The sequence below is a fragment of the Roseovarius tolerans genome (genome assembly GCF_900109855.1).
Classification (GTDB): Bacteria; Pseudomonadota; Alphaproteobacteria; order Rhodobacterales; family Rhodobacteraceae; genus Roseovarius; species Roseovarius tolerans.
Genome location: NZ_FOBO01000015.1, coordinates 53,894 through 100,732 on the forward strand (window position 1 = coordinate 53,894; position 46,839 = coordinate 100,732).

General features: G+C 64.4%; 45 protein-coding genes, 1 pseudogene and 1 riboswitch (1 of these 47 running past the window's edge). Of the genes and pseudogenes, 13 read left to right on the forward strand and 33 right to left on the reverse strand.

What is annotated here, in order from left to right:
- Positions 1-323: the beginning of a LysR family transcriptional regulator gene (locus tag BMX04_RS14330; protein WP_074787613.1), read on the reverse strand. Its footprint begins 553 nt before the window's first position; only the first 323 of its 876 coding nucleotides appear in the window; its start codon is at positions 321-323; its stop codon lies off the left edge, out of view.
- Positions 324-446: 123 nt separating this feature from the next.
- Here BMX04_RS14330 and BMX04_RS14335 point away from each other — a divergent pair, with 123 nt between their 5' ends.
- Together BMX04_RS14335 and BMX04_RS14340 are read left to right on the forward strand one after the other, a co-directional pair.
- The gene (locus BMX04_RS14335; RefSeq protein WP_050661160.1) at positions 447-641 is read left to right on the forward strand and encodes a DUF1127 domain-containing protein; all 195 of its coding nucleotides are present in this window, start codon (positions 447-449) and stop codon (positions 639-641) included.
- A gap of 141 nt (positions 642-782) precedes the next feature.
- Positions 783-1,562 carry a Bax inhibitor-1/YccA family protein gene (locus BMX04_RS14340; RefSeq protein WP_050661099.1) on the forward strand — a complete coding sequence of 260 codons (780 nt, stop codon included), beginning with the start codon at positions 783-785 and terminating at the stop codon, positions 1,560-1,562.
- Positions 1,563-1,770: 208 nt separating this feature from the next.
- Here the strand turns inward: BMX04_RS14340 and rpmG are convergent, their stop codons facing one another.
- The 6 genes from rpmG to BMX04_RS14370 all read right to left on the reverse strand — a co-directional run bounded on the left by rpmG (position 1,771) and on the right by BMX04_RS14370 (position 9,335).
- Complete coding sequence (gene rpmG, locus BMX04_RS14345; RefSeq protein WP_007799108.1) at positions 1,771-1,938, reverse strand: 50S ribosomal protein L33; 168 nt, start codon at positions 1,936-1,938, stop codon at positions 1,771-1,773.
- Positions 1,939-2,074: 136 nt separating this feature from the next.
- Positions 2,075-2,686, reverse strand: a complete 612-nt coding sequence (locus tag BMX04_RS14350; protein WP_050661098.1) for a cell wall hydrolase — start codon at positions 2,684-2,686, stop codon at positions 2,075-2,077.
- Between the two features lie 165 nt (positions 2,687-2,851).
- Positions 2,852-5,392, reverse strand: coding sequence for a putative PEP-binding protein (locus tag BMX04_RS14355; protein ID WP_074787615.1), 2,541 nt, complete (start codon positions 5,390-5,392; stop codon positions 2,852-2,854).
- A gap of 195 nt (positions 5,393-5,587) precedes the next feature.
- The gene (gene glyS / locus BMX04_RS14360) at positions 5,588-7,876 is read right to left on the reverse strand and encodes a glycine--tRNA ligase subunit beta (RefSeq protein WP_074787616.1); all 2,289 of its coding nucleotides are present in this window, start codon (positions 7,874-7,876) and stop codon (positions 5,588-5,590) included.
- A 5-nt stretch (positions 7,877-7,881) separates the two neighbouring features.
- On the reverse strand, positions 7,882-8,406 hold the full coding sequence (locus BMX04_RS14365; RefSeq protein WP_074787617.1) for a DUF6446 family protein: 525 nt from the start codon (positions 8,404-8,406) through the stop codon (positions 7,882-7,884).
- A complete protein-coding gene (locus tag BMX04_RS14370) occupies positions 8,406-9,335 on the reverse strand; it encodes a glycine--tRNA ligase subunit alpha (protein WP_074787618.1) in 930 nt (309 codons plus the stop codon). The genes BMX04_RS14365 and BMX04_RS14370 overlap by 1 nt, the downstream gene beginning before the upstream one ends.
- 168 nt (positions 9,336-9,503) lie before the next feature.
- On the opposite strand from BMX04_RS14370, the gene BMX04_RS14375 reads away from it, so the two are divergent.
- On the forward strand, positions 9,504-11,273 hold the full coding sequence (locus BMX04_RS14375; protein WP_074787619.1) for a serine protease: 1,770 nt from the start codon (positions 9,504-9,506) through the stop codon (positions 11,271-11,273).
- A gap of 146 nt (positions 11,274-11,419) precedes the next feature.
- Complete coding sequence (locus BMX04_RS14380; RefSeq protein WP_074787620.1) at positions 11,420-11,692, forward strand: hypothetical protein; 273 nt, start codon at positions 11,420-11,422, stop codon at positions 11,690-11,692.
- 259 nt (positions 11,693-11,951) lie between these two features.
- Here the strand turns inward: BMX04_RS14380 and BMX04_RS14385 are convergent, their stop codons facing one another.
- The 6 genes from BMX04_RS14385 to metZ form a co-directional block, all read right to left on the reverse strand.
- A complete protein-coding gene (locus BMX04_RS14385; protein WP_074787621.1) occupies positions 11,952-13,400 on the reverse strand; it encodes a TrkH family potassium uptake protein in 1,449 nt (482 codons plus the stop codon).
- Between the two features lie 65 nt (positions 13,401-13,465).
- Positions 13,466-13,693 carry a hypothetical protein gene (locus BMX04_RS14390; RefSeq protein ID WP_074787622.1) on the reverse strand — a complete coding sequence of 76 codons (228 nt, stop codon included), beginning with the start codon at positions 13,691-13,693 and terminating at the stop codon, positions 13,466-13,468.
- A gap of 174 nt (positions 13,694-13,867) precedes the next feature.
- On the reverse strand, positions 13,868-14,092 hold the full coding sequence (locus BMX04_RS14395; RefSeq protein ID WP_074787623.1) for a hypothetical protein: 225 nt from the start codon (positions 14,090-14,092) through the stop codon (positions 13,868-13,870).
- Between the two features lie 126 nt (positions 14,093-14,218).
- On the reverse strand, positions 14,219-15,109 hold the full coding sequence (locus BMX04_RS19130; RefSeq protein WP_139194570.1) for a transcriptional regulator: 891 nt from the start codon (positions 15,107-15,109) through the stop codon (positions 14,219-14,221).
- A gap of 191 nt (positions 15,110-15,300) precedes the next feature.
- Positions 15,301-16,401, reverse strand: coding sequence for a GTP cyclohydrolase FolE2 (folE2, locus tag BMX04_RS14405; RefSeq protein ID WP_074787625.1), 1,101 nt, complete (start codon positions 16,399-16,401; stop codon positions 15,301-15,303).
- 123 nt (positions 16,402-16,524) lie between these two features.
- Entirely contained in the window at positions 16,525-17,709 is a 1,185-nt protein-coding gene (metZ, locus tag BMX04_RS14410) for an O-succinylhomoserine sulfhydrylase (RefSeq protein WP_074787626.1), read from the reverse strand.
- Between the two features lie 57 nt (positions 17,710-17,766).
- A riboswitch (SAM riboswitch) is annotated at positions 17,767-17,845 on the reverse strand.
- A gap of 113 nt (positions 17,846-17,958) precedes the next feature.
- On the opposite strand from metZ, the gene BMX04_RS14415 reads away from it, so the two are divergent.
- Both BMX04_RS14415 and BMX04_RS14420 read left to right on the forward strand, forming a co-directional pair.
- A complete protein-coding gene (locus BMX04_RS14415) occupies positions 17,959-18,900 on the forward strand; it encodes an alpha/beta hydrolase (RefSeq protein ID WP_074787627.1) in 942 nt (313 codons plus the stop codon).
- Between the two features lie 29 nt (positions 18,901-18,929).
- Positions 18,930-19,589 (forward strand): glutathione S-transferase family protein, encoded by a 660-nt coding sequence (locus BMX04_RS14420; RefSeq protein ID WP_074787628.1) that lies wholly within the window; start codon positions 18,930-18,932, stop codon positions 19,587-19,589.
- A gap of 227 nt (positions 19,590-19,816) precedes the next feature.
- On the opposite strand, the gene BMX04_RS14425 is transcribed toward BMX04_RS14420, so the two are convergent.
- Positions 19,817-20,425, reverse strand: a complete 609-nt coding sequence (locus BMX04_RS14425) for an inner membrane-spanning protein YciB (RefSeq protein WP_050661083.1) — start codon at positions 20,423-20,425, stop codon at positions 19,817-19,819.
- Between the two features lie 41 nt (positions 20,426-20,466).
- Positions 20,467-21,369, reverse strand: coding sequence for an EamA family transporter (locus tag BMX04_RS14430; RefSeq protein WP_074787629.1), 903 nt, complete (start codon positions 21,367-21,369; stop codon positions 20,467-20,469).
- A gap of 66 nt (positions 21,370-21,435) precedes the next feature.
- Here BMX04_RS14430 and BMX04_RS14435 point away from each other — a divergent pair, with 66 nt between their 5' ends.
- The gene (locus BMX04_RS14435; RefSeq protein WP_244888560.1) at positions 21,436-21,915 is read left to right on the forward strand and encodes an MgtC/SapB family protein; all 480 of its coding nucleotides are present in this window, start codon (positions 21,436-21,438) and stop codon (positions 21,913-21,915) included.
- 24 nt (positions 21,916-21,939) lie between these two features.
- On the opposite strand, the gene ftsY is transcribed toward BMX04_RS14435, so the two are convergent.
- A complete protein-coding gene (ftsY, locus tag BMX04_RS14440) occupies positions 21,940-23,169 on the reverse strand; it encodes a signal recognition particle-docking protein FtsY (protein ID WP_074787630.1) in 1,230 nt (409 codons plus the stop codon).
- 69 nt (positions 23,170-23,238) lie between these two features.
- Complete coding sequence (locus BMX04_RS14445; RefSeq protein ID WP_074787631.1) at positions 23,239-24,924, reverse strand: NAD(P)H-dependent oxidoreductase subunit E; 1,686 nt, start codon at positions 24,922-24,924, stop codon at positions 23,239-23,241.
- Positions 24,925-25,249: 325 nt separating this feature from the next.
- Here BMX04_RS14445 and BMX04_RS14450 point away from each other — a divergent pair, with 325 nt between their 5' ends.
- Together BMX04_RS14450 and BMX04_RS14455 are read left to right on the forward strand one after the other, a co-directional pair.
- Positions 25,250-25,633, forward strand: coding sequence for a hypothetical protein (locus tag BMX04_RS14450; RefSeq protein WP_074787632.1), 384 nt, complete (start codon positions 25,250-25,252; stop codon positions 25,631-25,633).
- A 175-nt stretch (positions 25,634-25,808) separates the two neighbouring features.
- Positions 25,809-27,203: a helix-turn-helix domain-containing protein gene (locus BMX04_RS14455; protein ID WP_074787633.1), complete on the forward strand. Its 1,395-nt coding sequence runs from the start codon at positions 25,809-25,811 to the stop codon at positions 27,201-27,203.
- On the opposite strand, the gene BMX04_RS14460 is transcribed toward BMX04_RS14455, so the two are convergent.
- From BMX04_RS14460 to BMX04_RS14470, 3 genes are all read right to left on the reverse strand, one after another.
- Positions 27,200-27,763 carry a type II secretion system F family protein gene (locus tag BMX04_RS14460; protein WP_074787634.1) on the reverse strand — a complete coding sequence of 188 codons (564 nt, stop codon included), beginning with the start codon at positions 27,761-27,763 and terminating at the stop codon, positions 27,200-27,202. The two genes, BMX04_RS14455 and BMX04_RS14460, sit on opposite strands and share 4 nt — an antisense overlap.
- Positions 27,754-27,969: a hypothetical protein gene (locus BMX04_RS14465; RefSeq protein ID WP_074787635.1), complete on the reverse strand. Its 216-nt coding sequence runs from the start codon at positions 27,967-27,969 to the stop codon at positions 27,754-27,756. The genes BMX04_RS14460 and BMX04_RS14465 overlap by 10 nt, the downstream gene beginning before the upstream one ends.
- 209 nt (positions 27,970-28,178) lie before the next feature.
- Entirely contained in the window at positions 28,179-29,072 is an 894-nt protein-coding gene (locus BMX04_RS14470) for a hypothetical protein (protein WP_074787636.1), read from the reverse strand.
- A gap of 252 nt (positions 29,073-29,324) precedes the next feature.
- Between BMX04_RS14470 and BMX04_RS14475 the strand changes: the two genes are divergently transcribed.
- Complete coding sequence (locus BMX04_RS14475) at positions 29,325-30,371, forward strand: DMT family transporter (RefSeq protein ID WP_074787637.1); 1,047 nt, start codon at positions 29,325-29,327, stop codon at positions 30,369-30,371.
- Between the two features lie 16 nt (positions 30,372-30,387).
- Here the strand turns inward: BMX04_RS14475 and BMX04_RS14480 are convergent, their stop codons facing one another.
- The 9 genes from BMX04_RS14480 to glpD all read right to left on the reverse strand — a co-directional run bounded on the left by BMX04_RS14480 (position 30,388) and on the right by glpD (position 40,871).
- Positions 30,388-31,539, reverse strand: a complete 1,152-nt coding sequence (locus tag BMX04_RS14480) for a glycosyltransferase (protein WP_074787638.1) — start codon at positions 31,537-31,539, stop codon at positions 30,388-30,390.
- Positions 31,540-31,607: 68 nt separating this feature from the next.
- Positions 31,608-33,095, reverse strand: coding sequence for a glycerol kinase GlpK (glpK, locus tag BMX04_RS14485; RefSeq protein WP_074787639.1), 1,488 nt, complete (start codon positions 33,093-33,095; stop codon positions 31,608-31,610).
- 94 nt (positions 33,096-33,189) lie between these two features.
- Positions 33,190-34,908 carry an ABC transporter substrate-binding protein gene (locus BMX04_RS14490; RefSeq protein ID WP_074787640.1) on the reverse strand — a complete coding sequence of 573 codons (1,719 nt, stop codon included), beginning with the start codon at positions 34,906-34,908 and terminating at the stop codon, positions 33,190-33,192.
- Between the two features lie 44 nt (positions 34,909-34,952).
- On the reverse strand, positions 34,953-35,225 hold the full coding sequence (locus BMX04_RS14495) for a DUF2160 domain-containing protein (RefSeq protein WP_050661055.1): 273 nt from the start codon (positions 35,223-35,225) through the stop codon (positions 34,953-34,955).
- A 13-nt stretch (positions 35,226-35,238) separates the two neighbouring features.
- A complete protein-coding gene (locus BMX04_RS14500) occupies positions 35,239-36,069 on the reverse strand; it encodes a carbohydrate ABC transporter permease (RefSeq protein ID WP_050661052.1) in 831 nt (276 codons plus the stop codon).
- A gap of 112 nt (positions 36,070-36,181) precedes the next feature.
- Positions 36,182-37,057 (reverse strand): carbohydrate ABC transporter permease, encoded by an 876-nt coding sequence (locus BMX04_RS14505; RefSeq protein WP_050661051.1) that lies wholly within the window; start codon positions 37,055-37,057, stop codon positions 36,182-36,184.
- Positions 37,057-38,151: an ABC transporter ATP-binding protein gene (locus tag BMX04_RS14510; protein WP_074787641.1), complete on the reverse strand. Its 1,095-nt coding sequence runs from the start codon at positions 38,149-38,151 to the stop codon at positions 37,057-37,059. Before BMX04_RS14510 ends, BMX04_RS14505 begins: the two co-directional genes overlap by 1 nt.
- A 10-nt stretch (positions 38,152-38,161) precedes the next feature.
- Positions 38,162-39,247, reverse strand: a complete 1,086-nt coding sequence (locus BMX04_RS14515; RefSeq protein WP_074787642.1) for an ABC transporter ATP-binding protein — start codon at positions 39,245-39,247, stop codon at positions 38,162-38,164.
- A gap of 16 nt (positions 39,248-39,263) precedes the next feature.
- Positions 39,264-40,871 (reverse strand): glycerol-3-phosphate dehydrogenase, encoded by a 1,608-nt coding sequence (gene glpD / locus BMX04_RS14520; protein WP_074787652.1) that lies wholly within the window; start codon positions 40,869-40,871, stop codon positions 39,264-39,266.
- A 290-nt stretch (positions 40,872-41,161) separates the two neighbouring features.
- On the opposite strand from glpD, the gene BMX04_RS14525 reads away from it, so the two are divergent.
- Positions 41,162-41,932 carry a DeoR/GlpR family DNA-binding transcription regulator gene (locus tag BMX04_RS14525; RefSeq protein ID WP_050661049.1) on the forward strand — a complete coding sequence of 257 codons (771 nt, stop codon included), beginning with the start codon at positions 41,162-41,164 and terminating at the stop codon, positions 41,930-41,932.
- 75 nt (positions 41,933-42,007) lie between these two features.
- On the opposite strand, the gene BMX04_RS14530 is transcribed toward BMX04_RS14525, so the two are convergent.
- Genes BMX04_RS14530 through BMX04_RS14545 form a run of 4 tightly spaced genes read right to left on the reverse strand, consistent with a single transcriptional unit; the run spans position 42,008 to position 46,120 of the window.
- Entirely contained in the window at positions 42,008-44,116 is a 2,109-nt protein-coding gene (locus tag BMX04_RS14530; protein WP_175477379.1) for a molybdopterin-binding protein, read from the reverse strand.
- Positions 44,113-44,604 (reverse strand): molybdopterin-guanine dinucleotide biosynthesis protein B, encoded by a 492-nt coding sequence (mobB, locus tag BMX04_RS14535; RefSeq protein WP_074787644.1) that lies wholly within the window; start codon positions 44,602-44,604, stop codon positions 44,113-44,115. Before mobB ends, BMX04_RS14530 begins: the two co-directional genes overlap by 4 nt.
- Positions 44,601-45,233 (reverse strand): molybdenum cofactor guanylyltransferase MobA, encoded by a 633-nt coding sequence (mobA, locus tag BMX04_RS14540; RefSeq protein WP_074787645.1) that lies wholly within the window; start codon positions 45,231-45,233, stop codon positions 44,601-44,603. The genes mobB and mobA overlap by 4 nt, the downstream gene beginning before the upstream one ends.
- The gene (locus BMX04_RS14545) at positions 45,230-46,120 is read right to left on the reverse strand and encodes a formate dehydrogenase accessory sulfurtransferase FdhD (RefSeq protein WP_074787646.1); all 891 of its coding nucleotides are present in this window, start codon (positions 46,118-46,120) and stop codon (positions 45,230-45,232) included. Before BMX04_RS14545 ends, mobA begins: the two co-directional genes overlap by 4 nt.
- Before the next feature lie 56 nt (positions 46,121-46,176).
- Here BMX04_RS14545 and BMX04_RS14550 point away from each other — a divergent pair.
- A pseudogene (locus BMX04_RS14550) lies at positions 46,177-46,500 on the forward strand (AzlC family ABC transporter permease); the annotation flags it as partial.
- Positions 46,501-46,586: 86 nt separating this feature from the next.
- The coding region (locus BMX04_RS14555; RefSeq protein ID WP_139194571.1) for a transposase at positions 46,587-46,839 on the forward strand (253 nt) is incomplete at its 3' end.

The window sequence follows — 46,839 nt, forward strand, 5'->3', positions numbered from 1 at the left end:
GGCACCACCGGGTAGACGATGTCATGCGGCACGCCGAGGCGCAGCTCGCCCTCGTAGAGATCTTCTGTCAGCCGCCCGACCGCCTCGTCATTCAGCGCGAGGATGCGGCGCGCATAGCGCACCAGCTGTTCGCCCGACGCGGTGAGCGACACCCGCCGGTTGCCGCGATCGAAGAGCGCCAGACCCAGCATCTCCTCCAGCCGCTTGATCTGCATCGACACGGCAGATTGCGTGAGGTTAAGCATCGCCGCCGCCCGCGTCACGCCGCCATGATCGGTCACGGCGACAAGCGCCCGCAACGTGGTGATATCCAGATTTCTCATTCATCAACCCTCGTGATGCAATTCCTGACAAACATTCATTTCCAAAATTGAAGCAGTTGAGGCAAAAGATCAACATGAAAAATGAATAGCCATGAAATCATCACCAAAAGGAAAGGAAACGCCATGACGTTCCACATCGACGCCCCCGCCCTGCACCGCACCTGCCGACCGCAGCGTATCACGCTTGGCCTGATGCTCGATGTCTTCCGTCAGCGGCGCGCCCTGTTGCACCTGGACGACACCGCGCTTGCCGATCTGGGGATCACCCGGCGCGAGGCGCTGCGCGAGGCGACGCGGCCGTTCTGGGACCTTCCCTGACCCTGAAATGCCCGGCATCTGAACCGTGCCGGGCGAAACATGTCAAAAACTGTCGGAAAAACTTGAAAACGGGTGCCTGCTCTCCGATATTAATAGCAAAGCCTCAATACCGGGGCCGCCATTCACATATCGGAGGTATATATGGCTGAGTTCAACACGATCCGGACGGCGACGGGCACACGCACCGCCCAGATTGACGCGGGCCTGCGCGCGCACATGAACAAGGTCTACGGCACGATGTCCGTGGGCATGCTCATCACCGCGCTCGCAGCGTGGGCAATCGCGGGGCTCGCCGTCACGACCGATCCGTCGGCGGCCGCCGCACAGATGGGTAACGGCAAGATGCTCACAAGCCTGGGCGCTACGCTCTACCTGTCGCCGCTGCGCTGGGTGGTCATGCTGGCACCGCTGGCCTTCATCTTCCTCGGCTGGGGCGCATTGCTGCGCCGGGCACCGGCGGCTGGCGTGCAGCTTGGCTTCTTCGCCTTCGCGGCGCTGATCGGCATTTCGCTCAGCTCGATCTTCCTGGTGTTCACCAGCTTCTCGATCGCGCAAACGTTTATCGTGACGGCAATCTCCTTCGCCGGTCTGTCGCTCTGGGGCTACACCACCAAGAAGGATATCTCGGGCTGGGGCAGCTTCCTCATCATGGGCGTGATTGGCCTGTTGGTGGCGATGGTCATCAACATCTTCCTGCAATCGCCCGCGATGATGTTCGCGATCTCGGCGATCGGTGTCCTGATCTTCGCAGGCCTCACCGCATTCTACACGCAGGAGATCAAGAACACCTACGTGGCGCATGCCGCACAGGGTGATCAGGACTGGCTGGACAAGGCCGCCTATGACGGCGCGCTGAACCTCTATATCAGCTTCCTGAACATGTTCCAGTTCCTGCTGATGTTCATGGGGCAACAGGAATAGCGAACACGCCATTCAAAAGATGGAAAGGGCCGGTCAAAGCGACCGGCCCTTTTTCGTGGCCCCCCTGCAGACGCGGTGCGCGACTTGGGGGCCAGCCCCCAAACCCCCGGAGTATTTCGACCAAAAGAAACGGGAAGAAACCAGGCCGTGCAAATGAAAAAGCCGCGCCCGAAGGCACGGCTCTTGCGGTATCGACTGGACGGCGATCTTACTTGATCTTGCCTTCCTTGTATTCGACATGCTTGCGCACCACGGGATCGTACTTACGCACGGTCATCTTTTCGGTCATCGTGCGTGCATTTTTCTTGGTCACGTAGAAATGGCCCGTGCCCGCGGTCGAGTTCAGACGGATCTTGATGGTCGTCGGCTTCGCCATTGGTTATCTCCTGCGCCAGGCGCGACACGCGCCCGTGAATATCTCATGAAGCCTGCCTTTTACCGACGCGCGCGCCCGAGTCAACCGCGATTGTCGGCACAAGGCCAGGAATTCCGGCCTTGGCCCGCCTGCCCCGTCAGTTCCGGGACAATTGCGTGGGTTTGCGATAGAAATGATGCACACCGATCGTCGTGGTGCGGGGATAGACGCGCGCCCAACGCGGGTTCACGGCGCGGGTGTGGTAATGCGTGGCCCCGTCGGTCAGACGGCGCGGCGCACCCTGCACCATGAGGCTAGCCACCTTGTTGACCTGCGAAAAGGCCACCGGATTGGCGATGTGTTCCTTGTGTCCGTCGCAGGTATAGGTGAACTGGCACTGGAATTTGCGCCCTGTCCCCTGATGGATGACATCGCAGACGGTATCGGGAAAGGCGGCACTGTCCACACGGTTCAGGATCACCTCGGCGACCGCGAACTGCCCGCGCACACTCTCGCCGCGGGCCTCGAAATAGAGTGCCTCTGCCAGACAGGCGGATTGGACGTTGCCGCCGTCGACATCAAGGCCCGCAAGCCAGTCGCGCGAATATTCGATGCCGATTTCGGGACGGGTGATATAGCTTGCCAGACGGTCGCCGGACATCGAGCGCAGCGCGCGCGTTTCCTGTTCCATCAGCCGGGTCACAGGTGCATCCGCTGCAACCGGCCCGGCCAGCACCGCGAGGGCGGCGATAAGTAGCGCGTGTTTCATGCGTGATCTCCTTGCCATAAGGGAAAGCCCTTTTGTCATTCGGCGGCATTTAGACAAAATGGGTCCATCCGTCCACCCTCGGGGTCGGCGGGGAATCGCTCATGTCGTTTTATGGCTCAAAAAGGCCTTGCGGAGACGCGTATATTGCGCGGTGTGGCGATCGAACTACCCGATCTTGTCGCGCACGGTCAGCTGTGCGGCAGCAAGTCGCGCCACCGGAACCCGGAAGGGCGAGCAGGACACATAGGTAAATCCCGCGTCCCGGCAGAATGCAATCGATTCGGGATTGCCGCCATGTTCGCCGCAGATCGACAGGACCACGTCGGGATTGGCGGCGCGGCCGCGCTCTGCCCCGATGCGCAACAGCTCTCCGACGCCATCGACATCGAGGCTGTGAAAGGGGTCTTCGGGATAGACGCCCTGCTGCACGTAGTTGGACATGAACCGCCCGGCATCGTCGCGCGACAGGCCATAGGTCATCTGTGTCAGGTCATTCGTGCCGAAGCTGAGAAACGACACCAGCGGCGCGATTTCCCCGGCCCGAAGCGCGGCGCGCGGGGTCTCGACCATCACCCCGAGACGATAGGCGAAATCGCGGCCCGTCTCGTTGCGCACCGCCGCCGCGACCGCGTCGATCCGGGTCTTGACCAATTCGACCTCGCGCCGGGCGCTGACCAGCGGGATCATGATCTCGGGCACCACCGGCGCGCCGTCCTTGCTCGACTCGAGCGTCGCCTCGAAAATCGCGCGCGCCTGCATGTCGTAGATCTCGGGCACGGTGATCCCGAGCCGCACGCCGCGCATGCCCAGCATGGGGTTGTATTCGCCAAGCGCCTCGACCCGGCGGGTCACGTCCGAGAGCGGCAGATCGAGCGCCTCGGCCAGTTGCAGATGGCCGGCCCGGTCAGTGGGCAGGAATTCGTGCAACGGCGGATCGAAAAGGCGGATGCAGACCGGCTGCCCCTGCATGATGCGGAAGAGATCGGTGAAATCGGCGCGCTGCATGGGCAACAGCCGTTCCAGCACCGCCGCGCGATCCTCGCTGGCATCGGCAAAGATCATCTCGCGCATCACCGTCAGGCGGTCGGCCTCGAAGAACATGTGCTCGGTCCGGCACAGGCCGATGCCGCGCGCCTTGAAATTGCGCGCCACCTCGGCATCGGCGGGCGTGTCGGCATTGGCGCGCACGGCAATGTCGCGCACGTTGTCGGCCCAGCTCATCAGGGTCTGGAACGAGCCGTCGCGCGCGGCCTCGAGCAGCGGCGCCTCGCCCGCGAGAACAAGGCCGTTGGTGCCGTCGATGGTGATCATCTCGCCCGCCTTGACGACGCGGCCGTCGGGCATGGTCAACTGCTTGCGCCGGGGCTGGAAATGAATGTCCGAGGCCCCCACCACGCAGGGCAGGCCGATGCCGCGCCCGATCACCGCGGCGTGGCTGGTCATGCCGCCGCGTTCGGTGAGCACGCCCACTGCGGCGTGCATGCCGCGGATATCCTCGGGGCTGGTTTCGCGGCGCACCAGAATGCAGGCCTCGCCGCGCGCCTGCGCCGCCTGCGCGTCGGCGGCGGAAAACACCACCCGGCCCGAGGCGGCGCCGGGGCTTGCGGCGATGCCGCGCGCCAGCACGTCACGCTCGGCATCCGGATCGACCTGCCGGTGCAGGAGTTCGTTGAGCGCGCGCGGCTCGACCCGCATCAGCGCCTCTTCGTGGCTGATGATCCCGTCCTCGGCGAGCGCCACGGCGATGCTGACCGCCGCGCGGGCGTTGCGCGCGACGCGCAACCCGTCGAGCAGCCAGACCTTGCCATTTTCGATGGTGAATTCGGCCTGCATGTCCTCGCGCAGCTTTTCGCGCATCAGCGCGGCATAGGCCTTGACGTGGGCAAAGGCATCGGGGGCCAGTTCTTCGAGCGAGGGACCGCGCGGATCGCGTTCGAGATAGAGCGCATCCGCACCGCGCTGCAGCGCATCGCGGCCCTGGCTCTGGCTGAGGTAGCGACCGGTGATCTGGCGCGCGCCGGTCTGGCTGTTCACCAGTTGCATCACGCCCGAGCCGCATTCGCCCTCGCCGAGGCCGAGCGCCAGTTCCTGCACCACTAGACCGAGGCCTGCATCGGCGGGGGCACCCTTGGCCTGCCGCAGAAGGCGGGCGGTCGTGCCTTCCCAGGCGCGGGCCATGGAGCGCAGCACTTCGGTCAGTTGCACCGCCGGGTCCTGCGGAAATTCCTCTTCGGTCTCGTCCTCGTAGGCGCGCAGCGCCTGCCCCAGCCCGATGCTCGGATCTTCGGACACGTCGTCGAAGATATCCGGGTCGAGCCGGGCCACGTGCACCGCGTAGGATTGCACGAAGCGCAGGTATATCTCGGCCGCCGCGCGCTTGCCGATCTTGTCCGAGAGTTCGATGAATCGCGCGTCGTTGATGCCGATATTGAGCACCGCGCCCGGCCCGCCCCAATCGGGATCTTCCGAGGACGGGCGCACGCAGAGCAGCGGGGCCTCGCCGAAGGGCGCGAGCAGGGCGGCCATGTCGGGCAACTCGCCCGCCGCGATGCCATGCACCGCCTGAAACGACAGCGCGATGGTGCGCGGCACCGGCAGATCGAGCCGCGCCAGACGTTGCAGGCATTTCGCCCGTCCCCCGTGGGTGTTGGCATGCACCGGAGAGGTGGGGGTGATCAGGGTGATATCGGGGTCGTCTTGCTGCACTGCGGCACCTTTCCTTTGCCCGCACCATACGCCGCGCGGCGTGCAAGGCAAGGGAAAGGATAACGGATATGTGACAGGGGCGCTCCCCGTCATCCTCGGGCTTGACCCGAGGATCTATCGACGGGCCCACGCGACAGTCATGAGAGATCCCCGCCTGCGCGGGGATGACGGAGGTATGGAGGCGACCGGGTCGCCCTACCCCTCCACGCGGGTGAGGTCGGCGGCCTGCAGGCAGATGGTGCGGATGCGGCTGAGCAGGTTGAGACGGTTGCGTCGCAGCACCTGATTGTCGACATTGACCTGCACCGCCTCGAAAAACGCGTCAACAGCCGGGCGCAGGGCGGCCATGGCGCGCATCGCCCCGGCGAAATCCTCGGTCTTGAGGGCCTGCGTGATCTGCGGCTCTGCGGTGTCGAGGGCGGCGAAAAGCGCCTTTTCCTCGTCGGTCTCGGCAAATTTCACATCCGCGCCGAAGGAATATTCGACGCCGTCTTTTTCTTCGGCCTGCGTGAGGATGTTGTTGGCCCGCTTGAACCCCTGCAACAGGTTCTCGCCATCGTCGGTCTTAAGGAAGTCCCCGAGCGCACGGGCGCGGTGGACGAGCAGGGTGAGATCGTCATTGCCCTCCATCGCAAGGCAGGCGTCGATCACGTCATGGCGCAGGCCCTCGTCCTTGAGATGGACCTTGAGGCGGTCGTGAAGGAAGGCGAGGAGATTTTCGTCTATTAAGTTTGTATTCTTAAGAGTGATGTCAGGGGGCTGCGTCCCTTCCGCAAGAGCTATTGCAGCCTGAGTTGTAATGCCTCCCGGCGCAGAAATTGCAACGCGCGAAAACTCAAAGCTGCTGAAATCTGGCCTCATTCCGGGAAACGCCTCTGCGGTAACTGCAAAAGAGGACTCATCGTCCAATACAAACAAAGCCACACGATCTTGATTAAGAAATTCAGTGATCGCCACCCCCGTCCACTCCTGAATTGTATCTTTCAGGTTCAACCGAACGCTACCCCCCAACACCAACCGAATAACCCCCAACGCCGCCCGGCGCAGCGCGTAGGGGTCTTTGGAGCCGGTGGGTTTCTCGTCAATCGCCCAGAAGCCGGTCAGCGTGTCGATCTTGTCGGCCAGCGCCACGGCGATTGAGACCGGGGCGGAGGGCACGGCGTCGCCCGGCCCGAGGGGCTTGTAATGCTCCTCGCAGGCCTCGGGCACGCCGTCGTCATGGCCTGCGGCCTGCGCGTAATAGCGCCCCATCAGCCCCTGCAATTCTGGGAATTCGCCGACCATTTCGGATTGCAGATCGGCCTTGGCCACGCGCGCGGCCTCGGCGGCCAGATCGGGCTTGGCGCCCACCAGGGGTGCGATCTCGCGCGCGAGTGCGGCGATGCGCGCCACCCGGTCAGCCTGTGATCCCAGCTTGTTGTGGAAGGTGACGTCGCGCAGCCCTTCGGCCATGCCTTCGAGACCCCGCTCGCGCACCGTGCGCAGGTCATTTTCCCAAAAGAATTTTGCGTCACTAAGACGCGCCGCCAGCACCTTTTGGTTGCCCGCCAGGATGGTCGCGCCGTGGTCCGCCGTCTCGACATTGGCGACGGTGACGAAGCGTTCGATGCGGCCGGTCTTGGGGTTGCGGACGCTAAAGAACTTCTGATGTTCCTTCATCGAGGTCTGCAACACCTCTGGCGGCAGGTCGAGAAAGGCGTCGTCGATGCGGCCCATCAGCACCACGGGCCATTCCACCAGCCCCGCGACCTCGGACAAGAGCCCGCGATCCTCAACCACCTCAAACCCGGCGGCGAAGGCCTGATTTGTGGCGTCCTGCCAGATCGCCTCGGCCCGTTCAGCGGCATCCAGCACCACATGCGCGCGCTTGAGACGGGCGGCGTAATCGTCGAACGAGGTCACGGCAAAGTCATCGGGGGCCATGAAGCGGTGGCCGCGCGTCGTGTTGCCCGCGCGGATGCCGTCCACTTCGAGATCAACCACCTGCGCCTCGCCATCGTCACTGGTCAGGATGCAGAGAATGCAATGAAGGGGGCGCACCCAGCGCAGGGAGCCCGCGCCCCAGCGCATCGACTTGGGCCAGGGGAAATTGCGGATGAGCTTTTCCAGCTCCTCGGCGACGATCTGCGCCGCGGGGCGTCCGAGCCGGGTGAGGGTGGCAAAATAGACCTGACCCTTTTTTTCGTCGCGGATTTCGAGATCGTCGCGGGTCACGCCTGCGCCGCGCAGAAAGCCCTCGATGGCCTTTTCGGGCGCATCGACGCGGGGGCCCTTGCGCTCTTCTCGGGTGGTGGGGCTGGTGGCAAGCAGCCCCTGCACGGTGAGCGTCAGCCGCCGGGGCGTGGAGAAGGCCGCCGCCCCCGCATAGGTCAGCCCCGCCTCGACCAGCGCATCGGTCAGGCGCGCCCGCAGGTCGTCGGCCGCCTTGGCCTGCATGCGCGCGGGGATTTCCTCGGAGAAGAGTTCGATCAGCAGATCAGGCATGTGGGTCAGTATCCTTGCGGCGGTTCGGGGCAATCCTCGGGGGCGGGCTGGCCGTCGAACACCACCTCGCCGCAGCGGTTGATCTGGTGCCAGACATAGCCCCTGCCGTCCTCGGTGATGGCGACGATGCGGTCGATGCCGTATTGAATGTCTTTTTGGCCGAGAAACGCCAGCGCGCGCCCGTCTTCGAGCGCGGCCCCGAGGGCCTGTGCGTCGAAACAGTCGAACCAGCCGGGGGCATTGAGCGGCTCGGCGCGGTCATAGAGTTCATAGGTCTCGGTGAGCATCGGATGGCTCATCGTGGTGGTGAAACAGGCGCGGTAGCGGATCGGGCTGCTATCGGCGTCGATCGCCTGAAACGCGTCATAGAGCACCGGTTCGGGCGCGCCGGTGGCGAGCGAGGTCAGTTGCACATCGTCGGTGCCGGTGGCCGCCACCTCTTCGTAGAAGTGATAGACCTGCAGATAATAGAGGGCCGCCCCGGCCACCAATGCGGATATCAAGATCGCCCCCGCGAGAAATTTGCCCATTACGCTGCCTGCCCCCCGGCCTCTGTCTGCACGAAGGCATCGGCGCATTTCTTGGCCAATGCGCGCACCCGGCCGATATAGGCCTGCCGCTCGGTCACGGAAATGACGCCGCGCGCATCGAGCAGGTTGAAGAGGTGCGACGCCTTGATGCACTGGTCATAGGCGGGATGCGCCATGATGATGCGCTTGGCGGTCTTGGGGTCGGTGGCCTCTTGCGCGAGGATCGCCTCGCATTCAGCCTCGGCCTCCTCGAAATGGCGCAGGAGGACGTCGGTATTGGCGACGTCGAAATTCCAGCGGCTGTACTCCTCTTCGGTCTGGCGGAAGACATCGCCATAGCTGAGCGGGATGGGCGCTGCGGGATCGTTGAACGGCATCTCCATCACGTGGTCGATGCCCAGCACATACATCGCGAGACGTTCCAGCCCATAGGTCAGTTCGCCGGACACAGGGTGGCAGTCATGCCCGCCGACCTGCTGGAAATAGGTGAATTGCGAGACTTCCATGCCGTCACACCAGACCTCCCATCCCAGGCCCCATGCGCCGAGTGTGGGGCTTTCCCAGTCATCCTCGACAAAGCGGATGTCGTGCAGGGCCATGTCGATGCCAATGGCGCGCAGGCTGCCGAGGTAGAGATCTTGCAGGTCGGGCGGCGAGGGTTTGATCAGCACCTGGTACTGGTAATAATGCTGGAGCCGGTTGGGGTTCTCGCCATAGCGCCCGTCGGTGGGGCGGCGCGAGGGCTGCACATAGGCCGCGGCCCAGGGTTTGGAGCCCAGAGAGCGCAGCGTGGTGGCGGGGTGAAACGTGCCCGCGCCCACTTCCATGTCATAGGGCTGCATTACGGCGCAGCCCTGTGCGGCCCAATAGCTTTGCAGCCGCAGGATGATCTCCTGAAAGCTGCGCGGTTTGTCTGTGGCCTGCGTCATGCGGTCCCCCCGGGATAGGCACCCTGAAATTGCCGCCTTTCTCTAGGCGCGTCGCGCGGCAGGGTCAATCGCGGGGATGTGCATATTTCAGATGCATCGCCCGGCAGTTTTGTTAAAACCCCTTAGAATACTAAATGTTGAATAACCGGTCTTGACCAAGGGAATCTCATGGCGCGTATCGTCCTGGCACTTATTGCCGCAGTTCTGCTCAACCCGATCTTTGCGCATGCGCAGGGCACGCCGCTCACCGATGCCACCGGCGAACCGCTGGTCTGGGTACAGATCGAGGCCCAGCCCAGCCTTGCCGAAGCGCAGCAGAGCGCGCGGCGCTATGCGGGGGATCTGTCGGATGTGAACGGGTTCTCGCTGGGGCGGGGGTGGTATGCGATCGCGCTCGGGCCGTACCGGCCCGACGAGGCGGAGCGCGTGCTCCAGGTCTATCGCCGCGAAGGGGTGATCGCGCGCGACAGCTATATCGCCGAGACCTCGGATTATCAGCGCCAGTTCTGGCCGATCGGGGCGAACCTGCTGGATCAGCCGACGCTTGCCGCGCCGCAAGCCCCCGACGCGTTGCCCGATGATGTTATCGCAGCCCCTGAACCCGCCCCCGCGCCGGTGGACGAAACCCCGCGCGAGGCGCGTGCCAGCGAAAGCCTGCTCAGCCGCGAGGCGCGCGCGGAGTTGCAGGTCGCGCTCAAATGGGCCGGGGTTTATGGCGGGGCCATCGACGCGGCGTTTGGGCAAGGCACGCGCGGGGCCATGGCGCGCTGGCAGAATGAGAACGGCTTTGACGCCACCGGCATCCTGACGACCCGGCAGCGGGCTGCGTTGCTCGCGCAGTACAACGCCGTCTTCGACGGGCTTGGCCTGGAACGCGTGGCCGACAACGGCGCGGGCATCGCAATGACGCTGCCGACCGAGGTTGTGGAGTTCGACCGCTACGAGCCACCTTTCGCGCATTACACCCCGGTGGGGGATCTCGATGCGCGCGTGCTGCTGATCAGCCAGAGCGGCGACCGCAAAACCATGGCCGGGCTATACGACATCATGCAGACGCTGGAAATCGTCCCCGAGACCGGCCCGCGCGGGCTTGAGGCTGACAGTTTCACCCTGATTGGCGAGGGTGCGCTGCGGATATCCCACACGCAGGTCTGGCACCGCGACGGCGAAATCAAGGGGTTTACCCTGATCTGGCCCGCCGGCGACGAGGAGCGCCGCAATCGCCTGATCCAGGAAATGCAGGACAGTTTCGAATGGCTGTCCGGCACGCTCGACCCAACCGAGGGCGCGCAATCGGAGCAGCGTATCGACCTGATCGCCGGGCTTGAAGTGCGCAAGCCGCGTCTGACGCGCTCGGGGTTCTATGTCGATGCGGGCGGCGCGGTCCTAACCACGGCGGACGCTGTGCAGCAATGCGGCCGGATCACCATCGACGAGAGCTACACGGCAACCGTGGCGCTGATTGACGACGCCCTCGGGGTGGCGGTGCTGCAGCCGCAAGAAACCCTTGCCCCGATGCGGGTCGCCACCTTTCAGGAGCTGACACCGCGCCTGATGTCCGAGATTGCGGTCGCAGGCTATTCCTATGGCGGTGTGCTTGGGGGGCCTACCGTGACCTTCGGGCAGGTCTCCGACCTCAAGGGGCTGCATGGCGAGAGCCATCTCAAGCGCCTGGCACTCGCCTCGCTTGACGGCGATGCGGGCGGCCCCGTGCTCGATGCCGGGGGGGCCGTGCTCGGCATGCTGCTGCCGCATGAGTTGGACGGGCGCAGCCTGCCCGACGGGGTCAGCTTTGCCGCCACCAACGGGGCCTTGCAGGACGTGCTGGCGCGCGGTGGAATCTCTCCAAGCAAGACCTCCCGGATCGACACGCTCACGCCCGAATCCCTGACCGACCATGCAAGCGCGATGACTGTTCTTGTGAGCTGTTGGGAATAATTCTCTCTAAACGCCGTCTTCCTGACACGAACCCGACCTGCACCTGCCGCGCAAGGCAGGTGCAATCGGGGTCATGCTGCGCCGCCAATTCGCATGGCCGGTGCAGCCTCAGTCAGAAAAACGGAGTATGAGAGCATGAAAAAGCGATGTTCGCGACCGCAGTCGCCCTGACCACCCTCGCCACCGCCGTCACCGCGCAGACCGCGCAGGGCTATGGCTACACCACCGCGATCAAGGGCGGGACCAGCACGGTCATGCCGCCCGCCAGCCATGCGGGCCAGTGGTGGACCCATCCCAGTGGCTGCGAATATTCGCGCACCGGGCGGCCCGGCGAGGTGGTGTGGTACCTGATCATCAACACCTCGCGCCCCGAATGCCCCACCTATATCGCGACCAAGGGGGGAGCGGACGTGTATTGAGGCGGTTGGGTGATGACGGGGGTGGTTGGCCTGTTGCTGACATTGCAGCACCCCGCGCGAAACGCACCGAAGGTGCCGCGCGATCGCCGGGCCGTCCCGCGGCCTGGCGATTTGATAGGGCGTGCAACGTGCTGAATTACGACTGACTTGGCTGGGATAAAGTGCGGGCAAAAACCGTTGCTTCGCCAGTCCCCGGCCCTGCGACCGCGCGGCACCTTCTGGCGGGGTGCGTATGTCCGCTTCAGCCCAAAACCTACCCTCAGTTGCGCCAGAAGGCCGGCACCAGCAGGACGATCACCGCCAGGACCTCCAACCGGCCCATCAGCATCGCGAGGATCATCAGCGCCTTGGCCGCGTCGGGAAACGCCGCAACCGCCCCCGTCGCGCCCACGGTCTCGCCGAATGCCGGGCCGACGTTGAAAATCGCCGTCCATGCGGCAGTGACCGATTCCATCAGCGGCAGGCCGGTCATCTCCAGCGCTACTGAGAAAAAGCCGAGCGACAGGATGTAGCAGGTAAAGAGCAGCATCACCGATTGCAGCACCTCGTCCTCGACGCGCCGTCCCTCATGGCGCAGGACCATGACGCTGGAGGGGTGAAAGATCCGCCGCGCCTGCTGGCCGAGCGCGCGCAGCATCAGCTGGTAGCGGAAAATCTTGATCGCGCAGCCTGTCGAGCCGGTGCAGCCGCCAATGGCCCCCACGGCGATCAGGATGACGAAGGGAAAATTCCCCCAGGCTGTGAGATCGCCATCGGTATAGCCGGTGCCGGAAAAGATCGACACGACATTGAACAACCGCAGCCGCAGGCTTTCCTCGTCGAAACGGCCATTCACCGCGAAATCATAGGCCAGCACAAGCGCCACGGCGTAAAATATCCAGCGCAGATAGGTTTGCACCTGCGTGTCATGCAGGATCGGGCGGATATGCCCCTGCACCCCCTGCATCATCCGCACGAAGGGCAGGGTCGCGAGGATCATGAAGATCACGCAGGCATATTGCGGCGCACCGGGAAAGGCGGCGAAGGAGGCGTCCTTGCTCGAAAACCCGCCGGTGGAGACGGTGGTCAGCGCATGCACTGTCGCCTCAAAGGCGCCCATTCCCAGCACCAGATAGGTCAGCGTGCAGATCAGAGTGAGGCCGAGATAGACGTTGAGTACCCCCTTGGAGATGTCGATGGTGCGCGGCAGCGCCTTGCCGAACGTGTCGAACCCTTCGGAGCGAAAGAACTGCATGCCGCCCACCCGCATTTCGGGCAGGAACACCAGCGCCACGATCACGATCCCGAGGCCGCCCAGCCATTGCAGAATACCGCGCCAGAGCAAGAGCCCCTTGGGCAGATCGTCGAGCCCCGCGATCACCGTCGTGCCGGTGGTCGTGACACCCGACATCGATTCGAAGAACGCGTCGATGAAATGCAGGTCGGTCTCGCCCAGCATGAAGGGCAGCGCGCCGAACAGCGGCAACATCACCCAGACCAGCGTGGTCAGCAGAAACGCCTGCTGAATGGTCAGCCCCTTGCCCACGGAATTCTTGCACGCGAGCGCGACGAGCGCGCCCATCATGCAGGTCACGATCATGCTCTCGGCGAAGACGGGCCAGTGCTCGCGCCCCTCGGCGATATCCACGAGCAGCGGCAACGCCATGGTCGCGCCCATGGCGGTGAGCATCAGGCCAACAAGGTATCCGACGGGACGCACATCAAACATGACGCGCAGAGTTGGCGTTGCTTCGCGAAACTGTCAAGCGTGATAGAGACGCCTGTCGTGCGACCTCAGTCCGGCAACAGGTCTTCGAAGACGAAAGCCGGGATATCAGCACGGCATAATCCCATCCCGGCCAGTTCCGAAGCGCTCAGGCTATGCATTCGGGCCACGCTCAGCAGGCGCTGACGGGTCAGCATATAGGCATTCATGCCCGGTGCGCGCTCTGCCATGAAAAGATCCAGATCACGCCGCCATGTCGGCGGCAGAAATCGGGTCGTCAGGTCGGTCTCGGCCATTGGGTCCCCTTTCCTTGGATCGAACGGGTCCCTCCCTGAGATCAGCATACCGCATCGCGCTGCGAAATGCGCGCGGGCGTATCCGGTATGCGCGAGGTGTTGCTGCAATGCAGCATGACAAAGGCCCCGACAGCGAGACGCCGACGGAGCCCGAACAGGTCTGCGTTTCACAGGTCAGGCGTAGAACAGATCCTTGAAGACGTGATACGCGATCTGGTCACGGCGAATGCCCATGCGGTCGAGTTCCGCATCGCTCTTCGCTTCGAGCGCCTCGATCTGGTCGCGCCGGGACTGGACCCGTGCCTGCGCGTTGATCCCGCGCTCAAGCGCCGCGATGAACCGGGTCCAGACGCCATTTTGCGGCGCTGCTGCGGTGATGTTGGTGGTGATATTCGCCATTTGGAAACCTCACAGTCTAAGTGATCCGTTTCCTCCCTATGGCGAAGTTAGGTCAGCGCCGTTGACATGACTAGCGCCAAATTGGAATGGCCGGGTTGCGCCTGACGCATCCCGGCCTGCAACATGTTATTCTGCATCGACTTTCTTGGACGTGTCCGGCATCGCAGGCGGGTTCGAAGGCGCGCGCGGACGCTTGCTCTGGGCCGGTGTCGCCGCCTGTTCGGGCGTTTTGGTTTCGGGCGCGGGTTTGGCTGCAGGCGCGGCTGCGGCGGGCTTGGCCGGAGCCGGTTCTGCCGCTTTTTGCGGTGCGGGCTTGGCCGGAGCCGGTTGCGCAGCTTTCGCCGGTGCGGGCTTAGCCGGAGCCGGTTGTGCGGCTTTCGTCGGTGCGGGCTTGGCCGGAGCCGGTTGCGCGGCTTTCGCCGGTGCGGGCTTGGCCGAAGCCGGTTGCGCGGCTTTCGCCGGTGCGGGCTTGGCCGGAGCCGGTTGCGCGGCTTTCGCCGGTGCGGGCTTGGCCGAAGCCGGTTGCGCGGCTTTCGCCGGTGCGGGCTTAGCCGGAGCCGGTTGCGCAGCTTTCGCCGGTGCGGGCTTGGCCGGTGCGGGCTGCGCTTCTTTTTTCGGTGCAGGTTTCGGGGTCGATTGCGTGGCTTTCACCGGTGCGGCGGCTTTGGCAGGCTTTGCAGCCGGCTTGGGTGCTGCCGGTTTCGGCGCAGCGGCCTCGGGCTTTTTCGCCGCAGGCGTGGCCTTGGGTGCAGCGGAGGCAGGCGTCGCAGTTTTTTCTGCAGTTTTGGGCGCGGGTGCCTTTGCCTTGGCGACCGGCTTGGCGGCTTTCGGCTTGGGCGCGGGTTTGGGTGCGGGATTCGCACTGACCGAACGCGATTTCGTGAGCATGGAAAACGAACTTGCCTGCAACGCGGCCTCGCCAAAGACCTGCGCAACACGCAGATTGCTTTCGATCATGTAGCCGGTCAGCCGAATCCCGGCGGCAGAGAGTTTGAGCGGCAGATCGGGTGCAAGCATGGTCGGTATCCTTTTCATCGAGATGCGTCCCCGCAGTATCGCAGGCAGGTGACATGAGTGTAACGCGCGCACGATGCTGCGTTGCAGCAATTTGACCAAAGGTCAAATCACAAAAGAGCCTTTGCGCAGATATCCGCTGAAAATCCGGCCTGAACGCCCGAAAACCGGGCATTCAGCGCATATCAGGCCTGTCAGCCGCCGTGAACCAGAGTTTGGAACAGACGCGGATCAAGGCTCTGGGCGGCGAATGTCTCGCCCTCGGTCAGGACGCTGACGGCATCATGGCTGTGCAGGCTTTCCTGATGGCTGGCCACGACGCGGAAATCTCCGATGCGCGGGTCAGCCAGAAGCTGTTCGCAAAAGAGCCGCGCGGCATCCTCGACAAAGATCGCGTTGGCGGCGTTCAACTCGGCGAAGGCCTGTTCGTCCTCGCGCTTGACCATGACCTGCGTTTCGGTGGGCACGGCGCGGCGGGCGAGTTCGATGATATCCTCGAACCAGAGGCAGTCGCCCTCGATCAGTTCCACCGAAATCCGCGCGACCGAGCGCTGCGAATGCGGCGTCGCCAACTGCCCGCGCGTGGCGCGCGCATGCTCGCTCAGTTCGAGCGAACAGGGGCAGGTCGAGGAATAGACGAAATCGAGATGCATGAACTTGCGCTTGACGCCAGCCTGTTCGACCAGCTCAAGCGCGATGTCGTAATACTGATACCCCTCTAGCCCTGAGCGCAGGGATTGCACCTTCATCGGGTAGGAAATCCGCATCTGAAGCCGGGCGTCGAGGCTATCGAGATCGGTGATGTAGTCGGCCAATGCCGCCTCCATCACTTCGAAGCTGAAGGTCTTTTCCGCGTGCTTGTAAAAGCTGCGCATGATCCGGGACATGTTGATGCCCTTCTTGCCCGCCTCAAGGCTGACGGTGCCGGTCACCGAGGTCTCCAGCGTCAGATCGCCGTTGTCGCGGGCGTGAAAGCGGATCGGCAGGCGGAAATTGGAGATGCCCACATGCTGCAACTGCTGCTTGGTGCCGCGGATCAGCGAGGCCGGGCCATTCTGCAGGTCGGGCAGCGACGCGCGGTAGGCGTCGGTCACCTCGAAGCCTTCGGGATAGGTGCGCGACAGGGCCGGGTAGTTCGACATCTCAGCGTCGGGCAGCAGACGCGCGATCGCGGGATCGAGATCGGCCACCTCTTCGGGGCTTGCCGTGCGGGCCCAATCGCGCAGCACATCGAGCGCCGCTTTCGCCGCATCGCGGTCAGGCGTCGGGTTCATCTCGGACGGATGCATGTTCATGGCAAAGGCTCCCTCTCCGCGCCGCCAATCCCTTACATAAGGCATTGGCACGGGAATTGCTATTATCGGAGGATTTACGACAAAAGCGGCACGGCGGATCATTCTTATCCCGTTGTTTTCGCTTTATCCGCTCGCGTCGAGCGCGCGGGTGAGATCTTCGATCAGATCGTCTGCATCCTCCAGCCCCACGCTCAGGCGCACCAGGCCGGGCGTGATTCCAAGCTGCGCCTTGGTCGCGTCGGGCAGGCGTTGATGGGTCGTGGTGGCGGGATGGGTCGCGATGGACTTGGCATCGCCCAGGTTGTTCGAGATCAGGACGATGTCGAGCGCATTGAGAAACCGGAACGCCGCCCCCTGCCCGCCCGCAAGATCGAGCGCCAGCACCGTGCCGCCCTGCCCCATCTGCGCGGTCACAAGATCATGCTGCGCGTGGCTGGGATGGCCGGGATAGATCACGCGGGCGAGGCGCGCATCGCCCTGCAACGCATTGGCGATCTGCAACGCAGTCTCGGCCTGCGCGCGCACCCGCAGATCAACCGTCTCGAGGCCCTTGAGCATGATCCAGGCGGTAAACGGCGACATCGAGCCGCCGGTATGTTTCATGTAAGGTTCCACCGTGCCGCGAATGAACTCGCGCGTGCCGAGGATCACGCCGCCAAGCGCGCGCCCCTGCCCGTCGATATGCTTGGTCGCGGAATAGATCACCACATCCGCCCCCTGCTCGACCGCGCGCGAAAAGACCGGCGTGGCAAAGACGTTGTCGACGAGGACCAATGCGCCGACAGCATGGGCCAGTTCGGCCACGGCGCGGATATCGACCACGGCGAGCGTCGGATTGGAAATCGTCTCGAAGAAGACCGCCTTGGTGTCGGCGCGAATCGCCGCGCGCCACGCGTCGATATCGGTGCCATCGACAAAGGTGACCTCGACGCCGAAGCGCGTCAGCACCTCTTCCAGCACATAGAGACAGGAGCCGAAGAGCGCCCGCGCGGAGACCACGTGATCGCCCGCCCGCAGCATCGAGGTGAGCGCGCCCGACACCGCCGCCATACCGCTTGCGGTGGCAAAGCCGTCCTCGGTGCCTTCGAGACCGGCGATGCGGTCCTCGAACATCGCCACGGTCGGGTTGCCGTAACGGGCATAGATGAACTCGTCGTCACCGGCCTTGATGAACCGCGCCTCGGCCGCCTCGGCGCTGTCGTAGACAAAGCCTTGCGTGAGAAAGATCGCCTCGCTCACCTCGTTATACTGGCTGCGCCGCGTGCCGCCATGCACCAGCCTGGTGCGTTTCTTCCAACTGTCGCTCATGTTTCGTCCTCCGGGCGCAGTCGCCCACAAAAAAAGCCCCGACGCGGCCAAGCGAAAGGGGGCTTTCTCCTGACCTCTTTAGCGGATGTGTTTAACGTGGCCCGCAATCCGGTAACAAATCGCCACGCGTGCCGATTACTCCTGCGGGCGGGTTTCGTCAACACTGTCACGCAGGTTTAACGCAAACGTCACCGTGGCTTCGTATGTCGTCCCTACATCCCATCCACAAGATATAGTGGGGTCAGGGATATGCCGCTCATTCATGTCAATGCCGGGCGAGATGGCCCCGATCTTCATGACCGGCCGGGTCTGATCGGACAGTACCTGCCGGACCTGCTGGCCGGGGACGGTCCGGTGATCCTCATGCTGCACGGCTACAAATACGCCCCCGGCCATGCGCGCGAATGCCCGCATCGGCATATTCTCTCGGCCTCGCCGCAACGCGAGTGCTTCAAGGTGGTCAGCTGGCCGCGCGGTCTGGGTTTCGGCGCGGGGCACGACGATGAGGGGCTTGGCATCGGCTTTGGCTGGAATGCGCGCGGCACGCTCTGGCAGGCCTATGCCGAGGCCGCGCATGCAGGCGAACGGCTGGCGCAGCTGGTTCGTTTGATCCGCAGCCACGCGCCTCACCGACCCGTCCATGCCGTCGCCCATTCGCTGGGCGCGCGCGTTCTGCTCTGTGCGCTGCCGCACCTGCCCGAGGGGGCGCTCAGGCGGCTCATCCTGCTGGCGGGGGCGGAGTTTGCGGGCCGCGCCGCCGAGGCGCTCGCCTCGCCCGCCGGGCGCAGCGCCGAGGTGATCAATGTCACCAGCCGCGAGAACGATTTCTACGACTTTCTGCTCGAATGCCTGATCCCCGCGCCCGCGCGCGGCGACCGCAGCCTCGGGCTGGCGCTGCCGGGCGGGCCCAAAGTGCTCAACCTGCAAATGGATCACCCAGAGACCCTGAACGTGCTGCGCCGCGCCGGGTTCGAGGTTGGTGATCCCACGGCGCGCATCTGCCATTGGTCGCCCTATACCCGCCCCGGCGTGTTCCCGATGTATCGCAGGCTGTTGCGCGAGGCCGACACGCTCACGCTTGGGCAACTGCGCGCCGCGCTGCCCGAACATCCCGCGCCGCGCTGGTCGCGCCTGCTGCCGCTGCCGGAGGTCCGCCTGCCCTTGCCATCGGGACGAAAACTGTCATCCTGAGTGGCTGACAGCCCCGACAGGAGGACGCCATGCAGGCCCCGATCAACCTTTATTACTGGCCCACACCGAACGGCTGGAAGGCCTCCATCGCGCTTGAGGAGATGGGGCTGCCCTATCGGTGTCGGCTGATCAATATCGGTGCGGGCGAACAGCACGCCCCCGAATTTCTGGCGGTTTCGCCCAATAACCGCATTCCGGCCATCACCGATCCCGAGGGGCCGGACGGCCGGCCGGTCAACGTCTTCGAGTCCGGAGCGATCCTGCAATATCTGGCACGCAAGACCGGGCGGTTTTACGGCAAGACGGCGCGCGACCGCATCGCGGTCGAGGAATGGCTCATGTGGCAGATGGGCGGTGTCGGGCCGATGGCCGGACAGGCGCATCATTTTCTGAAATTCGCCAAGGACGACATACCCTACGCCAAGGACCGCTACCGCGACGAGGTGGCACGGCTTTATGGCGTGCTGGATCGGCGGCTGGCCGAGACCGAGTATGTGGCGGGCGATTTCTATTCCATTGCCGACATGGCGCTCTGGGGGTGGTGTTCTCTCTGGGAAGGACAGCAACAGACGCTCGACGACAAGCCGCATTTCGCCCGCTGGCTGGATACGGTTGGAGCACGCGAAGGCGTGCAACGGGGCCGCGCGCTCCATGCTGACAAACGACGCGATCCGACGGCGAAGAAGTGAGGGGGCGGGGCGGTGGTTTTCGTTTGGAGCGGACATACAAGATTGCCCGCGCGAAACGCACCGAAGGTGCCGCGGGACGGCGATTTGACAGGGCGCCCTGTGTGTTGAGTTCAGAATGACTTGGCTGGGATAAAGTGCCCGCCACGACCGTCGCTTCGCCAGTCCCCGGCCCTGCGAGCGCGCGGCACCTTCTGGCGGGATTTAAGATCCGCGTCAGGCGACCGCTCTCACGCCCCCTTGTCGTCTTCTTCGGTGCCGTGATCGCGAAACAGGCTGCCTTGCGTCATGAAGAACACAAAGATCGCCGCCGTCAGGCCGAAGGTCTTGAAATAGACCCAGATTTCCTCGGTCTGCGTGCGCCAGATCGCCTCGTTCAACACCGCAAGACCGAAGAAGAACAGCATCAACCGCCGCGTCAGGATCATCCAGCCCTGATCGGTCAGCGGCATGACCCCCTCCATCACCACCTGTAGCCAGGATTGCCCGCGCAGTAGGCCGATGCCCAGAACCCCGCCGAACAGCAGGTAGATCATCGTCGGCTTCATCTTGAAAAAGCGCGGATCGTTGAACCACACGCTCAGCCCGCCGAAGACGACAATCAGAACGGCAGTGACGATCTGCATCCGCGACAGGTGGCCCGTCAGCTTCCACAACAGCGCCATCGAGATCAGAAAGATCGGGATGAACCCGGCGGTGACGACGATGAATCCGTCATAGTCGACCCCACCAATCGTGAACACACGGTCCTTGAGCCACAGATAGGCGGCGAAGAACACCAGCAGGGGCCCGAACTCCAGAACCGGCTTGGCCCATTTGGGCGGGGTTTTCTCGGTCATCGCACTCGCCTTGCCTGTTATGGAACCCGCTTGTCGCGCGTTCATCCGCCAAATTCAACTATGACCGCCCCGGTGGCAATCAACCCCATGAGCGCAATCCGCCGCGGCCCCACGGTTTCCTTGAGCACCAGCCAGCCGATGAGGGCGGCGAAGACCGTCGAAGTCTCGCGCAGCACCGCCGCCTCGCCCACCTTGTCGAGCCGCGTGGCCAGCATGATCGAGCCGAAGGAAAAGAACGCCACCAGCCCGCCCGCCACGCCGCGCAATGCCAGCGGGCCAATCGCGGGGCGCGCCACCATGTTGCGCCACCGCAGCCCGGCAATCGGCAGGATGCTCATCCCGTCGAGAAAGAAGAACCACGCCAGAAAGGTGAAGGGATCGGCCGCCGCACGGATGCCATAGGCGTCATAGGTGGTATAGAGCGCCACGAAGAGCCCCGTCGCCACCGCAAGGCCAAGCGCCAGCGGCATCGTCTCGCGATCCAGCGTCAGCGTGCGCAGGTTGTAGACCGCAAGCCCGTAGATGCCACAGAGCAGCACCGCCACCCCCGTCCATTGTACCGGCGTGAAAAGCTCGCCGAAAATGAGCCAGGCCCCGATCACGGTGAAAAGCGGCCCGGTGCCGCGCACCACCGGATAGACGACCGTGTAGGCGCCCTTGGTGTAGGCCATTGCCTGCAGGATCTTGTAGCCGATGTGAATCAGCACCGCGCCCGCAAAGATCGGCCACATATGCGCCTCGGGCCAGGGCACGACAAAAATCGCGAAGGGGGCTGCCATGATGCAGTAACTGAGGTCGATCGCCCCCCGGCTCAGCCACGGATCATGCCGCCCTTTTTGCAACGCGCCAAAGACCGCGTGCAGGAACGCGGCGGCCAGCGCCAGCACCATGGCAAGGTGACGGCCCGCCTCGGTGCCCTCCAGCGAGATCAGCCAGTCGCTCATGCAACCCGTCTCGCATCATCGCGACGGATCATGCTAGGATCACGGTCAAAACCAAGGAAGGACGGCATGGAACAGCACGTGATGGAGACCATTATCAACGAGCTTTCGGGCACGTTCGGTGCCGTTCCACCGCTCATCGCAGGCACCCGACTGGTCGCGGCGCTTTTGCGCGGTGCGGTGATCGGGGCCGAGCGTGAAAGCAAGCAGAAACCGGCGGGCCTGCGCACGCATATGCTGGTGTCGATGGCGGCCTGCCTGTTCATTCTGGTCAGCCAGCAACTCGCCGCCCTGCCCTTCGGGGCCCAGGATGCAATGCGCGTCGATCCGCTACGCCTGATCGAGGCGGTGACCGCCGGGGTCGCCTTTCTCGCCGCCGGAACCATTTTCACCTCGGGCGGCCAAGTGCACAATATCACCACGGGCGCGTCCATGTGGATGGCAGGCGCGATCGGTCTGGCCTGCGGCTCGGGGCAGATGCCCTTGGCCGCGATGGCGACGGGGATCGTTCTGCTTGTGCTCTATGTGATCCGGCTGGCCGAAAAATAGCAGGGCTTCGGATCTGTCCAACGGTCATCGCGCGTCGAGACCGGTCAGCGCGGCGGCGAACTCCTCGGGATCAAAAGGGGCCAGATCGTCGATCTGCTCGCCGACGCCGATGGCGTGGATCGGCAGGCCGAACTTGTCGGCAAGCGCCACCAGAACACCGCCCCGCGCGGTGCCGTCGAGCTTGGTCATAACGAGGCCCGAGACATCGGCGAGCTTCTGGAAAATCTCAACCTGGCTCAATGCGTTCTGCCCGGTCGTGGCATCGAGCACCAGCAGGGTGTTATGCGGCGCGTCGGGGTCCTTCTTGCGGATCACGCGCACGATCTTGGAGAGTTCTTCCATCAGGTCGGCGCGGTTCTGCAAGCGTCCCGCCGTGTCGATCATCAGAAGGTCGGCGCCATCGGCCTCGGCCTTGGTCATGGCCTCAAAGGCAAGGCTTGCGGGGTCCGAGCCCTCGGGTGCCGTCAGAACCGGCACGCCCGCGCGGTCGCCCCAGATCTGCAATTGCTCGACGGCGGCGGCGCGGAATGTGTCGCCCGCCGCGATCACCACCGATTTTCCGGCGGCCTTGAACTGACTCGCAAGTTTGCCGATGGTCGTGGTCTTGCCCGAGCCGTTGACGCCGACCACCAAAACCACCTGCGGACGCTTGGCGTAGATCGGCATGGGGCGCGCCACCGGCTCCATGATGCGGGCGATCTCATGCGCCAGCAACTTCTTGATTTCCTGCGAGGACAGCCGCTTGCCCATCCGCCCCTCGGCCATGTTGGCGGTCACGCGCATCGCGGTCTCGACGCCCATATCGGCGGTGATCAGCAGTTCTTCGAGGCTTTCGAGCATGTCATCGTCGAGCGCGCGGCGGGTGACGACCCGCTCTTCGCCGCGCCCCAGAAGCCGACCGAGAAAGCCCGCGCGCGGGGCAGCGGCGGGCAGATCATCGGGGATTTCCATGGGCGCGGGGGTGGCGATGGCCTCGGGGGGCGGTTCTGGCACCTCCTGCGGTCGCTCGACGGGCTGCTCTACCGGGGTCGGCGGCGGGGTCTCATCCGGTTGCGGCGGGACAACGGGCGGCTCCGGTTGCGGCTCGGGCTCGGGCCGGGGTGGCGTCGGGGTCTCCGGCTCCGGCTCGGGTTGCGGCTCGGGGCTGGGCGGGGTCTCCGACTCGCCGCCGTCTTCGACAATGGCCTCCAGCCCCTCGTCCAGCTTGGACGAGGATTTGAACAGCCGTTCCTTGAGTTTCGAGAAAAACGCCATGCGCCCTCCGATCCGCGTGTCACCCCTGACCTAATGCGGATCGGCGGGATATGGAAGACGGTGCCTGCCTCAGATTTCGTCGGCGAAATGCTTCATGGTCAGGCGAATTGGGTTTGGCGCGGCCTGCCCCAGACCACAGATCGAGGCATCGGCCATCGCCGTGCACAGCTCTGCCAGCAGCGGTTGGTCCCAGGTGTCGGCCTGCATCAGCTTGACCGCCTTCTCACAGCCGACCCGGCACGGCGTGCACTGCCCGCAGCTTTCATCCTCGAAAAACCGCAGCATGTTGAGCGCCGCATCGCGGGCGCGGTCGTGATCCGACAGGACCACCACGGCGGCCGAGCCGATAAAGGTGCCATGCGGCTGCAACGTGTCGAAATCGAGCGGCACGTCATCCATCGAGGCAGGCAAGAGACCCGAAGACGGCCCGCCCGGCTGATAAGCCTTCAGCGTATGGCCGTCGAGCGTGCCCCCAGCCGCCTCGATGATGTCGGTGATGGTCGAGCCGGCCGGCAGCAGGTGGACGCCAGGATTTTTCACGCGCCCGGAGACCGAGTAGGAGCGCAGCCCCTTGCGACCGTTCTTTTCGACGCCGGAGAGGATCTCGCCACCCTCGCGCAGCACGCGCGTGACCCAGTAGAGCGTCTCGACGTTGTTGACGAGCGTGGGGCGGTTGTAGACCCCGACCTGCGCGACGAAAGGCGGGCGGTGACGCGGCAATCCGCGCTTGCCCTCGATCGATTCGATCATCGCCGATTCCTCGCCGCAGATATAGGCGCCCGCGCCACGGCGCAGTTCGATATAGCCCTCGGCGACGATATCCGCATCCTCCAATGCCTTGATCTCACGGCGCAGGATTTCCAGCACGGCGGGGTATTCGTCGCGCATGTAGATAAAACAGCGCTCGGCCTCGACCGCCCATGCGGCAATCAGCATGCCTTCGAGAAAGACATGCGGTTCGCGTTCGAGATAGTAGCGGTCCTTGAACGTCCCCGGCTCGCCCTCGTCGCCGTTCACGGCCAGGTAGCGCGGCCCTTTCTCGGCGCGCACGAAGCCCCATTTCTTGCCCGACGGAAAGCCCGCCCCACCAAGCCCGCGCAGCCCCGAATCAAGCAGCGTCTGCTGCACGGTCTCTAAATCGCCCCGTGCGCGCAGGTCTGCAAGCGTGGTGTAGCCGCCGGATGAGGTATAGGCCGCAAAGTCTTGATATTCCGGAAGATGTGCGTGGGTGTCGCCCGCCGCAATCGCCGCCTGCACCTTTTCGGGCGTGGCGTTGTCGATATGGTTGTGGCCGAGTTCCAGCACCGGCGCGGTATCGCAGCGGCCCATGCAGGGCGCGCGCAGCACGCGCACCTGCGCCGGGTCCATCCCCTCCTCCAGCGCCGACTTGAGCGCTTGAGCGCCCGCCATCTCGCAGCTGAGGGAATCGCAGACCCGGATGGTCAGCGCGGGCGGCGGCGTCTCGCCTTCCTTGACCACGTCGAAATGCGCGTAGAAAGTTGCCACCTCGTAAACCTCGGCCTGCGCGATGCGCAATTCCTCAGCCAATGCTCTCAGATGCGCGGCAGACAGATGGCCGTATTCGTCCTGAATGAGATGCAGATATTCGATCAGCAGATCGCGCCGCCGTGGCCCGTCACCCAACAGCGCGCGCACCTCGTCCCATGCCTGATCCTCAAGCTGGCGGCCCTTCGGCGTGCGCCGCCCTTTGCCCTTGCCCGATTTCCAGACGCCCTTGCGCTCATCCAGTGCCATGCGGTCATCCTCGCTTTACCTTGCGCGACATCTAACGCCCGCCGGAATGCCCTGCGGGATCAAAAACGACATTTACCCCGCCAGATGCGTTCCGGCGTCCGAATATCACGAAATCCAGCCGGTCTTGCTCTCTGCGCGCCGCCAATGCGAGGCCAACATGCCAGACCATAACCGCATGACAACCGAGCCAAGGGTATGCCCCTCCACGTTGCAACTAGTCACCGGATGCGACCCGACACCGTTGCCACAATCGGGATGGGCGCCGCAGGCTGGTACAGGCAGGTTCCCTCTGGCGAGGCGCCGCGCGATCTGGCAAGCTGACGGGATGCGAGTCCTGATCCTCATTGCCGCCCTCGGCACCCCGGCCCATGCGCAGATGAGCGCCGAAGACTTCGACGCCTATACGCGCGGCCACACCTTCTATTACGGCGCAGGCGGGCAGGCCTATGGCGGCGAGGAATATCTCGACAATCGCCGGGTGCGCTGGTCGTTTCTCGATGGTGAATGCCAGGAGGGGTATTGGTACGAGCAGGACGATCTCATCTGTTTCGTCTACGAGAATCGGCCCGACCCGCAATGCTGGAGTTTCGAGCGTACGGGCAGCGGGTTGATCGCCCGCTTCTCTGGTGAAACCGTCATGTCGGAGCTTTACGAGGTCGAAAGATCCAGTGAGCCGCTGATGTGCCTGGGGCCAAGGATCGGCGTATGACTTTAGATTTATATCTCAAAAATTTGATTTATCCACGGTGCAATCGCCTAAAGTTTTCATAATCGAACATTTTGCCCGTGGCGTGGAAAGTTCATGCTCAGGTGTGTTTTGCTTGCCCAAATGAGTTTGCAAACCTACTTTGTAACATAGCTAATCTGCAAAAATTGGGGGGTTCATGGCCACTCAGAAACTCTATGCCGGGGCCAAGCTGCGCGAGACGCGGCAACGGCTCAACCTCACGCAAAAGGACTTCGCGGCCAAGCTTGGCGTGTCCCTGCCCTATCTCAACCAGATGGAGAACAACAACCGCCCGGTCTCGACCACGGTGGTTCTGGCGCTGGCGCAGGAATTCGGCTTTGACGTCACCGAACTCAGCACCGGTGATGCCGAACGGCTGGTCAGCGACATGCGCGAGGCGCTGGCCGATCCGGTGTTTGGCGATCCACCCCCGCTGGCCGATCTGCGGCTCACTGCCTCGAATGCCCCGGCGCTGGCGCGCGCGTTTCTCGAACTACACAGCGCCTATCGCCAGACCCATGAGCGGCTGGCCTCGCTCGACGAGGCCCTGGGGCGCGAGGATGCGCGCGGCCAGACCAGCGCCTGGGACGAGGTGCGCGATTTCTTTCACTATTGCGACAACTATATCGACGCGGTCGATCATGCCGCCGAACGCTTTGCCGAGGGGGGGGCGCGCGCCGAGATCGACACAGTGGCCCTGCGCCGCCTCAAGGAGATCGGCGTCACGGTGACCGAGGCGGATACCCCCACCCTGCGCCATTACGACCGGTCCACCGGGCTGCTGACGCTCTCGACCCGCGCCGCCCCCGAGACCCGGCGCTTTCAGCTTTTGCTGCAACTCGCACTTCTGACGCAAGATCAACTGCTGGAGGCAACGCTCGATTTCGCCCGATTTCAGTCCGAGGGCGCGCGGGCTATCGCCAAGATCGGCCTCGCCAATTATTTCGCCGGGGCGGCGCTCATGCCCTACGGGCGGTTTCTGGCAGCAGCACAGGAGGTGCGCCACGATCTGGAGATCCTCGCCATGCGGTTTGGCGCGTCGGTCGAGCAGGTCTGTCACCGCCTCTCGACCCTGCAACGCCCCGGGGCCAAGGGCATCCCGTTTTTCTTTGTCCGGGTCGATCAGGCGGGCACGATCACCAAGCGCCATTCCGCCACGCGGCTGCAATTTGCGCGCTTCGGCGGGGCCTGCCCCTTGTGGAATGTGCATCGCGCGTTCGAGACGCCGGGCCGCTTTCTGCGGCAACTGGCCGAGACGCCGGACGGGGTGCGCTATATCAGCCTTGCCTGCGATGTCAGCAAACCGGGGGGCAGTTTCGGAGCACCGGTGCGCCGGTTTGCCATAGCTTTAGGGTGCGAGGTCAAGCATGCGGGCGATCTGGTCTATGCCGACGACCTCGACGTGACCAATGCCCGCGCGTTCGAGCCCATCGGGATTTCCTGTCGCATCTGCGAGCGCACGGAGTGTCACCAACGCTCAGTGCCCCCCTTGGAACGACGGCTTCAGGTCACGCCGGACGAGCGCGGGGTGCTGCCCTACCGCGTCGGTTAGCCGACCGAGGCTTGCAGATCGAAGATCGGCAACAGGATCGCCAGCACAAGTCCGCCCACGACCATCATCAGGAGCGGGTCAATGAGCGCCGACACGCGCTTGCGCTCATTGGTGAGCCATGTCTCGACCAGCACCGCCGCGCGTTCGGTCATCCGACCAAGACGCGCGGATTTCTCACCTGCATCAACGAGTTGGCGACAGACAGGGGGAATTAGGCTCATCCGCACCAGCCCCTGACTCAGGCTTTCGCCCGAGCGCACGGCCTCTGCGAGATCGAGCGCCTCGTCGCGAAACCGGCGGATGACCAGCACGTCGCTTGCAGAGGTGACGGCATCGACCACGGTCTGACAGCTGGAAATGACCAGCGCCAGCGTGCGCAGGTATTGCGCCGCCGCCGACAGTCGCAAGAGCCGCCCGATCACCGGCAGGCGCAGGGCCATGCCGTGCCAGCGGTCGCGCACTGCGGGCACGCGCAATGCGAAGATCAGGCCGAAAATGCTACCCGCAACGCCGACGCCAAGCGCGATCCGATGCGCCTGCACCCAATCGCTCACCCCCATGACGAACTGCGTGAGGGGCGGCAATTCGCGCCCGTCACCGCGAACATCGCGGCGATCTCGGGGGCGACATTGACCATCAGGATGCCGCAGACCAGCAGCGACACGGCGGCCACGAAAGCGGGATAAATCAACGCCGTGGCCAGTTGCGCGCGGTCCGTGCCGACGCTTTCGAGATAATCCGCCAGCCCCTCAAAGACCCCCGCCATAGCCGAGCCCCACAGCCGCGATCAGCAGCAAGACACCCTGACCGCGCATCACCTCAGCCCCGCATCTCGGGGCGCGGGCCGGACCGGCCCGGCAGTCGCACGGGAAACCGCATCGGGCATGTGTTCAGCTGTCTCATCTGACGGGTCATTCAAATCAACGTGGATCAACGCCCAGAGCATAGACCAGAGCGGCGGGGCACGGCAACTCTCTAGAACGCGTCCGGCAACGGTGCCACGCTCAGCGGAAGGCGCCATGTGGCGGGATCGGTGCGTTCCCCCTCGGGCCGCGCGAGCAGGACCTGCGCGTGGAAATGCCCGGTGGTCTCGGTCCCGTCTGTTTGGTGCCCTGCGGCCTGCGCGTTCGCGATGGCGCGCGCCTGCTCCTCGGTGCTCTCGAAGCGGCGATGCACGAAGGGCGGCAGCGGCAGAACCTCCTGTACCATGCCATGCGCGCGCAGCACCTCTGCCGCCGCCGCGCGCTCATTGCCGCGAATGGGCGAGGTCATCAGCCACGGCTTGACCGGTCCACAGGCCGCCAGCATGCGATCGAGCGCGCGCGGCATGAGCTGCGCGACCGAGCCGCATTCGACGATCAGGTCCGCTTGCGACAACTCAAGCGCGAGTGCGCCTGACGGATCATTGGTCTCCAGATCCTCGGCAAAGGCCGCCTCGAACAGCCCAACCTGCGCGCCATAGGCCACCGCATTGGGCATCACGTCGAGCCCGGCAAAGCGAATCGTCCCATCCCGCCAGCGCCGCTCTGCCAGCCAGTTACGATCCCAATCCATCACCTGCTGCGGCGTCGCGGCCTCGAACTGCGGCGCGCGGTAGCGGCGTAGCACCTCCTCCAGCGTCACGTCATGGCCCATCAGCAGGCTGACAATCCCGTAACTGCTTGCGAAATCGAACACCCTCGGCGCATCTATCCCACGCAGGCGCATCACCTCATCCAGCCCCGCGCGGAACGCCGCCACCGCATGATGCTGATTGCGATAGCCCAGCGCATCCATCATCCGGAAATAGGCTCGGCAATCGGGCTGATCGTAGGTTTCATCAAAAATCGTGACGAAATCGGTGGTCGGCGTCTCTTTGGGCGGGGTCATCGGCGTGGCATCTCTCTGGCTTCGGCGCGGGCGGCACCGGGGCCAACGTTGCCCCGCAACGGGCATTTTACAAGAGCAATCACGCAGGCCCTCACGCGGGCGCACGCAACCGTGAGACGAGAGCGCGCGCCGGTAACAATATTACGCGCCGCTTTCCGCAACGTGAACCGGCGTGTGGCCACATGGCTTGCGCAAATCACTGATTGGGCGCACGCTGACCTCAGCCAAACCATTTTCATCAGGATGGCAGCGATGAGCCAGAGTTCCTCCCAGACCATGCCCGACAACTCCCGCGTTCTGATGGGGGCGGGCCTCGCGTGGCTGGCGGTGTTCATCTTCGCCGCTGGCAATTCCATCGTGTCGCTGCTCGTGGAAATCGGCATGCAGAACCAGGTGATGGGGCGCAATGTCATCACCTATTGCAACCTGCTCTTCGTCGGCTCGCTGATGTCGCTGGTGCCGATGAGCTTCATGTTTTGGCGCGAATGGACGATGGAGAACCTGCGCAAGCTGACGCGCAAACACTGGATGATCCTGACGCTCTCGGCCTTTTTGTCCTCGGCGCTGACGCCGGGGCTGTTCTTTTATGCGCTGGAGAAGACCACCGTGACCAATGTCGTCCTGATGGGCCGGATCGAGCCGCCGCTCTTTCTGCTCGCGACCTGGCTGTTCCTGCGCGAGGAATTCGAGCCCTGGGCCTTCGTTGCCGGTCTGGTGGCGCTCTGCGGCGCGGTCCTGATGCTGTGGCTCAACGGCGGTGGTGCGTTCGAGCTGGGCAAGGGCGAATTCGGCACGCTGCTGGCGACGCTTTCGTATATCGCCTCGACGCTGGTGGCGCGCACTGGGTTGCGCGGCATCCCTCTGGGGATCTACGCGATCTACCGCACCCTGGTGGGCACCATCTTTTACTTCTTCCTCGCGATCTACCTGTTCGGGCCGGACCATTTCCAGGATGTGTTCCACCCGCTGGTCTGGGAATATGTCTGGATCTACGCGCTGATCGTAGTGATCGGCGGGCAGTTCGCCTGGGCGCTCGGGCTGAAATACGCGCGCTCCGGCGATGTCTCGCTGGCCACCTCGTTCTCGCCGCTGGCCGCGATCCTGATCGCCATGGTGCTCCTTGGTGAGGACCCCGGCCCCGGCCTACTGCCCGGCGGCGCGATCATCCTGCTGGCCATTGGGATCGGGCAATACGGGCGTCTGCGCTCACGCCGTGCGCGCGAGGATTGCCCGAGCGTGGCCGCAGCGCGCGCACGTGCGATGGAGCATGAGGGCGAGGTGAATTTCAAGGGCGCGTGAGACACGCAATACAATGTCATCCTCGGGCTTGACCCGAGCATGACGGCTCCTGCGCTACGTCACCCTCGACGCGGAACACCTCGCGCAGGGCAACCTGCGCCGACCCGTCCAGCCGTTCCAATGCCGCGCGCTTGATCTCTGCCCCTTCGGCAATGTCGACGGAGATATCGCCAACGGTCTCCCCCGCGCCCGGCATCCGCCACAGCTCCACCGGCAAGGCCGTGGCGTGGCGCGTCGCGCAGGACCGGGCCGCCGTCAGGGCCGCCCCCTCCCCGGCAATCACCGTCAGCCGCGCCGCATGCGCGGAGGGTGCCACCCCGGACAGATCGTCCAGCGCTACGATCCGCGCCGTGGGAAAAGGCGCGACCGCCTCCGACAGCACGTCCAGTCCCGGCCCTTCGCCCAAGGCAAACGTCACCCGCGCCCCCGACATGAGCTTGCGCGCCGCGTGGCCAAGCGCCGTGCGAAGGACCGTCTCGGGCCGCTCGGTCACCACGATCACCTCGCCCAGCAGATCAAGCGGCTGGCGCGACAGGAAGAACGCCATGATCTGCTCGGCCATGCCGTTGTAATGGCTCACATCTCGCGCATCATGGACGATCCGCCCGATATCGACCTCGGCCACCTCGGCTCCGGCCGCATGGACGCGCAGCATCACGTCGAGATCCACGGCATAATCGCCGACCAATTCGCCATGCGCGATGCGCGACTTGTCAAAGAGGTAGATGCCGGTATTGGGCGCGCGCAGGCGCCCCAGCCCCGGAAACATGCCCGCCAGCGCCGGGCGTACCAGCAGGCGGGTCATCGGCATGTTGTCCTTCGGGTCGTTCCACGCGCCCTTGATCAGCCCCACGCCGGGCGCGCGCGCCCGGATCATGTTGGAAAAAAGCCCCGTGTCGAACTTGTCGAGATCGGCATCGACCTTCATCACCCAGTCGTGCCGCGCCGCGCCGATGCCGGTGCGCACCGCGTGGCCCATTCCGGGGCGTGTCTCGGTCACCACCTGCGCGCCCGCGCCAGCCGCCTCGGCGGCAGTGGCATCGGTCGAGGCATTGTCGATCACCACCACCTCGGCGATCCCGGCCATGTCGCGCAACACCCGGACCACGCGCGCGATGGTCTGCGCCTCGTTGCGGGCGGGCACGATGACGGAAATCAGGTCTGGCATGGGCACTCCTGCGCGCGGTGTCGCATGACTGTAGGCGCAGCGTCAGGGCTGCACAACGGGGTGCCGGATCAAAACGCCAGCGTCGCCTCGACCGCGCGTTTCCACGCGTCGGTTTTCACCTTGCGCTCCGCCGGGTCCATCCGCGGCAGAAATTGCCGCTCCAGCGCCCATGTCTCGGCGAATTCGGCCTGCCCGGGATAAAGCCCGATCTGCATCCCCGCCAGCCACGCCGCCCCGAGCGCCGTGGTCTCCAGAACCTCGGGCCGGTCCACGGGTGCGTCGATGATATCCGACAGGAATTGCATCGCCCAATCGCTCGCGCTCATGCCGCCGTCTACACGAAGCACCGCATCCGCTCCATGCCCGGCCCAGTCGTCGCGCATCGCCTGCAAGAGATCGCGGGTCTGGAAGCCCACACTTTCAAGCGCCGCGCGCGCAAATTCCTCGGGTCGCGAATTGCGCGTCAGGCCAAAGATCGCTCCCCGGCACTCCGGCCGCCAATAGGGCGCACCAAGGCCGGTGAAGGCGGGCACAAGCACCACGTTCTGATTGGGATCGGCCTTTTCGGCCAGGGGCTGCGTCTCGCTCGCATGACGGATCATCTTGAGCCCGTCGCGCAGCCATTGCACCACCGCCCCCGCGACGAAGATCGAACCCTCCAGCGCATAGGTCGGCTGACCATCCAGCTGATAGGCAATCGTGGTCAGCAGGCGGTTTTTCGACACCACCGGCGTCGTACCGGTATTCAAGAGCGCGAAACATCCCGTGCCATAGGTCGATTTCAGCATGCCCGGCTGAAAACACGCCTGCCCCACGGTCGCCGCCTGCTGATCGCCCGCGACGCCGCGAATGGGAATTTCGCGACCGAAGAGATCGGCGCGCGCGTGACCGTAATCATCGGCGCTGTCGCGCACCTCCGGCAGCATCTGCATGGGGATGCCGAGCAGGTCGCAGATCGTCTCGCTCCAGCGTCCCTTGCGGATATCGTAAAGCAGCGTGCGCGCGGCATTGGTGGCGTCGGTGGCATGCACGCGGCCGCCGGTCAGCTTCCAGATCAGGAACGAGTCAACCGTGCCAAACAGCAGATCACCCGCCGCCGCCTTGTCGCGCGCACCCTCGACGTTCTCCAGTATCCAGCGCAGTTTCGTGCCCGAGAAATACGGATCGAGCAACAGCCCTGTGCGCTCGGTCACCATCGGCTCGTGCCCCGCCTCGCGCAGTTGCGCGCAGTAGTCGGCGGTGCGCCGATCCTGCCAGACGATGGCGCGGTGAATGGCCTGTCCGGTGTGGCGGTCCCAGACCACCGTGGTTTCGCGTTGATTGGTGATGCCGATGGCGGCGACATCGGCGATATTCAGCCCCGCCTTTTCGATCACCGCGCGGCAGGTGCCCGCCGTGGTCGACCACAGATCGCTCGCCTCATGCTCAACCCAGCCCGATTGCGGGAAATGCTGGTCGAATTCTTCCTGAGCCACGGCCCTGATCCGCATCTGCGCGTCGAACAGGATCGCGCGACTCGACGTGGTGCCCTGGTCGATGGCGAGGACATGGGTCATGGGGTAATCCGTATGTTAAAGCGGTCATCCTCGGGCTTGACCCGAGGATGACGGAAGGTACCGGGGCGCGCAGCACGCGCCCCGGTTAAATCGCTTACTGCCAGGACTTGATCAACTCATCATAGGCGATGGTCACAGGCTCTTCGTCCTCGTTCTCCAGCGCCGCCTTGGGGGCGCCGGGCTGGCTCAGCCAATATTCAGAATCCCGCTCTTCGTTGAGCTTGGGCCCGATATCGCCCTGAATGCCCGCACGTTCCAGACGCTGGAGCACCCGCTCCTGATCCTCGCACAGACCGTCGAGCGCCTCTTTCGGGGTCTTGGCCCCCGACATGGCGTCACCGATATTCTGCCACCACAGTTGCGCCAGCTTCGGATAATCCGGCACGTTGGTGCCCGTGGGCGACCACTGCACGCGGGCAGGCGAGCGGTAGAACTCGACCAGACCGCCCAGCTTGTCGGCGCGCTCGGTAAAGCTGTCGTGCTGGATCGTCGACTCGCGGATGAAGGTCAGGCCGGTATGGGCCTTCTTCACGTCCACCGTCTTGGAGGTGACGAACTGCGCATAGAGCCATGCGGCCTTGGCGCGGTCCACGGGGGTGGATTTCATCAGGGTCCAGCTGCCTGCATCCTGATAGCCCACCTTCATGCCGTCCTCCCAGTAGACACCGTGCGGCGAGGGGGCCATGCGCCACTTGGGCGTGCCGTCCTCGTTCATCACCGGCAGGTCGGGCTTGACCGAGGCGGCGGTGAACGCCGTGTACCAGAACATCTGCTGCGCGACATTGCCCTGCGCGGGGATCGGGCCCGCCTCGGAGAAGGTCATGCCAGCCGCCGCCGGGGGCGAATACTTCTCAAGCCATTCGATCGCCTTGGTCACGGCATAGACGGCCGCCGGGCTGTTCGTCGCCCCGCCCCGCGCCACGCAGGAGCCCACGGGCTGCGAGTTCTCGTTGACCCGAATGCCCCATTCGTCGACCGGCAGGCCGTTGGGCTCACCCACGTCTCCCATCCCGGCCATCGACATCCACGCGTCGGTATAGCGCCAGCCAAGGCTGGGGTCTTTCTTGCCGTAATCCATGTTGCCAAAGACCTCGGTCTCGACACCCATATGGCTCAGGTCGCGCCCGGTGAAGAACTCGGCGATATCCTCATAGGCCGACCAGTTGACCGGTACGCCCAGATCATAGCCATAGGCCTCCTTGAAATCGGCCTGGTTCTTTTCGTCGTTGAACCAGTCATACCGGAACCAGTAGAGGTTCGCGAATTGCTGGGTCGGCAACTGATAGACCTTGCCATCGGGGCCGGTGGTGAACGACAGCCCGATGAAATCGTCGATATCGAGCGTCGGGCTGGTCACATCCGCGCCCTCGCCCGCCATCCAGTCGGTCAGGTTACGCACCTGCTGATAGCGCCAATGGGTGCCGATGAGGTCAGAATCGTTGACATAGCCGTCATAGATATTCTCACCCGACTGCATCTGCGTCTGCAGCTTCTCGACCACGTCGCCCTCGCCGATCAGGTCGTGCGTGACCTCGATGCCGGTGATCGCGGTAAAGGCTGGGGCCAGCACCTTGGATTCGTAGCTATGGGTGTCGATGGTCTCCGACACCACCTTGATCTCCATGCCCGCGAAAGGCTGCGCCGCGTCGATGAACCATTGCATCTCGGCTTCCTGCTCGGCGCGGGAAAGCGACGAGAGATCACCGATCTCCTCGTCGAGGAAGGCCGTCGCGGCCTCCATATCCGCGAAGGCGGGCCCGGCCATCAGGCCCAGCGTCACCAGCGCGGTGGTTGTTTTCATTCGCAAGTTCATTGATTTTCCTCCCTATCAGAACTCTTGAAGTGGATGATGCCTGTCTAGACCCAGCGGAACACCGCCGCAGCATAGATCAGGCAGACGATCAGCGCATAGGGTTGGTTCGCGCCGACAAGTCCGAGCCAGGCCAGATTGATGAAGGCCGAGCCCAGAAGCGTGATGAAGAGACGATCGCCCCGCGTCGTCTCGATCCTGAGTATCCCCACACGCGGGGTCTCGGGGAATTTGAGGGCGAGCACCGTGAAGGTGATCAGCAGCCCCGCGATCGTCAGGAAAAAGATCGCCGTGGGCCATGTCCAAGCCATCCAAGCCATGTTCAGTCCTCCCTCATACGCGGCCCAAGGCAAAGCCCTTGGCGATGTAATTCCGCACGAAATAGATTACGAGTGCCCCCGGCACGATGGTCAGCACCCCCGCCGCTGCGAGCACGCCCCAGTCCAAACCGCTCGCCGACACCGTCCGCGTCATCGTCGCGGCAATCGGCTTGGCGTCCACACTGGTCAGCGTGCGGCTGAGCAGCAGCTCCACCCATGAGAACATGAAGCAGAAGAACGCCGCCACGCCCACGCCCGACGCGATCAGCGGCATGAAGATTTTCACGAAGAAGCGCGGAAAGGAATAGCCGTCGATATAGGCGGTCTCGTCGATCTCCTTGGGCACGCCGCGCATGAACCCCTCGAGGATCCACACCGCCAGCGGCACGTTGAAGAGCGTATGCGCCAGCGCCACCGCGATATGCGTGTCGAATAGGCCGACCGACGAATACAGCTGAAAGAACGGCAGCGCGAAAACGGCGGGCGGGGCCATGCGGTTGGTCAGCAGCCAGAAGAACAGGTGCTTGTCGCCGAGGAAATTGTACCGGCTGAACGCATAGGCCGCAGGCAGCGCCACCGCGACCGACAAGAGCGTGTTCATCGTCACGTAGATTATCGAATTGACATAGCCCATATACCAGCTCGAATCCGTCAGGATCGTCACGTAGTTCTGGAACGTCAGGTTCTGCGGCCAGAGCGAGAAGGTGCCGAGGATCTCGTCATTGGTCTTGAGGCTCATGTTGATGAGCCAGTAGATCGGCAGCATCAGGAACAAGAGATACAGCAGCATCACCCAGTTGATCCGGGGCAGGCTGCGGGCGCGCGTTGTGGTTGCAGTGCTCATCGGCTCAAGCCCTCCCGCGCCATGTCATCCTCTGGCGTGACCAGAGGATCTCTTGCCCCGCAGATCCTCGGGTCGAGCCCGAGGATGACGACTGCCTTGGCGAGACCAGACATCACTTGCCCTCCCGTTTGTCGAGATTGACCATCACGGTGTAGAACACCCATGAAATCAGCAGGATCACGAGGAAATACATGATCGAGAACGCCGCCGCCGGGCCAAGGTCGAACTGTCCCAGCGCCATCTTCACCAGATCAATCGACAGGAAGGTGGTGGCGTTGCCAGGGCCCCCGCCGGTGACCACGAACGGCTCGGTATAGATCATGAAACTGTCCATGAAGCGCAAAAGAATGGCGATCATCAGCACGCCCATCATCTTGGGCAACTCAATGTAGCGGAACACCGCCCAGCGGCTCGCCTGATCGATCTTGGCGGCCTGATAATAGGCGTCGGGGATGGATTGCAGCCCGGCATAGGCCAGCAGGGCCACCAGCGAGGTCCAGTGCCACACATCCATCACGATCAGCGTGACCCAGGCATCCAGCGCATCCTGCGTATAGTTGTAATCAACCCCGATCGCATCCAGCGTATAGCCCAGAAGCCCGATATCGACCCGGCCGAATATCTGCCAGATCGTGCCCACCACGTTCCACGGGATGAGCAGCGGCAGCGACATCAGCACGAGGCACAGCGACGCCCAGGCACCCCGCTTGGGCATGTTGAGCGCGACGAAGACGCCGAGCGGGATTTCGATGGCGAGGATCGTCGCGGAAAAGATCGCCTGCCGCCGCAAGGCGTTCCACATCCGGTCATCCTCGAGCAGTTCGCGGAACCACATCAGCTTGTCATCAAGCGGGTAGAACTCTCCGGCGAAGGCATCCTGAATGGAATAGTTGACCACCGTCATCAGCGGAATGACGGCAGAGAACGCCACCAGAATGAGGACCGGCAGCACAAGGAACCACGCCTTTTGATTGACCGTCTTGTCCATCACGCGGCCTCCTCTGTCTTGGATTTGGGGGCCACGCGCCAGTCGTCGGAATAGACATTCACCGCCGCCCGGTCGAACACCACGCGGCTCAGGTCGGCGGGCACCTCTGCGCCCTCGGGGGCGATGGCATTGACCGCCTGCCCTTCAAAATCGCAGCGGATGATCTTGTGGCGGCCCACATCCTCGACCCGCTTGAGGCGCACGGCAAGGCCGTCTTGGCCCTCGGCCATCGCCACGAATTCCGGCCGCACCCCGATCTGCACACGCCCGCCGGGCCGCCCGTAATCGGCGCCAAGCGGAATTTCCGTGCCGCCCACGATGGCGGTCGCACCTTCGACCCGCGCATCCAGAAGGTTCATCCCCGGTGACCCGATGAAATACCCCACAAAGGTATGCTCGGGCCGCTCGAACAGTTCTTCGGGCGTGCCGACCTGCACCACGCGCCCATCATGCATCACCACCACCTTGTCGGCGAAGGTCAGCGCCTCGGTCTGGTCGTGGGTGACATAGATCATCGTGTGCCCGAACTCGTGATGCAGCGCCTTCAATTGCGTGCGCAACTCCCATTTCATATGCGGGTCGATCACCGTCAGCGGCTCGTCGAACAAGAGCGCATGCACATCCTCGCGCACCATACCCCGGCCAAGGCTGATCTTCTGCTTGGCATCCGCTGTCAGCCCGCGCGCCTTGCGGCCCAGTTCCGCCTCCATCCCGATCATCTTGGCGATGGTCTGCACCCGCTCGGCCACATAGGCCGGTTTCGCCCCGCGATTGCGCAGCGGAAAGGCCAGGTTGTCGCGGACGCTCATGGTGTCATAGACCACCGGAAACTGGAACACCTGCGCGATATTGCGCTCTGCGGTGACCTGACCCGTCACGTCCTGATCATTGAACAGGATGCGCCCCCGCGACGGGTGCAACAGCCCCGAGATGATGTTCAAGAGCGTGGACTTGCCACAGCCCGACGCTCCCAGAAGCGCATAGGCCTCGCCATCGCCCCAGACGTGATTGAGTTCCTTGAGCGCATAATCGTCCTCGCCGCCGGGATTGGGCAGGTAGCTATGCGCCAGATTGTCGAGCGTGATCTTTGCCATTCTCTCCCCCTCAGGCGGCTTGCGCATAGGGCGCCGGGGCCACCAGCGCGCCATGGGTTTCGAACACATAGACATGCGCGGGATCGAGATAGACCCGCAAATCGCTGCCCGGCTCAAGGTTGCGCACCCCGTGGATCAGCCCGACCCAGCGCTCGCCATGATGATCGAGATGCACGAAGGTTTCCGACCCGGTGATCTCGGTCACGCTCAGCGTGGTATCGAACGCCATCACCTCACCATGCGCCTCCAGCTCCAGATGATTGGGCCGGAACCCGGCGATATAGTCGCCATCCGCCAGATCAGCCATGCCGCCGATCGCAGCGGCACTCTGCCCATCGCCGAAACTGATCCGCGCGCCGGATTTGGTCACCGGCAGGAAATTCATCGGCGGGTCGCTGAAGACGCGCGCGGTGGTGGCGTCCTGCGGCTGACGGTAGACCAGCGGCGTGGGCCCGAACTGCGTGACGCGCCCCTCCCACAGCGTGGCGGTGTTGCCACCCAGAAGCAGCGCCTCTTCCGGCTCAGTCGTGGCATAGACGAATATGCTGCCCGCCTCTTCGAAGATCTTGGGGATTTCGGCGCGCAATTCCTCGCGCAGCTTGTAGTCGAGATTGGCCAGCGGTTCATCGAGCAGCACCAGACCGGCATCCTTCACGAGCGCCCGCGCCAGCGCACAACGCTGCTGCTGTCCGCCCGACAGCTCCAGCGGCTTGCGGTCCAGCATCGGCGACAATTGCATCAGATCGGCGGTCTTGCGCACCGCCGCGTCGATCTCGGCCTTGGATTTACCCATCAGTTTCATCGGCGAGGCGATGTTGTCATAAACGGTCATCGACGGGTAATTGATGAACTGCTGATAGACCATCGCCACCTTGCGATCCTGCACGCGCATGCCGGTCACGTCCTGCCCCTGCCACAGGATCCGGCCCGTGGTGGGCGCATCGAGCCCCGCCATCAGCCGCATGATCGAGGTCTTGCCCGAGAGCGTCGGCCCAAGCAGCACATTCATCGTGCCCGCCTCGAGCGTCAGATCGGTCGGGTGGATATGCACCCGCCCGTTGACCCGTTTCGACACCCCCTCCAATGTCAGCGTCATTCGCTCTTGTCCCCGCTCATCCTTTGGCGGCACGCGGAGCGGCATCGGTCGCGCCCTGCTCTTGCCGCATCCACTCGTCTAGCGCCGCAATCTGCTCCGGGCGCATCTTCAGCCCCAGCCGTGTGCGCCGCCAGACCACATCCGCCGCCTCGCGCGCATATTCCCGGCGCATCTGCCAGCGCACCTCGGCGCCGGTCAGCGTCGCGCCAAAATCGGGGCCAAGATCCGCCGCCGATTGCGCATCGCCCAAAATCTCCCGTGCCTCGGTGCCATAGGCACGCGCCAGGCGCCGCGCCCAGTCCGGGCCGAGGAACGGATAGGCCGCCTGCAAATCCTTCACCAGCCGGTCGAACCCGTCAACGGCGAAATCCCCGCCGGGCAAGGCCACGCCCGCGGTCCAGTCCTGTCCTGCCTTGGGAAAGTAGGGCGTGATCTTGGCCAGCGCGGCCTCGGCCAGCTTTCGATAGGTGGTGATCTTGCCGCCGAACACGTTGAGCAGCGGCGCGCCCTGCCCCTCGCTCAGCGACAGCACGTAATCGCGCGTCGCCGCCGTGGCCGATTTCGCCCCGTCATCATAGAGCGGCCGCACGCCCGAATAGCTCCAGACAATGTCGTCGCGCGTCACCGGGCGCTCGAAATACTGGCTGGCGAAATTGCACAGATACTCGGCCTCGTCCGGCGTGCATTCGGGCGTCACATCCGCATCCGTATGCTCGGCATCGGTGGTCCCGATCAGTGTGAACTCGCCCTCGTAGGGAATCGCAAAGATGATCCGCCCGTCGCCGCCCTGAAAGAAATAGCACTTGTCGTGATCATAGAGCTTGCGGGTCACGATATGGCTGCCCCGTACCAGCCGCACCCCCTCCGAGGAGTTGAGCCGCAGCGTGTCGGAAATCACGTCCTTGACCCAGGGACCGCCCGCATTGACCAGCGCACACGCCTGCACGACGTCGACTGCACCGGTCTCCTGATCCTCCAGCGTGACGGCCCACAAATCACCCTTGCGCTCAGCGGTCCGCACCTTGGTGCGCACCCGGATGCGCGCGCCGCGCGCCTCGGCATCGCGGGCGTTGAGCACGACAAGGCGGCTGTCCTCGATCCAGCAATCGGAGTATTCAAACGCCTGTGCGAACTTGTCCTTGAGCGGCGTGCCCTCGGGCGCGTCACTCAGGTCGAGCGTGCGGGTCGCGGACAGGATCTTGCGCCCGCCCAAATGGTCATAAAGAAACAGCCCCAACCGAACGAGCCATGCCGGTCGCCGCCCTTTCATCCAGGGCATCACGAGGCTGAGGATGCGCGAGGTCGGCGTTTCCGCCTCGAAGCGCATGTCGCGGTGATAGGGCAGCACGAACCGCATCGGCCAGCTGATATGCGGCATCGCGCGCAGCAGCGTCTCACGCTCGATCAGCGCCTCGCGCACCAGCCGGATCTCGAAATATTCCAGATAGCGCAGCCCGCCGTGAAACAGCTTGGTCGAGGCCGAGGAGGTCGCCGAGGCCAGATCGTTCATCTCGGCCAGTTCGACCGACAGACCGCGCCCCGCTGCATCGCGCGCGATGCCGCAGCCGTTTATGCCGCCGCCAATGACAAACAGATCAACGATGTTGTCCTCGCGGCTTTCCACGCGCCCCTCCTCCAAAGGTGTGAGCGGAAACGAACCATTTTTCGCGGCGTATCGTCAAGAAATAATGTTCGTTTATTTTCTTTTTAATTCGCATCCGCTGATTTCATTAGGAAAATCTTCAGAGATCCCACATTCTGACCGGCCGAAGCGCGCGTGATCGTATCTGACGCAACGTCAAACGCGCAGAAAACCGTCCGATTCGGGCGCATATGCTGCAATGCGGCGGAGGCGGTGCTTGCAAGCGGCATCAAAACGAACATAATCGAACCGAACCACGATCAAGGCCCGCCATGTCGCAAACCTTCCGCCAGCCCGATATTCTCGAGATTGCCCGCGCCGAAGGCAAGGTCATGGTCGAGGACCTCGCCGAACGCTTCGCCGTCACCGTTCAGACCATCCGCCGCGACCTCACCGAACTGGCCAATGCCGGCAAGCTGGAGCGCGTGCACGGCGGCGCGATCCTGCCCTCGGGCGTCAGCAACATCCTCTACGAGGAACGCCGCCGCCTCAACGAGCCCGCCAAACAGGCCATCGCCCGCGCCTGCGCCTCTGCTATCCCGGATGACGCCTCGCTCTTTCTCGACATCGGCACCACGACCGAGGCAGTAGCCCGCGAATTGATGGATCACCGCAACCTGATGGTGGTCACCAACAACATGAACGTGGCGCAGATCCTGCTCGCCAATACCGATTGCGAGATCGTCGTCGCCGGTGGTGCGCTGCGGCGATCGGACAATGGCCTTGTCGGCAACCTGACCGCGCGCACCATCGAGAATTTCAAGTTCGACTACGCGATTCTGGGCTGTTCGGCGATGGATGAAGACGGCGACATGCTCGATTTCGACATTCAGGAAGTGGTCGTCGGCCAGACCCTTCTCAATCGCTCGCGCGAGGTGTTTCTGGTCGCCGATCACTCCAAGTTCCAGCGCAGCGCGCCGGTGCGCATCGGCTCGCTGCGCGATGTCGACCAGATGTTCACCGACGCCACCCTGCCCGCCCGCCTGACCGAGAATTGCGTCGCATGGGGCACGCAGGTGCATGTCGCGACGCCGAACCCCTGATCCCGGCTTCATCTTGCCAAAAATATTCCGGGGGTGTCGCGCTTTCGCGCGACGGGGGCAGCGCCCCCAACCCGGTCAGCCCCCCAGAAAACTGCCGAACGGGATATAGCGCACCGGATCGCCGGGCCGGATTTCCGCAGGCCCACCGGGCAGTTCCACCAACCCCTCGGCCCAACTCAGCCCGCTGATCCGGCCTGAGCCTTCGGATTTGAACACCTCGGCGCGACCATCCCGGATACGCGCGCGCAGGTATTCCCGCCGCCCCGGCTTCTTGCGCTTCTCGAACCCCGCAGGCACGTCGAACCCCTGCGGCACATGCCAGCCTGCGCCCGACAACACCGCCATCGCAGGGCGCGCAAAGATCAGCGTGCACACGAGGGCCGCCACCGGATTGCCCGGCAGACCAAAGACCGGCACACCGCCCCACATTCCCAATGCCAGAGGCCGCCCCGGCTTGAGCGCGATCCGCCACTCCGCCATCGCCCCCGTCTCGTTCAACAGTGCCGAAACGTGATCCTCATCCCCCGAGGACGCCCCGCCCGAGGTCAGGATCACATCCGCCTCCTTCGCCCCCCGGTCAAGCGCGTCGCGCAGGGCAGCGCGATCATCGGACACCCGACCAAGGTCCACGAGGTCATAGCCCATCTGCTGCACCAACGCGCCGAGCATGGGCCGGTTTGCATCGTAAATCTGCCCCGCGCGCGCCTGCGCTCCGGGCTCGATCAACTCATCCCCGGTCGAGATCACCGCCACGCGCAACCGCGCGAAGACCGGCAGATCGTCGAGCCCCACAGCCGCGCAAAGCGCCAGATCGGCAGGCGTCAGCACCCGCCCCGCGTCCAGCACGGTGGTACCAGCCTCCACATCCTCGCCCGCGCGCCTTGTATTGGCCCCGGACCTCACGCCTGCGCGAAACGCGATGCGCCCGTCGCCGACGGTCACATCCTCCTGCAGGATCACGGTATCCACGCCATCGGGCAGCGCCGCGCCGGTCAGCACCCGCACCGCATGCCCCGGCGGAACCGCACCCGGATACGGCACCCCCGCCGCCGCGCGCCCCTCGACCAGCGACAAGACCTGATCGCCCTCAGTCAATGACGCATGGGCAAACCCATACCCGTCCACCGCCGTGTTGGCCTCTGGCGGGCTCGCCCGCCGCGCCGTCACCGGCGCGGCAAGCACCCGCCCGGCGGCATCCCCAAGCGGCAGCACCTCCTGTCCGACCACCGCGCGCAGCCGTTCGCGCAGCAGCGCCAGCGCCTCCTCTACCGGCGTCCAGTCCACGCCCGCAGGCAGCGCGAAACAATCGTCGCGCAGCGGCGGCGGCCTCAACGTGTCGTCGCAGGTCGCCATCAATTCCTCTTCATGCCCGAGGCCCAGGATCCAGCCCTCCTCAGGCGCATCCACCGCCAGCATCTCGGCCAGCCGGTCATGGGGCAATCGCGCCAGTGCACGCGCCAACAGCCGCACCTGATGCGCATCGCGAATGCCGCCCTCGGCCTCGGCGCGTTTTACGGCGGCATTGATCAAGCCCGGCCAGATTTCGACCACCGCCACAGGCTTGTCCAGCACCTCGAACGGCCACACCGCCACCTGCCCGTAGAACATCCGCCGCAACCGGTTGAGCACCGGCAACCCGGTCAGCACCTGCCCGCCGACGGCCCCGGCGCCGCCCATCTGCCAGCAGGTAAAGGTGCCCGGCGCCTGTGCATCCGCCACGCGCCGCTCAGCCATGCCATGCCCCGCGCGCGTGTCCTTGCGCGGCAGATCGGCGATCTCGCGCTGCAGGCCATTGAACCAGAACGGCCCGACCCCGGGGAACCGCCCGTTGATCTCGCCCGCCACGTCAAAGCGGTTATTGCCGTCAGGCGCATCCTCGATCACCGTTTCCAGCCAGTCCCAGACCGCGAAGGGCGTGTCGGCGCCAGTCAGGGCCTCCGCGAAGCCGGCCGGAAATCCGAACGGAAAATCCACCCCGATCAGCAGCCTGCGCCCCGCCGCGCCCTCTTCCTCGATCAGGCGTGCGAGCGCCACCTCGGCCTCTGTCCGGTTGCGCAGGTAGCGCGGGGCCTCGTCCACCCCGTCGCGCGTGACCCCCAGCCAGATCGCATCCCGGCAGGGGGTTGGCCCGGTATCGTTGCCGCCCGACCAATCCAGCATCGCGACTGTGTCAAATCCCGTCAAAGCCCCACCTCTGCCAATATGAAATCCGCGATCCCGCGCGTATCATTCAGATCGAAGACCGGCCGGTCCAGATCCAGCGTCACATCGCTTGCCACCGCGCGGATCGTCGGATCATCGGGGGCAATGAGCGCATTGCCCGTCTCGGCGCGGAACGCCTCGATCTTGGGGTGGCGGTCGCGCTTGTAGCCCTCGACCAACACCAGATCGACCGGGCTCAGCTTTTGCAACAGCACCTCCAGCGAAGGCTCCGCCGCCTCGCGCAACTCGTGCATCAGGGCAAAGCGGTTGCGCGACGCGAGCAGCACCTCGCGCGCCCCCGCCACCCTGTGGCGATGGCTGTCCTTGCCCGGATGATCCACGTCGAACGTGTGATGCGCGTGCTTGACCGTCGAGACGCTGAAGCCCCGCCCGGTGATTTCCGCCACCAGCCGCTCCATCAGCCCGGTCTTGCCGGCATTCTTCCAGCCGGTCACGCCGTATAATCTCATGCCGCCGCCCTCCGTTGTGCCTCGGCCAGATCCTCGGGCGTGTTGACGTTGAAAAATGCATCCGCCTCGTCAAAAAGCGCCTCGCGCCCGTCGTGCTTATCCGTCCAGAGCACGACCTTGCGCAGCCCGTCCTCCAGCGCGGCGCGCAGGTCGTCGCGCAGCGCCACCGGCCAGAGGCCGAAGGTCGGATGCCGCACCTGCCCGCCCCGGCTCATGGACTTGGTCTCTTCCTCGCCGCGCGGCGTCGCGGCAAGGACCAGCGGATGCGCCATGCCCTCCGCCGCCGATCGCAACGTCGCCACCAGATCACGCGGGAAGAACGGCGTGTCGGCGGCCACCGTCACGATCGCCTCGGCCCCCTCGCCCGCCGCCCAGTCGAGCCCGGCGAGAACGCCGGCCAGCGGCCCGGGATAGTCTGCAATCGGATCGGGCAGCACCGGCAGACCGAACCCCGCGAACCGTGCCGGGGCGCCATTGGCATTGAGCGCCACCGCCCCCACCTGCGGCGTCAGCCTTGCCAGCACATGGTCGAGGATCACGCCATCGCCAAGCGCCAACAGCCCCTTGTCACCACCGCCCATCCGCGTCGCCTGCCCCCCGGCAAGGATCACCCCGAGCGGCGCACTCATACCTCGCCCCCCTTGCGGCGGTGCTTGGGGCTTTCCTCATCGACGCTCGCGGGTTCCGCGTCGCGCAGCACCCGCTCCTCGCCCGCGAGACAGACGAACCGCTTGCCCCGCATCCGGCCAATCAGCGTCAGCCCGACCTGCCGCGCGATCTCGACCCCCCAGGCGGTAAAGCCCGAGCGCGAGGCCAGCACCGGAATGCCCATCATCGCGGTCTTGATCACCATCTCCGAGGTCAGTCGCCCGGTGGTGTAGAGCGTCTTGTCGCCCGCGCTCACCCCCTCACTCAGCATCCAGCCCGCGATCTTGTCCACGGCATTGTGACGGCCGACATCCTCCATGTAGACCAGCGGTTGCGCGCCCTGACACAGCACCGTGCCATGGATCGCCCCGGCCTCAAGATACAGCGACGGGGTGCGGTTGATCTTCGAGGCGAGCGCATAGAGATCCGAGGTCTTCACCTCCACCTCAGGCAGGCGCACGCCCCCCAACCCCTCCATCATGTCGCCAAAGACCGTGCCCACGGCACAGCCGCTCGTCCGGGTCTTCTTCTTCAGCTTCTCTTCATAGGTGGTCTGCCCGTCGGTGCGCACCACGACCGTCTCGAGGTCCTCGTCGTAATCGACCCCGCGCACCACCTCGCCCGTCGCCAGCATCCCCTGATTGCGCAGGAACCCGAGCGCCAGGTATTCGGGATAATCGCCGATGGTCATCGCCGTCACGATTTCCTGACCGTTGAGAAAGATCGTCAGCGGGCGTTCCTCCACCACCGAGATGCGCGACGGCTTGCCCTCGTGGTCCACCCCCTCCACCACCCGCGTCAGGCGCGGCGCGGCAGGGTCTGGCGCGATCACATAGCCGGATAGGTCATCGCTCTGGGCCAATTGCATCTCCTCCTTGCATTGGATAGGCGGTGTCGGGACAGGCGGTCATTCAGGGGCGGACGGTGCCAACTCAAACCACCAAATCGATCTATTGGCAAGGCGTGCGCGACGGCGCGCCCTTCATCCTCGTGATCGTGCCGTTCTCGCTTCTGTTCGGCGTGGTCGCGACCGAGGCCGGGCTCAACATACTGGAAACCATGAGCTTTTCCGTGCTGGTCATCGCCGGGGCGGCACAATTCACCGCGCTGCAACTGCTGGGCGACGGCGCGCCCACCCTGATCGCGCTCGTCTCGGCGCTCGCGGTCAACCTGCGCATGGCGATGTATTCGGCCTCGCTGACCCCGTGGATCGGCGAGGCCACGCTCGGCCAACGCGCGATTGCCGCCTAAAGGCTTATCCCCTTCGTTCCGGCGGCACAGGATGTTGTGCCACCGGGCTTGCAAATCTGTGATGTTCGCTTATTGTTCCGCTCATGCCAGCCAGATGGAAAAACGATAGACCTATGTCCCGCCAAGCGTTCGACGCGCTTTTTTTCGATGAGGAAGCGTGTTCGGAGTATCTGGCAGAACGACGCTGGCCGGACGGCTTCGTCTGCCCCTCTTGTGGCACCTGCAAGGGTTGGCCTCTCAAGCGAAATCGGGCGACCTGGGAATGTGCTGGCTGCGGGCGACAGACATCCGTGACGGCTGGCACGGTGATGCACAGCAGCCACCTGCCATTGCGGA

Bases quoted from the DNA above. Each gene is read 5' to 3' on its own strand.
- BMX04_RS14420 (WP_074787628.1), top strand. From the start codon at position 18,930: ATGCAGGCCCCGATCAACCTTTATTACTGGCCCACACCGAACGGCTGG.
- ftsY (WP_074787630.1), bottom strand. From the start codon at position 23,169: ATGGCGTTTTTCTCGAAACTCAAGGAACGGCTGTTCAAATCCTCGTCC.
- BMX04_RS14515 (WP_074787642.1), bottom strand. From the start codon at position 39,247: ATGACGCTGACATTGGAGGGGGTGTCGAAACGGGTCAACGGGCGGGTG.
- BMX04_RS14340 (WP_050661099.1), top strand. From the start codon at position 783: ATGGCTGAGTTCAACACGATCCGGACGGCGACGGGCACACGCACCGCC.
- BMX04_RS14350 (WP_050661098.1), bottom strand. From the start codon at position 2,686: ATGAAACACGCGCTACTTATCGCCGCCCTCGCGGTGCTGGCCGGGCCG.
- BMX04_RS14460 (WP_074787634.1), bottom strand. From the start codon at position 27,763: ATGGGGGTGAGCGATTGGGTGCAGGCGCATCGGATCGCGCTTGGCGTC.
- BMX04_RS14425 (WP_050661083.1), bottom strand. From the start codon at position 20,425: ATGACCGAGAAAACCCCGCCCAAATGGGCCAAGCCGGTTCTGGAGTTC.
- mobB (WP_074787644.1), bottom strand. From the start codon at position 44,604: ATGAGATTATACGGCGTGACCGGCTGGAAGAATGCCGGCAAGACCGGG.
- BMX04_RS14500 (WP_050661052.1), bottom strand. From the start codon at position 36,069: ATGAGCACTGCAACCACAACGCGCGCCCGCAGCCTGCCCCGGATCAAC.
- BMX04_RS14525 (WP_050661049.1), top strand. From the start codon at position 41,162: ATGTCGCAAACCTTCCGCCAGCCCGATATTCTCGAGATTGCCCGCGCC.
- mobA (WP_074787645.1), bottom strand. From the start codon at position 45,233: ATGAGTGCGCCGCTCGGGGTGATCCTTGCCGGGGGGCAGGCGACGCGG.
- BMX04_RS14455 (WP_074787633.1), top strand. From the start codon at position 25,809: ATGGCCACTCAGAAACTCTATGCCGGGGCCAAGCTGCGCGAGACGCGG.
- BMX04_RS19130 (WP_139194570.1), bottom strand. From the start codon at position 15,109: ATGCTTGCACCCGATCTGCCGCTCAAACTCTCTGCCGCCGGGATTCGG.
- BMX04_RS14495 (WP_050661055.1), bottom strand. From the start codon at position 35,225: ATGGCTTGGATGGCTTGGACATGGCCCACGGCGATCTTTTTCCTGACG.
- rpmG (WP_007799108.1), bottom strand. From the start codon at position 1,938: ATGGCGAAGCCGACGACCATCAAGATCCGTCTGAACTCGACCGCGGGC.
- folE2 (WP_074787625.1), bottom strand. From the start codon at position 16,401: ATGAACATGCATCCGTCCGAGATGAACCCGACGCCTGACCGCGATGCG.
- BMX04_RS14445 (WP_074787631.1), bottom strand. From the start codon at position 24,924: ATGGCACTGGATGAGCGCAAGGGCGTCTGGAAATCGGGCAAGGGCAAA.
- BMX04_RS14415 (WP_074787627.1), top strand. From the start codon at position 17,959: ATGCCGCTCATTCATGTCAATGCCGGGCGAGATGGCCCCGATCTTCAT.
- glyS (WP_074787616.1), bottom strand. From the start codon at position 7,876: ATGCCTGATCTGCTGATCGAACTCTTCTCCGAGGAAATCCCCGCGCGC.
- BMX04_RS14375 (WP_074787619.1), top strand. From the start codon at position 9,504: ATGGCGCGTATCGTCCTGGCACTTATTGCCGCAGTTCTGCTCAACCCG.
- BMX04_RS14475 (WP_074787637.1), top strand. From the start codon at position 29,325: ATGAGCCAGAGTTCCTCCCAGACCATGCCCGACAACTCCCGCGTTCTG.
- BMX04_RS14390 (WP_074787622.1), bottom strand. From the start codon at position 13,693: ATGGCCGAGACCGACCTGACGACCCGATTTCTGCCGCCGACATGGCGG.
- BMX04_RS14370 (WP_074787618.1), bottom strand. From the start codon at position 9,335: ATGACGCAGGCCACAGACAAACCGCGCAGCTTTCAGGAGATCATCCTG.
- BMX04_RS14470 (WP_074787636.1), bottom strand. From the start codon at position 29,072: ATGACCCCGCCCAAAGAGACGCCGACCACCGATTTCGTCACGATTTTT.
- BMX04_RS14465 (WP_074787635.1), bottom strand. From the start codon at position 27,969: ATGGCGGGGGTCTTTGAGGGGCTGGCGGATTATCTCGAAAGCGTCGGC.
- BMX04_RS14335 (WP_050661160.1), top strand. From the start codon at position 447: ATGACGTTCCACATCGACGCCCCCGCCCTGCACCGCACCTGCCGACCG.
- BMX04_RS14480 (WP_074787638.1), bottom strand. From the start codon at position 31,539: ATGCCAGACCTGATTTCCGTCATCGTGCCCGCCCGCAACGAGGCGCAG.
- BMX04_RS14505 (WP_050661051.1), bottom strand. From the start codon at position 37,057: ATGGACAAGACGGTCAATCAAAAGGCGTGGTTCCTTGTGCTGCCGGTC.
- BMX04_RS14385 (WP_074787621.1), bottom strand. From the start codon at position 13,400: ATGTTTGATGTGCGTCCCGTCGGATACCTTGTTGGCCTGATGCTCACC.
- BMX04_RS14380 (WP_074787620.1), top strand. From the start codon at position 11,420: ATGTTCGCGACCGCAGTCGCCCTGACCACCCTCGCCACCGCCGTCACC.
- glpK (WP_074787639.1), bottom strand. From the start codon at position 33,095: ATGACCCATGTCCTCGCCATCGACCAGGGCACCACGTCGAGTCGCGCG.
- BMX04_RS14450 (WP_074787632.1), top strand. From the start codon at position 25,250: ATGCGAGTCCTGATCCTCATTGCCGCCCTCGGCACCCCGGCCCATGCG.
- BMX04_RS14365 (WP_074787617.1), bottom strand. From the start codon at position 8,406: ATGGGCAAATTTCTCGCGGGGGCGATCTTGATATCCGCATTGGTGGCC.
- metZ (WP_074787626.1), bottom strand. From the start codon at position 17,709: ATGAGCGACAGTTGGAAGAAACGCACCAGGCTGGTGCATGGCGGCACG.
- BMX04_RS14510 (WP_074787641.1), bottom strand. From the start codon at position 38,151: ATGGCAAAGATCACGCTCGACAATCTGGCGCATAGCTACCTGCCCAAT.
- BMX04_RS14545 (WP_074787646.1), bottom strand. From the start codon at position 46,120: ATGCAATTGGCCCAGAGCGATGACCTATCCGGCTATGTGATCGCGCCA.
- BMX04_RS14435 (WP_244888560.1), top strand. From the start codon at position 21,436: ATGGAACAGCACGTGATGGAGACCATTATCAACGAGCTTTCGGGCACG.
- BMX04_RS14490 (WP_074787640.1), bottom strand. From the start codon at position 34,908: ATGAACTTGCGAATGAAAACAACCACCGCGCTGGTGACGCTGGGCCTG.
- BMX04_RS14395 (WP_074787623.1), bottom strand. From the start codon at position 14,092: ATGGCGAATATCACCACCAACATCACCGCAGCAGCGCCGCAAAATGGC.
- BMX04_RS14430 (WP_074787629.1), bottom strand. From the start codon at position 21,369: ATGAGCGACTGGCTGATCTCGCTGGAGGGCACCGAGGCGGGCCGTCAC.